We start from the raw sequence: 45,255 nt of genomic DNA, 5'->3' as shown, positions 1-45,255 counted from the left end.
TCGACCTGTGCGCCCTCACCCGGAACCGCGTGCAGCGCAATGCCTTCGGTGCTCCGGTAGGTGCCGTTGATTAGCGCCCGCACCTCATCGACCTGGTCCGGGAAGTCCAGCGCCTGTGCGCCCTGCTGTTGCAGTGCGCCGAGCGCGGCGATGAACCTCGACTTATCGGTGATCTGTCCAGGATCGAATGGCGGCGGAACCACCACGCCGTCGCGGACCTCGGTGCGGCCGGTCACGGCACCGACGACCGGGTGACCGCCCTTCTGCTGGGCGGACTGTGCGCCGAATTGGGTGCGGCGATGTCCGGATCGGCCGAGGCCGAGGTCGAGTCGGCCCGGATAGATGGCATCGATGGTGCCGAACGCCTCCACGATCGATGCCGAGGTGTGCTGGCCGACCTGGACCGCCGCCGACCCGACCCGAATGCGCGTGGTGGCCGCGGCGACCAGACCGATCAGCGTAATCGAGGACGAACTCGCCACTGAGACGAAATGATGTTCGGCCAGCCAATAGCGGTGGTAGCCCCACTGTTCGGCGTGCTGGGCCAGATCGATGGTGTTGCGCAGCGCCTGCTGTGCAGTCGATCCGGCGCTGATCGGGGCGAGGTCGAGGATGGAAAGGGGGATCGTCATGCGGACCGTCCTGGACGCGGATGCTGTTCTCCCGCTTCGATGGCGACCCGCAGCCGGTTCTCGGCGGGTGCCAGCGGGCAGGTGGCGAAATCGGTGAAGGCGCACGGCAGATTGGCCGCTCGATTGAAGTCGAGGCGCACGGTGCCGTCCGCATCGGGGGCCGGTACGGCGAGCGAGCGGGCCGCCGGATAGGTGGTGACGCCGCTGGTGGCGTCGGTGAACAGCACCCGCAGGCTGGTCGGCTCGCCGAAGGCGATGACGCGCTCGGTGGCCTCGCCTATGGTGAATTCGATGGTGCCCGAGGCGGTGTGGTGATGTTCGAGACCGTCGACGATGGCGCCAGTGGTGATCGTGCGCGACTCGTTGAACGGTTCGAAGCGCCCCTCGACCACCCAGCGCGGATCGGGGGTGTACGCGGGAATGCCCTCGAAGCTCAGCAGCGTCGGCGCGGCCGGATCGTGCACGCGCACGGCGTACCGGCCGGTGCGGCGGATCACCTCGAGTACCCGATTCTCGTGCAGCACACTGAGTCCCGGTGCGCCCTCGCCCGGTGCGACGATCTGCACGCCCGCGATACCGCTGCCATCGAACTCCAGCCGGTCGGCGGGTTGGGCGGTGATGAACACCTTGTCATCGGTGACCCACCAGGTGCCGGGCACGTCCGGAAGGCGCTCGGGTTGGTCGGTGAGCCAATGCAATCCGGTCAGGCTCAGGAAGCCGAGCGGATCGCGCAGCTGATCCTCCCTGACGGTGTGCCAATGCGCCCACTCGGTTTCGAAAAGGCTGGTGATACTGGTCGTCATGACGCGCTGGCTCCTTCGAGTATGCGATTGCGATGGGGATGGCGTAGGCCGAGGTGGCCGCGCAGGGTGGTGCCGGTGTATTCGGTCCGGAACTGCCGCGCTCCTGCAGTTCCGGAATGACGCGGTCGACGAATTCGTCGAGCCCGCAAGTCGAGACCGGCCTTTTCGGCGGCCGTGATCGCATCGACCCAGTAACCGCCGGTGAACACCTCCTCGACACGGGAATCCGTGCGCCGACACGACGCTGGGTGTACGCCGGTTCCGTCGAGCTCGATGGCGAGGAAGAATTCGGTCATCAGTACCGTCCTTTCCGGTCGATGCGCAGCGCGACCGCGGCTTCGGCGCACGTCATCGGGCCGCCCCCGATGCGGTGGCGTGCGGTGTGGGAACGGCCGACAGCAGTTCGCGGGTGTACTCGTGCTGCGGGTTGTCGAAAATGTCGGCGGTGGAACCGGATTCGACGATGCGGCCGTGGCGCATCACCGCGACGCGGTCGCTGATGCGGCGCACCACGGCGAGGTCGTGGGAGATGAACAGGTAGCTCAGTCCGAGTTCGGTTTGCAGACGGTCCAGCAGTTCCAGGATCTGGGCCTGCACCGAGGCGTCGAGCGCGGAGACCGGTTCGTCGAGCACCAGTAGGTCCGGGTGCAGGGCGAGGGCGCGGGCGATGGCGACGCGTTGGCGTTGTCCGCCGGATAATTCCGCGGGGCGGCGCTGCGCGAAGTGCTCCGGCAGCGCGACCTGGTCGAGCAGTTCGCGGACCCGTGCCTGCCTGGCCTTGCGGTCACCGACTGCATAGGCCCGCAGTGGTTCCTCGATGATCGAGCCGATCCGCCAACGCGGATCCAGTGAGCCGTAGGGATTCTGGTAGACCACCTGGAAGCGTTGGCGCAGCGCGTGCAGCCGTCCGCCCTTCACCGTGGTCAGATCGTGTCCGTCGAAGGTGACAACACCGCTGTCGGGTTCGGTGAGCCGCAGGGCGATTCGCGCGGTGGTCGACTTGCCGGAGCCGGATTCGCCGACCAGCGAGAGGGTTTCGCCACGCCCTAGTTCGAATCCGACGCCCGCGACCGCGGTCACCGCATCACCGGCCTGTGCGCGAAAGCGTTTGTGCACATTGCGAACCGTCAGCAGCGGTGGACCGGCGCTGACGCGCGGTGCGCGGAAACCGTCGAATGGGGCCAGGCTGGGCGAGGCCGCGAGCAGTCGCTTCGTATACGGATGCCGGGGCTCGGCGAGCAGCGTGGCCGTAGGACCGGTTTCGACGATCTCCCCGCCGCTGAGCACCACGAGGCGATCGGCCCGTTCGGCGGCGATCGCGAGATCGTGGGTGATCAGCAGCACCGCTGTGCCCCTTGCCGCGGTCTGGGCGGCGAGTTTGTCCAGCACCCGCCGTGCCACCGTGGCGTCGAGCGCGCTGGTCGGCTCATCGGCGATGACCAACTCCGGTCCGGCGATCAGCGCTGCCGCGATCAATACCCGTTGCCGCTGGCCACCGGATAATTCGTGCGGATACTGTGCGGCCCGCAATTCCGGTCGGTCCAGTCCGGCCTCGGCGAGCAGTTCGACTGCCCGTGCGGCCGCGTCGCGCCGATCGGCCAGCCCGTGGACCAGCAGCGCTTCGGCGACCTGAGCACCGACGCGGCGCACCGGATTGAGTGACAACCCGGGATCCTGGGGCACGAATCCGATGCGCGCACCGCGAATGCGCCGCAGCGCACGCTCGGATGCGGTGTCCACCTTTGCTCCGTCGAAAGTGACCGTCCCGCCGGTGATCTCGGCATTCGGTCCGAGCAGGCCGATCACCGATTGCGCGAGCGTCGACTTGCCGGAACCGGATTCGCCGACAAGTGCCACGACTTCGCCGCGGGCGACGGTGAGGGAAACGTCTGCCAGGGCGGTGACAGGGCCGCTGTCGGAGCGATAGCGAACGAACAGGCCCTCGATGCCGAGCAAATCCGACCGTGAGTCCGCGGTGGTATCGGCTCGGTCCGCCACCTCGGCGGCTGTGCTGTGCTCACTCATGCGCGGTGACTCCTTCCTACGGCCCGGCCGAGGCGTTGGGCCGAGAGAACGACGGCAATGATGACCAGGCCGGGCAGGGTGGTCAGCCACCAGGCGGTGGCGAGGAAGTTGCGGCCCTCGGAGATCAGCGAACCCCATTCGGGTGTCGGCGGTTTCGCGCCGTAGCCGAGGAAGCTCAGTGCGGAGACGGCCAGCACCGCCATGCCGAATTCGACCGCGGCCAGGGCGAGAACGGGCTGATAGGAGTTCGGCAGGACGTGGCGGGCGAGCACCGTGTACCAGCGAACGCCGGACGCGTGTGCGGCCTCCACATAGGGCGCCTGGCGCACGCGCAGCACCTCCGAGCGCATTACCCTGGCGAAGTTGGCGATGAGCGAAACACCCACCGCGACGGCCACATTCCGGGTGCCGAAGCCGAGCGCGGTGACCAGGGCCAGTGATAGCAACAGCGACGGAATCGATAGCAGCACATCGACGAATCGCATGATGACGGTGTCGACGATGCCGCCGATCGACCCGGACAGCAGCCCGAGAATCGAACCTGCGACCAGTGCGATGACGACCGCCGAGAGGGTGGCGGTGAGCGAGAGCCCCGCGCCGTGCACCGTCCGGGTGTACAGATCGCGCCCGAGATTGTCGGTGCCGAACCAGTGCTCGGCGCTCGGCCCCTGGAATTTCTGTGCGGGTACGCCGGTCAGCGGGTCACCACTGGCGAATACCGAAGGGAACAGCGCCCAGCCGAGTGCCAGCGCGGCCACGGCACCCGACAGCACGACTACGGCATTGCCGCGCAGCGACTTCCACCGCGGCAAAGGCCGCCGTAGCCGGGGTAGCGCGACACGCCTCGGCTCATCGATGACGTCAACCATGATCGGCCACCTGCGGTCGAAGGTCGGCGGGCAGCCACGAGCCGAGCGCGAGGAGTCCGGCGCTGTCGCGCACTGCGGTGGTTCGGTCGCATAGCACATGGCGAACGAATGCCTCAGGCATGCACGACCACCTCCTGTGCGGTATCGGTATCGGCGGTCTCGGAATCGGTTGTCCTACTGCGGGAGCGTCCGGCTATGCGCGGATCGAGCAGCGGATACAGCAGGTCCACCGTCAGATTCACGGTGACGAATACGGTCGAGGTCAGCAGTACGATGCCCTGTACGACCGGAATATCCTGGGCGAGTACGGAGGTCTGGGTGAGCCGCCCGACACCCTGACGGGCGAAGACGGTCTCGACCACTACCGAACCGGCGAGCATATTGCCGACCAGCACTCCGGCGATGGTGAAGGTGGGCACGCTGGCGGGCCGCAGCACATGTTTGCGCAGCACCCAGGAGCGCGAACCGCCCTTGGCCAGTGCCACATCGACGAAGGGCTGCCGCCAGGTCGATTCGAGTCCGGCCGTCAGCACCTGCGCGATAACCGCGCCGATCGGGATCGCGAGCGTCAGCGCGGGCAGCACCGTGCCCTTCAGGCCGTGACCGCCGAATGCCGGGGCCAGGTGCCAGCGGAACGAGAACAGCTGCAGCAGTAGCAGTCCCGTCCAAAAGGTCGGCACCGAAACCCCGAGCGAGGGGACCGAGCTCAGCGCGTTGCGCAACCACGGACGACGGGTGTAGGTGGCCGCGAACGCCAGGCCGACCCCGCCGATCACGGCGAAGAGCAGGGCGAGCCCGGCCAATCCCAGGGTATTGGGCACCGCGTCACCGAGCGCGCGGGTGACCGGCTGGCCGGTGCTGATGGAGTGCCCGAGATCGCCGGTCGCCGCATTCGTCAGCGCGGTCCAATACTGTTCCCACAGGGGACGATCCAGTCCATAGCGCGCCTGCAGTTCGGCGATCGCGGCCTTATCGATCGGGGTGCCAGCACCCGCACCGTCGGCCGCGATGGAGACCGGATCGGCGGGCAGCAGGTACAGCACCACGAACGAGATGGTGAAGGCCGCCCACAGCACCCATATCGCCTGCAGTACCCGGACAACGACATACCGAGCCATGACTACCGCCCGCTCAACCAGGCATCGAAGAACTGCAGCCGGGCCGAGGCCTCGAACTTCAGATCCCGCACGCTCTGCGCCGCGCCGATGGCCTGGGACAGTTCGACCGTCGGAATCCACAGCCCCGCATCGAGTACCGCCTGTTGGGCGGTGCGGATCAGCGCGGTGCGTGCTGCGGCATCGGAAGCGCTGAGCTGACCGTCGAGCACGTCATCCAGCGCCGGAATGTGTTCGCGGGCATTGAGATTGCGACCGTCGACGCTGAAGGAGGTGCGCAGGATGTCACCGTCGGCGCGGGTGGTGTTGTAGTAGGTGGTGTCGAAATCCTTGACGTTCTGTCGGGCCGTGCTCTCCGGGCCCGACACCAGATCCAGCTTCAGCTCGACACCGATCTGGCGCAGCTGCTGCTGTACCAGCTCCAGAATTGCCTGGTTGCCCGCGAACGCCTGACTGAAGAGCACCGAGAAGGACAGACGCTCACCATTCTTCGTGCGAATGCCGTCACCGCCGGGCGTCCAGCCCGCCTGGTCGAGGATGCCGCGCGCCTCGGTCGGGTCGTAGGCCAGCCGCGCCGAAAGATCCTGGTAGCCGGGCGTGCTGCTGGCCAGTGTGCTGGTGGCGGGTTTGAACTGCGGGCCGAGTACGGTGTCCACCAGTTGTTTCCGGTCGATCGCTGGCAGCAGCGCCTGGCGCACTGCGGCATCGCGCAGCGGGCCGCGGGTCACATTGGTCTGGAAGCCGAATGGCACACCGGGATTCGCGGTGCTCAGTACCCGACCGCTCGCCGCCTCGATCTGCGGCGCGTCCTGCGGCAGCGCGTCGCTGACCGCGTCGAGCTGGCCGGAGATGAGACTGCCGGTGCGCACACCGGATTCGGGCACGACCGTGAATTCGATCTTGTCGAGGTAGGCCTCGCCCTGATGGGTGAAGACCGCCGAACCCCAGTTGTACCCGGCGCGTTTGGCCAGGGTCGCCGAGGCGTCCTGCCGCCAGGACGCATAGGTGAACGGGCCGCTGCCGACATTGTCGCCCAGGCAGCGCTGATCGGCGGGTTCGGCCGTGGTGGCATCGCCTTGAATGCCGAGTTGTGCTGTCGAGGATGCCTGCAAGAACTGGGCATTGGGCTTGCTGAATTCGACCCGTGCGGTCAGCTTGTCGACCGCGGTCGTTGCGACATAGTTGGTGAGATAGCTGGAGCCGAGCGGAGTTTTGACCGCGCCCAGTTTGATCACCGAATCGAAGGTGTTCCGCACCGAATCCGCGGTGAGCGGTGTGCGATCGCTGAAGGTGACGCCATCGGCCAGGTGGAAGGTGAATACCTTGGCGTCGGGTGAGATCTCCCAGCTCTTGGCCAGCCAGGGCTTGATCTCACCGGTCTTGGGATCCTGATCGGTCAGCGAATCCACGATCTGACGGGTCACATACAGCGTCTGGTTGGTGCCGGCCTGCGCCGGATCCGAGCAGGTCGGGGCCTGGGAGAGGCCGTAACGCAAGGTTCCGCCCGGCTTCGGCGGTCCCGCGTCGGCGCCGCCCGAGGCCGAATCGCTGCCGCAGGCAGCCAGACTCGCGGCCGCGGTGACGGCGGCGGCCACGGCCGCGATGCGATGGCGGGGACGGATCACTGTGGTACTCCAGATGTGTCGGTGCGGACGAGTTCGCCGCGGGAATCGATGTTGTATTCGGCGCTGGGACGCCCGGTACCACCGCCGTTTTCGGCGGCGTCGCCGTTGCTGGCCAGCGGCCTACTCGGAATGCGGCGGCGCAATTCGGGCGCCACCTCGGCCTGGAAGAGTTCGAGGCTGTCGCGATGTTCGGCCTCGGTGCGGCCGTCGCGTTCGGCGGACAGATGGATCACCTCGTGCCCGAAGGCCTCGTGCTGGCGGCCCACCTTGTCGATCACCTGTTCCGGACTGCCGATCAATGCCGAACTGCGCGCGACGAAATCGTCGAGGGTCTCGAAGACGATCGGCAGGCCGAGCTTGCGCGCCAGCGCCAGTCGCGCCTCGAAGATCGGCCGGTAGACCTCGAGGGCCTGCTGCGACGCGCGTGCCACGTGGAATCCGGCGGTACCCGCGCCGACCAGGGCGTCGGCCGGATCGTGCCCGTAGTGCTCCCAGCGCTCCCGATAGTGGCGCACCAGTTCGGCATACGGCTCGATCGGATTGGTGACATTGGCCGAGAACAGTGGGTCACCATGGCGCGCCGCGAGTTCCACCGAATCGCGACTGGTCGCACTGCCGTGCCAGATCCGGATGCGCGGCTGCCACGGCCGCGGCAGGGCCTTGGCCTCGACCAAGTCCGGACGGAACCGACCCGACCAGGTCACGCTGTCGCTGTCCCATAGCGCCCGAAACAGTTCGTAGCCTTCGCGATTGCGATCCCACTGGTCCTCGGTGGTGACGTGGTACAGCTTTGCCTGCGCCGCGCCATTGCCCTTGCCGATGATCAGTTCGAGGCGACCGCCGGAGAGGTTGTCCAGAGTCGAGTAGTCCTCGAACGCGCGCACCGGATCCAGCAGACTCAGCGTGGTGACCGCGGTGAACAGGCTGATCCGGGAGGTGACCGCGGCAATGTGGGACAGGATCACCGGCGGCGCGGCCGAAAGGAACGGATCCTCGTGCCGCTCACCGACGGCGAACCCGTCGTAGCCGAGTTCCTCGGCGAGACGAGCCTGCTCGATGACATTGGTGAGTCGTGCCCTGGTCTCCGGCAGTCGTCCGGTGCTCGGGTCGGGTACTCGGGTGACGAGGGTGAACAGCAGGAATTTCATGCGCGATCACGACTTCTTCGGTAGGCCGGGCGGGTTGATCCGCGAGCTCGGCACGGTTTCGGTCTGCAGCCCCCACCGGTCGATGACCTGCTGGTAGGTGCCGGTCTGGATGGCGTTGTTGATGGCCTTGTTGATGGGGCCGATCAGACCGTTGTCCCTCTTGGTGAGCACACCGATCTCGCCCTGCAGCGTGTCACCGGCGCCGGAGAAGGTCGCGACGATCTTGGTCTGATTCGCGGTGGTGCTGTGGTAGATCGCGGACGGATCGGGCCCGATGTAGCCGTCCAGGCGCTGCGAGGCCAGCGCCAGGTAGTAGTCGGTGACCTGCTGGAAGTAGGCGATATCGATCGCGGGCAGGCCTTCGGCGATGTTCTGCTCGACCGGCGGTCGCAGCGCCAACGCCCTGGCAATGGCCACCCGCTGCTGCTGTCCGCCGGACAGCCGCCGCGGATAGGCGTCGGCCAGTTCGCCGATGCCGACCCGGTCCAGCAGTTCCTCGGCCTCGCGCTCGATCTCCTTGCGCGGGCGACCCTGCGCGGAAATCGGTGCGAGCGTGACATTGTCGAGCACCGTCAGGTGCGGGAAGAGATTGAATTGCTGGAAGACGAAGCCGATATGCGAGCGCTGCTTGCGCACCTCGCGATCCGATAGTGCGTGCAACCTATTGCGGCGCAGCCGATATCCGATCAGCTCGCCGTCGATGTGCACGGTGCCCGCGTCCAGGGACTCCAAGTGGTTGATCACCCGCAGCAGTGTCGACTTGCCGGAGCCGGACGGGCCGATCACGGTGACCACCTCACCCGCCCGCACCGTCAGGTCGATACCGCGCAGCACTTCGGTGGTGCCGTAGGACTTTCGCACGCCGCGAACCGCGACGGCGGGGGCTTTGTCGACGGTGATGTCGATCGTTGCGGTGACCGGTGCGCTCATCGGGTGGCTCCGCGCGGTGCGGCGGAACCGCTTTCGGCGATTTCGCGCAGCTTGTGCCACACCTGCTGGATCGGCGTCGGTGGCGGTGTCCGGTGCGCGCCCTTGGCATAGTGCCGTTCGATGTAATACTGCGCCACCGAGAGAATCGTGGTCAGCACGATGTACCAGACCGTCGCGACCATGAGCAGCGGCACCACCCGGCCGTTGCGTCCGTAGATGACCTGGACCTGGTAGAAGAGTTCCGCGATCGCCATTACCGAAACGATCGAGGTGCCCTTGAACAGGCTGATCACCTCATTGGTCGCATTCGGCAGGATCGAGCGCATCGCCTGCGGGACGACCACGGTGCGGAACTGTCGCAGCCGCGGAATCCCGAGTGCCGCGGCGGCTTCCAACTGTCCGGGATCGACCGAGATGAATCCGGCCCGGATGATCTCGGCCGAATATGCAGCCTGATGCAACGCGAGGCCGATGACCGCCGCGGTGAACCCGCTGATCACCCCGTTCACCTCGAAGGTGAGAAATCCGGGGCCGAACGGGATGCCGAGCGAAAGCGTGTTGTAAAGGTAGGCGATGTTGAACCAGAACAGCAGCTGCACGATCAACGGAATCGAGCGGAACGCCCAGATATAGACCCACGAGATCACCCGCAGCACCGGATTATTCGACAACCGGGCGATTGCCAGTGCGGTGCCGATCAGGAATCCCAGGGCCGTACCCCACAGGGTCAGCTCCAAGGTGACCTCGAGCGCCGATAACACCGACTTCGCGGTGAAGTACTTGGCGAAGGTCGACCAATCCCAGCCCGGATTGGTGACCAGTCCATGGATGAACTGCGCGAGCAGTACCAGCGCGATGGCGCTGATCACCCAGCGCCACGGATGCCAGGCCCTGGCGATCGGCGGTGCGTCGGCGATGGTTACGGCAGTGCCAGGTGCGTGGGCACCCGGTATCGGAACATCCGATAGGGCATCGGATGCAACGGACGCGCTCATGATTTCGGTTCCTCCATCGTTCCCGGCGGAAGCACCCGCACCCGGTGGCCGGGGGGTTGCTGCGACGTCGACGAGCCAGGTCTCTCGGTCGCTCTGGATGGTGTGTCCGACGCCGAGCACGGGTCGGTCGGTCTAGCCGAAACATCATGCGAAGCAGGCGAACTCCGGCACAAGGGTACGAATCAGTGTGAGCGCAGACCTTGTCCGAATGGTCGTGAACAGGGATTATCGACCGGGTCGTGCGGTGGATCGCGAGGCTTCGGGTGCGGTCCGTCCGGCGTGTATCGCCTGGAGGGTGCACCCGGCGTTTCGTCGCGACGGTCCGGTACGGTGCGCGACGCGATGGCGTTGCCAGTCGAAATCAGCGCAGTTCCGGTGGTTTGCTGGAGTACGCTCTGACCTCGTTCGTGCCCGACGATGAGGAGGTTCACGTGACCCTGCTGCGCCGTCTGACCACGCTTACCGCCATCGCGACCGGTGCGGCCGCGCTGACGCTCGCCGCCCCCGGCCTCGCCGTCGCGGTACCTGCGCCGATACCCGGAGCCGCAATCCCGGCGGCGCCCGCGCCGTCCGTCCAAGCCGCACCCGGAGATGCGTTCGGTGCTTACCAAGCCACCGTCGAGGCGCTGCGCGCCTTGGGCATCGACCCGTTCCTGTACCCGGCGGCTGCGGCGTTCTGCTCCAGCAGCAACTCCCTCGGCCTGGTCCCCGCCGTCGCGGGTGCTGTGCCCGGGCCGTGGCCCAAGACCACCGTGGCCATTCCGGGACTGGACCTGTCCGCGGTCAAGACGGGCCAAACCCTGTTCACCTTCATGCCCTACGGCGTAGCCCCGGACAGCACGAACGTCTCCGGCATGAACGTCGCCTGGCTGAACCTGGCCAATGGCCGCAGCGGCGTCACCGCCATGGGTCCGATCTCCGACGTCGTCCGAACCATGGTGCCCGCGGAAATCCCTGCCGATATACGACCACTCGCCGAACGTGCCTTCCAGAACTTCTTCGCCACATTCCCCACCGGAGGCATCCGCGCCGTCCCCGTCGAGACCGGTTCCGGCACCGTCCTGGCCGCGGTGTTCGGCACCGTGGACAACGGTGGCAAGCCCTGCTTCTTCCTCCCGACGGTCGGCATCACCTCGGTGCGCTGAGCCCGCCGACGTCTGACGCAGTTGGGGACCGGGCCGGATCCCGGCCTGGATATAGCGCCAGCGGGTTCGGGCGTGCGGCCGCCCGATTCCGGGGTTGATCAAGATCTGGTGGCGGGTCGGTCGGGCATTGCCGCCATGGATTCGGCCTGGTCTCGGTCAGTGGGCGGTGTCGAGGTGGCGGGATTTCCAGGTCAACGTGTTCGCGCGATGGGCCCGGCGCGAGCGGGACCACAGGCGTAGATAGGCGGCGATGGAGACCGGGTGGGCCAGGGCGGCAAGGATATCGGCGCGGGTCAGTGAGCCGCCTTCGAGTGAGCGGGCGAGTAAGCGGCCGGTGACCGCGGCGCTGTAGCCGAGGAGACCGGCGGCGCGCACCCGGCCGTGACCGGCGACGGCGGCCAGCGGAGGTACCCAATAGGCCAGTGCTGCAATAGCTCCCACGGCTGCGCCGCCGACGGTCGTGCCGCCGTAGGCCGACCACAGCCAGCGGGTGTAGCCCACCTCGAGTTCGGTTGCGTCCCGGTACATTCGGGTCCGGGCGGCGCGACCCGCCGCGACCAGTGCGGTGCGGCGACCGGAACGGCGCAGGGCGCGAGCGATATCCAGATCCTCGGTGGGGCTGGCGGCCACCGCCGCGTGACCGCCGACGGCGTAATAGGCCGTGGCATCGAAGACGAGGAATTGGCCGCAGGCGACCACCGTCGAGGGTCTGCGGCCGCGATCGGCGATCTCGATCGGCAGGCTCGCCGCCCACGACCAGCACAGCAGCGGCTGAACCAGCGCCTCGGCGACCGATTCGGCCACCTGGTACGGCCACGGCGATAACAATGCGGCCCGGCTCCGGCGCAGTTCGGTGACTGCCGCGGTGATCGCGCGCGGGGCCAGCCGCACATCGGCATCGAGGAATATCAGCACCGTCGCATCCGCCAGCTCGGCCAGCCGGGCACAGGCCGCGGACTTCCCGGTCCAACCCGGTGCGGGTTCGGCCTCGGATCGGATCACCGTGAATCGCGGATCACCCGCGATCGCCGCCACCGCAGCCGCTTCGGTCCCATCACTGGACGCGTCATCGAGGATCAACACCCGCAGCCGCGGCACCCCCACCTGGCCCCGCAGATCATCGATCAGCTCGGGCAGCCGCCGCGCCTCATCTCGCGCCGGAATACAGATCGTCACGGGTTCGACAACCGCCGTCGGCACCACCGGCAGCCTGCGCACCGTCGCCCGATTGAACAACGCGATCCCACAACCGATCAGCGCGATTGCCGCACCATACGGCGTCGCAATCGCCAAGCCCTCCTTCAGCGCCTTCGCTGCCGTCATGGCCTCGCCGCCAAGGTGCGTCGAATGACGCCGTCGTCGGGCCGATCAGGCGCGCGCGACGTACTCGCGTTTCGTATCGACGCGATCCACGCGTCCGGCGGCGTCATGATTCTCGCCTCGAGTGTCCTGGTCACGGTTGTGCCGTCGCGGTATTCGGCATGGGGTATGCCATGGGCGGGGTGCTCGGTCGCGCGTTGCGTTTCACTGCGCGTTGATGGCATCGCAATGCCGGTTCGTGCCGAGATCGCTGCCGCCGACTGCGACGTCTTGATTGTCGTCACAATCGTGTCGCCGTGGCGCTCGGCATCGACCGGGCGTTGGCGTTCGGTATCGAAACAACTGGGTGCGGGGTGAGGAATGTCAGCGGCGTACGAGCGAACGCCGGAGACTGCTCAGGGAGAAGTTGAATTCGGGGGCGCCGGGGGGTGCGGGGTTCCGGTCCATATAGGCGATGGCGGCGATGATGGCGGCGACGGCAAGGGTGATGCCGCCGACGATTCCGGCCCAGCCCGCGAAGGAGCGGGTATTCGGGTCGGCGTAGCTGACCTCGGCGCGCAGCGTGGAGACATCGCCGGGCGGGAGCTTCCAAGAGACGGTCGAGTCGTCCTCGCGGTTGCCGTTGGTTTTGGCGACGCGGGCCGGGAAGGCCACCGTGAACTGCACGTCCGACCCATGCGGCGGAACGGCTTTCAGGTCGACCCGGCCGATGAGGCTGACCAGGTCGCCGGTGCGCTGGAACGACAGATTGAACATGCCCTGGGTCTGATCGGAGAGTCCGCCGAGCTGGCCGACCTCGCCGAAGGATAGATCCTCGAAGAACACCTTGCTGCCGACATAACCGTCCTGGCTGTACGGCTCGACCCGCACCTTGGCGGCCACCGAATCGGGCGCCTTCAGCTGCGGGCCCTTGTCATTGGCGTCCGCGGGCACGACCGCGGCCACGATCCGGCCGGAGACCCGGTCATTGGACGACACACCCATCGAAACCTGGACCCGCAAGCAGCCCGCGAGCATGGGCACCAGCATTGCGGCCAGCAGTACTGCCGCCGCTACCCGCACCCTGGGCCGGGGTGAACGTAGAACCGGGGCATCGGGGATCGCGGTGAGAGGACTCGGCTGCACGGCTCACATCGTGCCAGGCGGTCGACCCCGATTGCTACGCGACGGGCGGAACACGCGTCGGCCGAAGTTTCGGAGCTATCGCGTCCGCACCGTTTCATTCCCCCGAGCCCTGATCAACTGCACCAGCAGCGGTACACCGAGCACTCCCGACCCGACACAGCCGTACCACGCCGAATACGGCAGATCGAGGAACACCGCATGGGCCAGCGTCGACCCGAGCCACGTCCACAGAAATACCGCGACCGGCACCAGCGCCTGCGCCGGAATCGGAAACCTGCGCCCCGTGCTGGCCTCTCGCATCCGCACAGTGCCTGGCCCCGCCACCCGGTCCAAGGCGGTCAGTAGCCCCGCCATCACCAGCGCCACCGCGAACCAACCCAGATAGTTCGTATACGGAATCTCATCGAGTCCGGGCAGACCTCGACCGGTGGCGCACCAACTCCATTGACCATCCGCCACCATCTGCGGGTCCAGGAACAGATCCCAACCCACCGCGCCGACCCCCGTCAGCACACTCCGCCCGACCGTATGCCTTGTCAGCAGGCCAGCCACCACCCACACCGGGTACAGCCCGCCCGTCCAGGCCAGCGCGACCACCAATGGCACACCCGCCACCGCCGGTCCCAACCTACCGTCGGCGTAGTCATAACAACCGAATGGGAATCTCGTTGCGGTACCGATGATCTCGGCAAGCAGCCCGAGCCCGGAGACGATCACCAGGAATCCCGCGGCGTACCGAAACCCGCGCGTCGCCGCCGCGTGCACCAATGCCGTCCCCGCGGAAAGCAGCACCACCACAACGGTCACCCGATCGCGAGCGACGCCCGAGGACAGCGGATAGCCGATCTGCACGAGCACGAGCAGCACCGCGAACCCCGCAGGCACAAGCAATCGTGGCGTCCATTGCGAGGACGCCCGCATACGCGGAATCCGGAGCGCACTGGGGCGACGCTCGTCGCGACGGCGCACACCAGAATCCGCGCCGGACAGCTGGTGGGTGATCTCCGAATTCGCCGGGCCGGGCACCTGCACCTCGGCGCCTTCGGGCTCCGGTTCGGTGGACTCGGTCATCGCCTGCGCAGCAGGGGAAACCGGCTACGGCGTCGATCGTGCAGCACCAAGCGTGCCGCACTGCGCCCACTGGCTCCGGACACCCCACCACCCGGATGCGTCGACGCCCCGGTCAGATACAACCCGGGCGCCCCTGGCACCCGCTGCCCGGACAGCTCCGGCAGTGGCCGCCACAGCATCATCTGATCCAGCGACATCTCCACATGCATCACATTCCCACCGCGCAGCCCCAGCTCGCGCTCCAGATCGACCGGCGTCTGCACATGCCGCCGCAGCACACTCGCCGCGAACCCCGGTGCGTAGGAATCGACTTCGGCGATGATCCGATCGGCCTCCGGCGCGGCGTGCGCGGCCCAGTCGCTCCCGTCGGCCAGCTGGTAGGGATGCCACTGCGCCCAGAGTGAGAGCTGATGTTCACCGGCCGGGGCGATGCTGGGGTCCAGCGCGCTGAAGCTCATCGCGAGTACCACCGGGCGCGGCGGTAGATCCCCGGCCGACGCCGCACCGTGCGCCCGGCGCAGCTGCCGCCGATCCGATACGAGAAACTGCAGGCCGTTGGCGGATTCGACAGTCGAACTTCCGGGATAGCGCGGCAGCGCGCTGGTCGCGAGCCGCACCACCATGCCGATGCCGGGACCGACCCGGATCCGCCGCTGCCAGTCATCGAGCACCGCACCGTCGAATCCGCCGTCCCGCAGCAGATCCAGTGTGGTCAGCACGTGCGCGCCCGCGATCACGGTGTCCGCGTCCAGATTTCGGCCCGAGGCGGTCGAAACCTGCCACCCCGTACCGACCTGGCGCAGGGCCGTGACCGCATCGCCGGTCGATACGGCACCGCCGTCGGCACGCAACCGCGCGACCAATGCCGCTGTCAGCGCCCCACTTCCGCCCACGGCCCGGCCCGGCGGCAGCGTATGCATCAGCGCGGCGAATCCGACCATCGGCGCGGTCCCCGGTTCCGACATCGGCGGCCCGGACTGCGCCCCGAACCAGGCCAGCGACGCCTTGAGCCGCTCGTCGTCGAAATACGTGTCCAGCAGTGCATCCCCGGTCTGCAGGAACTCCCGCGACAGTGCGCTCCCGCCGTCGCGCGCGTCGAGCCCCCAGAACGAGCGCAGCAGCCTGCCCGGCGTCGGCGTGCCGCCGAATGCACGCATCACCCGCGCCGAGCGCGGTCCCCAGATCTCCACGAAGCGCCGATACGCCGCCGCATCCCGCGCACCGCAGACCTCCGCGATTCCCGCGCAGGTGCGATCGAGATCGCGATGGAATACGATCGGCGCGCCGCCCTCCGGTCCCGCGGGGGTGAAACCCCAAGGATCACAGTCGATATAGCGCAGCCCGAAGCGCGATAGCTGCAATTCCTCGATGATCCCGGTATGGCGCACCATGATGTGCGCCGACGAGCCGCGATCGACCAGATGGCCGGGAAAGCGTTCGACCGTCGACACCGCGCCGCCGAGCACCTCGTCGCGTTCGAGTACCGTCACCCGCTCACCGGCGCGCGCCAGATAGCACGCGGCGACGAGTGCGTTGTGGCCCGAGCCGACGACCACGACCGTCACAGCTCCGCCTCGCTAGCGCTCGGTTCCGCTGCGACCGTTGGTGCTGTGTCATCGGTGCCCTCGCTACGCTCCGTCACAAGGGCAGCCGCCGCCCGAGAATTGCGAACGGCCGGGTATCCCCCGCGAAGACGAAATTCCGGATCACATCGGTGAATCCGAGTCGCCGATACAGCCGCCAGGCGCGATTGGCCTCGCGCTCCACCTCCGGTGTGGACAGCAGCACCGCGCTCTCGGTGCGATTCGCGAGCAGCCGCGTCAGCAGCGCACCGCCGATGCCCCGGCCCTGCGCAGAGGGATGCACGTGCAGCTCGGTCAGTTCGAAATAGTCCGAAAGCAGTTCGCGCGCAGAGTGTTCCGGCCAGCCCGAGCGGCGCATCCCGCTGTGCACCTGCTGATGCCACCACTGGTGGGCGGCGCCGCGATAGCCGTAGGCGATGGCCACGATCGGCGCGGTCCGCAGGTCGATCTGCCCGGAATCATCGGGGATGACGGCGGCAACGGCCTGCCAGCCGGGCCGGGTGGTGTGCTCGGTCCACATCGGCGCCCGATGGTGTTCGGTGCCGTGCGGATATTCCATCGCCGCGACGTACACCGCCAGCGCATCGTGCAGCCGGGAGCGTAGCGCCGTGATCGGGAGATCGATGACGACGGGTGCGTTGGCGGGGGTGTGTTTGGGCTTGACGGCGGTCATGGCTCTCGTCGGTCCGCGGAAAGTTGTCGGTGGGTGTCCCTATATTCAATCTCAATTCAAACGTTCGAATACCTGTTCGATCCGCGCGGTGCTGGGAACTCGGCGTTCGCGCACAGGATAGGCCAGGTGAGCGGCGCTGAACGACTCTGAACGAACTCGGAGGGACGGCTGATGTCCGGTCGGATCGAATACCCGGGGCAACCCGGCAAGGCGGGCAAGCTGCTGCAGCGGGCGGATGGCCTGCTGATGCAGGCGGCGGGGGAGCGCGACCCGCGCGAACGTTTCCGGACCGCGTATCTCGCCGCGTTGCGCGGTGCCGGTGCGGTGCTGGCGTATACCGGGGCGGACGGCGCGCCCCGGGCACGTTCGCGCAATGCGTGGGTACTCCTGCAGCGCGCTGCGCCCGAATTCGTCATGTGGGCCGACTACTTCAGTGCCCGTTCGGAGATCAGGGCGGCGCTGGAGGCGGGTTTGGATCGCAACATCGATGATCAGCAGGCCGACGAGTTCTATTCGCGGGTGGGCGCATTCCTGCACGACGTCGAAGATCTGCTGAATACCGGTGCTCGTTTGCGCCCCGCGCCGGGGTGGTCGGGCGGCATGACCGCTTAGTTATCGGCGAGTAGGTGGTACGGCACTGATCGAACTCGTATCATTGGTGGCAGATAGCCGACCTTGGCTATCTGTCGCCTACCCGGAGGCGACAGCCACGTCCTAGTGCCGGGGGAGGTACCGTGCCACTCTCCGAGCACGAGCAGCGCATGCTCGAACAGATCGAGAGCGCGCTCTATGCTGAGGATCCGAAGTTCGCGTCGTCCGTCCGCGGCGGACGCCTTCGCTCGACCTCGAGTCGCCGCCGACTCCAGGCCGCGGCCCTGTTCGTCCTTGGTCTGTTTCTACTGGTCGCTGGGATCGCCGCTCCGGTGAAGCTCGGCGACTTTCCGATCATCAGCCTGATCGGATTCATCGTGATGTTCGCCGCAGGCGTGCTGTTGCTGCTCGGCAGCTCCAAGGGCATCGCCAAGGGCGACCGGTCGGGCAATGCCCAATCCGGTGGCGCGAGCGGCGGATCGAGCGGACGTGGGCGACAGCGCAAGTCCGGTGGTTTCTCCGAACGCATGGAGGATCGGTTCCGTCGCCGCTTCGATCAGGAGTAGCGCGCTCGTAGCCGACATCTACATATCGAACGCGCCGCCGCACCGAAAAGGTGCGGCGGCGCATTCGCATGCGTGAGCCATCCGGCTGCTGGGTGATCTCCGCGAGCGGTTCCCCGCAACGCCCCACGATCTTCCCCCACCATGCCCCACCATCCACCCACGCGGCCGCCCATGATCGGCCGGAATGGGGTGCACCAGGGCGTTTGCTGGTTGTTGTCGGGCGATCGTTTCGCCGTGTGGCGCGTGTCGCCAGAACACGGAAAAAGTTCTCCACCACTGTGATAGCTGGGATGACCTGCGTAATCGATGACGCGGGGAGCCAGATCACCCTGAGTTTCGATTGAAAGTGGGGGAAAGTGGGGTAATGTGGAGCGCGCACTAGAGGAAGGGCATACATCCGAGGTGATCGTGCTCCCCGCGCGGCGGGGTTCATCCAGGAGGTAGCGGGATGTTTCTCGGTACCTACACACCTCGGTTGGATGACAAGGGGCGACTGACGTTGCCTGCGAAGTTTCGAGACGATCTGGCGGGAGGGTTGATGGTCACGAAGGGTCAGGACCACAGCCTTGCCGTATATCCCAAGGACGAGTTCACCGCGCTCGCTCGGCGAGCCGCGGCGGCATCTCGAAGTAATCCGCAGGCGCGCGCGTTCGTCCGGGCACTCGCGGCCGGAACGGATGAACAGCGTCCGGACGCCCAAGGCCGGATCGTGTTGTCGGCCGATCATCGTCGCTACGCGAACCTTTCGCGGGACTGCGTGGTGATCGGATCGGTCGACTTCCTCGAAATATGGGATAAGCAGGCGTGGGAGTCCTACCTCGCCGAGCACGAGGAGGACTACGCCGAAGCGAGAGACGAGTCGCTGGGCGGCATCTTCTAGCCCTGAGCGAACGAGTGCCACGCGGCCTCTGCCCGGACGCGCGGACCCTGACGTACTTCCCCGACGCCAGGTGCCGAGGCTCCGGTCAGAGACCCCGCGGCATTCGTATTTTCCAAAGCAGCTGTCTAACAAGGCGACCCGTGAGCGGGCGTAACGAGCGACCCATTGGCACGGCTCGGTGCGCGACGACGCGAGGCACGATTCCGGGAGGACGAGGTGAACCGTGAACAGGACGGCCCTCGCCATGTTCCGGTTCTGCTCCAGCGGGCAGATGCGCTGCTCGGCCCGGCATTGTCCGAACCCGGCGCCGTCTATGTAGACGCGACACTGGGTTTGGGCGGCCACGCCGAACATTTCCTACGGACGTATCCGAACATTCGTCTCGTCGGACTCGACCGGGATACCAACGCACTGGCGCTGGCGGGTGCACGACTCGCCCCGTTCGCGGATCGAATCACCTTGGTACACATCCGATATGACGGAATCGCCGTCGCGCTGACGCAGGCCGAACTGCCGACCACCGGTTCGGTGAGCGCCATCCTGATGGATCTCGGTGTTTCCTCGATGCAACTCGACGAGGCCGAGCGCGGATTCGCCTATTCCGTCGACGCGCCGCTGGATATGCGGATGGACCCGACCACCGGCATCACCGCCGCGGATGTGCTCAATACCTACAGCCACGGCGATTTGGCGCGCGTGCTGAAAACCTATGGCGAGGAACGCTTCGCGGGCAAGATCGCCGCCGCGGTGGTGCGCCGTCGGCAGCAGAAGCCGTTCACCACCAGTGCCGAACTCGTCGAATTGCTTTACGCGACAATTCCGGCCGCGACCAGGCGGACCGGCGGTCATCCGGCCAAGCGGACCTTCCAGGCGCTGCGGGTGGAGGTCAACGGCGAATTGGATTCGTTGCGGGCCGCATTGCCCGCCGCACTCGACTCGCTGCGGATCGGCGGCCGGATTGTGGTCATGTCGTATCAGTCGCTCGAGGATCGGGTGGTCAAACAGGAGCTGTCGGCGCGGACCACATCACGGACACCGGTCGACCTGCCGGTCGAATTGCCCGGTATGGGACCGGAATTCAGGCTACTGACCCGCGGGGCCGAGAAGGCGACGGAACAAGAGATCGAAGAGAACCCGAGGGCGGCTCCCGTGCGGATGCGCGCGGCGGAGCGAATCGAGGAGGGGACAACATGAGTGTGCGCACGCGTACCGCCGAGGCGCCGGGCCGGATCGCCCGCCGAGTTCAGGCCGCCGAGCGGGTGAAATCGGGTGCTGCACAACGGGCCTACGCCAAGCGCCGGATGCGCGCGGAACAGTCGGGGGATCACCAGGAGCTGCCGAAGCAGCGCGCCTCGGCGATGGCCGGGCGAATTCCGTTTGTGGCGGCCATCATTGCGATGCTCGGCTGCGGCCTCGCGCTCACCCTGCTGCTCACCACCCGCTCGGCGGAGGACAGCTATCAGCTCGGCGACGCCAGGGCGACCAACCGCAAGCTGGCCGACGAACGGGCGGCACTGCAGCGGGAGGTGGAGGCCGCCGATTCCGCGCCCGAACTCGCAGCGCGGGCCCGCGAACTCGGCATGATCCCGGCCAAGGATCCGGCCCGCCTGGTGGTCGGACCGGACGGCGGCGTGACGGTGATCGGCAAGCCGACGCCTGCCCAGGGGGCGCCGGTGCCGCCGCTGAACCCCTCGCCGAGCGCGCCCACCACCACGCCGGCCAATAACGCGCAGGCGCGCGGCGAGCGGGTGATTCCGGTGACGCTCACGCCGCCGCCGCAGACTGCCCAGCCGACCACCGGTCAGCCCGCGAACACCGGTCAGGCAAACACCGTTGCTGTACCGGGGAGTCCGCAGCCGAGTCCGACACCGGCCACTCCGCTGCCGACGCCGAGCCCGGTCGCGCAAACCCCGGTGGAGACACCACAGCCCGTGGCACCCCAGGCGGAAGCGGTGCAACCCGAGCCACCCGCCCCGGACGGGGGCGCCAGATGACCATGCGCCAGACCCGGCCCGCGTCGCGCCAGCGCCGCGGGCCCGCGGCGTCCAAGGCGGGTTCATCACGGGCGACCGGCGCCTCCAGACCACGGACGGCAGCAGACAACCGGCCGCTGCGCCTGCGCCTCGGTGTCGGCCGGGTGATCATGCTGGTCGCGCTGGCGGTCGTGGCACTCCAATTGCTCTGGGTGCAGAGTATTTCCGCGCCGAGCCTGTCCGCGCAGGCGGCCGACCAGCGCACCACCCGCAAGATCGATACGGCGACTCGCGGCCCGATCACCGACCGCAATGGCAAGTCCCTCGCCTTCACGCTGAGCGCGCAGGCGCTGAACTTCCAGCCGGTGGTGGTGCGCAAGCAACTCGCCGATGCGAAGGCCAAATCGGCCAAGGCACCGGATCCGGAGGACCGGCTGAAGGCCATCGCGAAGGCCATTCACGACAAACTCGGCAAGGACGCGCCCGCCGAAGCCGCACTGCTCGACAAGATGAAGAGCGACACCACCTTCGTCTACCTCGCCCGCAATGTCGATCCGCGCATCGCCTCCGATATCACCGTGCTCTATCCCGAGGTGGGCGCCGAACGCCAGGATGTGCGCGAATATCCGGGCGGATCGCTGGCCGCCAATGTGCTCGGCACCACCGGCTGGGACGGACACGGCCAAATGGGGTTGGAATCGTCGCTGGACTCGCTGCTAGCGGGCACCGACGGCTCGCACACCTACGACCGCGGATCCGATGGTGCGGTCATTCCCGGCAGCTGGCGCGATAAGCAGCCCGCGGTGAACGGCTATGGCGTCGAGTTGACCCTGGATTCGGATCTGCAGTACTACGTGCAGCAGCAGGTCCAGCAGGCCAAGGAGACGTCCGGTGCGAACGCCGCGTCGGCCGTTGTGCTCGACGCAAAGACCGGCCAGGTGCTGGCGATGTCGAATGACAACACCTTCAACCCCGCACTGGGACCCCAGCATTGGGGCAATGCCGAGATGCAGAACCCCTCCGTGCAGGATCCGTTCGAACCCGGCTCGGTCAACAAGATCGTGACCGCGGCCGCGGCCATCGAATACGGATTGACCAACCCGGATGAGGTGGTGCAGGTTCCGGGTGAGATCCGAATGGCGGGTGTCACCGTGCACGATGCCTGGGAGCACGGCACCGCGTCGTATACCACCACCGGCATATTCGGTAAGTCCTCCAATGTCGGCACGCTGATGCTGGCACAGCGGGTCGGAGAGGACCGGTTCGCGGATATGGTCAACCGGTTCGGTCTCGGTCAGCGCACCGGTGTCGGGCTGCCGGGCGAGAGTCCGGGGCAGGTACCGGCGCGCGACCAGTGGTCCGGCGGTACCTTCGCGAATCTGCCCATCGGGCAGGGCCTTTCGATGACCACCCTGCAGATGACCGGGATGTATCAGGCCATCGCCAATGGCGGCGTGCGGATTCCGCCGCGCATCGTCAAGGCCAAGACCGCGCCGGACGGCACCCGGACCGAGGAGCCGCAGCCCGAAGGCGTGCGGGTGGTCAGCGCGCAGACCGCGGCGACGCTGCGCACCATGTTCCAGGCGGTCGTGCAGCGCGATCCGATGGGCGTGCAGATGGGCACCGGTTCGCCAGCGGCGATCGATGGCTACCAGGTGGCGGGTAAGACCGGCACCGCGCAGAAGGTCGACCCGAGCTGCCACTGCTATTCGACCTCGTCGTTCTACATCACCTTCGCCGGTATGGCGCCCGCGGACAATCCGCGCTATGTCATCGGCCTGATGCTCGATGCGCCGATTCGCAGCTCCGACGGCAGCGGCGGCGGGTCGGTGGCGCCCCTGTTCCACAACATCGCCTCCTGGGCGTTGCAGCGTGACCGGATCCCGCCTTCGCCCGAGCCTTCCCGACGATTCGTTCTGCAGGCTTCATAAGATTGGAGCCACGTTGTCCGGCCGTGAGCCGACGTCGGTAACCTGACTCGACGTTCCCTGCCTTCCCAATGATCAACTCAGCCCTTATCCGTGTCGATTCCCGAGAGGAGCCCTGTGCCCGCGCAGTCCAGCCAGCACGCGCTCCGGCCGACCCACCCGAGGTCGACGTCGTTGTCCACCGTGCTGGCACTGACCGGTGCCAGCTCGTCGCGCGCGGATCTCTCGCAGATCCAGGTCACCGGCATCGAGCAGCGCTCGAATGCGGTGCTGCCCGGTGATCTGTTCGCCGCGCTGCCCGGCGCGCAGTCACACGGGGCCCGGTTCGCGCGCGACGCCGTCGAGCGGGGCGCCGTCGCAGTGTTCACCGATCCGGCGGGTGCCGAACTGATCGGTGAACTCGGGGTACCGGTGCTGGTCCGCGAGCAGCCGAGGTCGGTGCTCGGCGAGCTGTCGGGCGAGCTCTACGGCAATCCGTCGCAGCGGCTGCGCATAGTCGGCATTACCGGCACCTCCGGCAAGACCACCACCGCATATCTGGTGGAGGCCGGATTGGCGGCCGCTGGCCTTTCCACGGCGCTGATCGGCACCATCGAGACCAGAATCGGCGGTCGCCGGGTGCCGAGCGCGTTGACCACGCCGGAGGCGCCGCAGCTGCACGCGATATTCGCGCTGATGGTCGAGCAGGGTGTGGACGCGGTGGTGATGGAGGTCTCCAGTCACGCGCTCGCGCTGGGCCGGGTAGACGGGGTGCGCTTCACGGTGGGCGCGTTCACCAATCTCTCGCAGGACCACCTGGACTTCCACGCCGACTTCGAGGACTACTTCGCCGCCAAGCGCAGGCTTTTCGAAGCGGCGTCGCCGGTCGCTGCGCGCACCGCCGTCATCTGCGTCGATGACGAGTGGGGGCAGCGCCTGGCTGCGGACCTCGCGGACCCGATCACCGTATCCACCACCGGTTCCGGCACCTGGAAGCTCACCGGCGAGGTAATCGCGCACGGCGGCGAGCAGGAGTTCAGCATCGCCGGACCGGACATGAATGTCGATGTGCGCCTGCGACTTCCGGGCCGCTACAACGTCGCCAACGGACTGCTGGCGGTCGCGGTGTGCGCGGCCGCGGGAGCCGATCCCGCCGTCGCCGCACCCGCGCTGGCCACCGTCGACGTGCCGGGCCGGATGCAGCGGGTCGAGCGGGGGCAGGATTTCCTGGCGATCGTCGACTACGCGCACAAACCTGCCGCGGTGGAGTCGGTGATCGCAACGCTGCGCGAGCATCTCACCGCGGCGGGCGCGACGGGCCCAGAGGCATCCGGTGCGGGCCGTCACGGCGATACCCCGCAAGGAGGAATGCACGCGCACGCAGGGCACCGCGAGCGCGGCACCTCGGATACCGCCGATACTGCCGGTCGGTTGGCCGTGGTCGTCGGCGCGGGTGGTGACCGGGATGCGGGCAAGCGAGCTCTGATGGGTGCCGCCGGTGCGCGTGGCGCCGATCTGTTGATCATCACCGATGACAATCCGCGCACCGAGGATCCCGCGGCGATCCGCGCCGCATTGCGCGCGGGCGCGCTCGCGGTTGCGCAGGCCGAACGCGGTGAGGTGCGCGAAATCGGGGACCGGGCCGCGGCCATCGCCGCCGCCGTCGACTGGGCTGGTCCCGGTGACGTGGTGCTGGTGGCGGGTAAGGGCCATGAGGCCGGGCAGGAGATCCAGGGTGTGAAGCATCCGTTCGATGACCGCGAGGTGCTCGCGGCGGCGTTGGAACGACGGCAGCGGGGCCTGCGTGGCGACCAGACGACGCAGGACGGCAACACTGAGCAGAGTCCGCAGGGGTCGGACGCGGAGGACTTGACGGTTTCATGATCGAGATGACACTGCGGGAGATCGCGGAGGCCGTCGGTGGCGCGCTGCACGACGCCCCCGACCCGGAGGCGACGGTAACGGGTTCGGTCGAATTCGATTCGCGCCGAATCGGTTCCGGTGATCTGTTCCTGGCCCTGCCCGGCGAGCACGCCGACGGCCACGACTACGCGAAGGCGGCGATCGACGCCGGCGCGGTCGCGGTGCTCGCGGCCCGTCCGGTGGGCGTGCCCGCCATCGTGGTGACCCCGAGTCCGGGCACCGTGCCCGCGAAATCCGTTGCGCTGGCCGGTGATTCGGATGGGTCGGGGGCCGCGGTGCTGGCCGCGCTCGCTACGCTCGCCCGAGTGAGTGTCGAACGTCTTGCCGCCGCGGGAGCGACGCGCCCGGAGGCGGTAGCGGAGCCTGAGCGCGGAGGGCGCCGCGAGGGCGGCCGATCGGACACCGCCGCAGGTGGACTCACCGTCGTAGGGGTGACCGGCTCTTCGGGCAAAACCTCGACCAAGGATCTGCTCGCGGCCGTACTCGCGCCGCTGGGGCCGGTCGTCGCCCCGCCCGGATCGTTCAACAATGAACTCGGCCATCCGTGGACCGCGCTGCGCGCCGATGCCGACACCCGCTTCCTGGTACTGGAACTGTCCGCACGCGGCCCTGGACATATCGCCGCACTCGCGCGGGTCGCACCGCCGAAGATCGGCGTTGTGCTCAATGTCGGCACCGCCCATCTCGGCGAATTCGGCAGCCGTGAGGCCATTGCGCAGACCAAGGGCGAACTCGTCGAGGCGCTGCCGCCGACCGGACTCGCCGTGCTCAATGCCGACGATCCGCAGGTGGCCGCGATGGCCGCGCGCACGAATGCCCGCGTGGTGACGGTCGGCCAGGCGGCGAGCGCCGAAATCCGGGCCACCGACGTCCAACTGGACGCCGAGGCCCGCGCGGGTTTCACGCTGCACACCGGCAAGGGCAGCATTGCGGTGCAATTGGCCGTGCACGGCGAGCACCAGGTCGGCAACGCACTGGCCGCGACGGCGGTTGCGCTCGAATGCGGCGCCGACCTCGAAACCGTTGCGCGGGCACTGTGCGGTGCGCACCCCGCATCGGCGCGCCGCATGGATGTGCGGACCACCGCCGACGGCATCACCGTGGTCAACGATTCCTATAACGCCAATCCGGATTCGGTGCGCGCCGCCCTCAAGGCCCTGGTGACCATGTCCCGCGCGGGCGGCACTCCGCGCCGCAGCTGGGCCGTGCTCGGCGAAATGGGCGAACTGGGCGAGGAATCTGTCATCGAACACGACCGGATCGGCCGCCTCGCAGTGCGTCTGGATGTCTCCCGGCTGATCGTCGTCGGCACCGGAAGGCCATCCCACGCGATGCATCAGGGTGCGGTAATGGAAGGCTCTTGGGGCGAGGAGTCGATCCTCGTGCCCGATATCGGCGCAGCCATCGCACTGCTCGACAGCGAGGTCGAGTCGGGCGATGTGGTGCTGGTCAAAGCGTCCAAGGCGGTCGGCCTGTGGGAGGTCGCCGAACATTTGACCGGCGCGGAGCGTGCGGGAACTAGGGGTAGCACGGAGGCGCTTGGATGAGGCAGATTCTGTTCGCGGCGGGGATCGCGCTGGCGGTCTCCATCTTGTTGACGCCGCTGTTGATACGGATCTTCGCCAGGCAGGGCTTCGGCCAGGAGATCCGGGTCGACGGTCCGGCCAGTCATCAGGCCAAGCGCGGCACCCCGACCATGGGTGGTGTGGCCATCCTGGTCGGCATGTGGGCGGGTTACCTCGGCTCACATCTGATCGGCATCGGCTACGACGCCGACGGGCCGTCCGCATCGGGCATTCTGGTGCTCGGGCTGACCACCGCACTCGGTGTGGTCGGCTTCCTCGACGACTTCATCAAGCTGCGCAAGCAGCGCAATCTGGGGCTGTCGGCCGCGGGCAAGTACATCGGTCAGATCAGCGCCGCGGTCATTTTCGGCGTGCTCGCCCTGCAGTTCCGCGGCGGCAACGGGTTGACTCCGGCGAGTAAGCATCTGTCCTACGTCCGCGATATCACCACGGTATCGATGGGCGTGATCATCTTCCTGTGCTGGGTCTGCCTGCTGGTCGTCGCCTGGTCGAATGCGGTGAACCTGACCGACGGCCTGGATGGTCTGGCGGCGGGTTCGATGAGCCTGGTGCTCGGCGCCTACGTGATCATTACGTTCTGGCAGTACCGCAATGCCTGCGCGACGATTCCGGAGGCGGGCTGCTACAACGTGCGCGATCCGCTGGATCTGGCGCTGGTATGTGCCTCGGCCGCCGCTGCGTGTGTGGGCTTCCTGTGGTGGAATGCCGCACCGGCCAAGATCTTCATGGGCGATACCGGTTCGCTGGCCCTCGGCGGCATGCTCGCCGGACTCTCGATCACCACCCGGACGGAATTGCTGATGGTCGTGATCGGCGCGCTGTTCGTCGCCGAGACCGCCTCGGTGGTGCTGCAGGTCGCGGTGTACCGCACTACCCGCAACCGGCTATTCAAGATGGCGCCGTTCCACCATCACTTCGAACTCAGCAAATGGGCCGAGACTACGGTGATCATCCGGTTCTGGCTACTGGCGGCCATGGCGTCGGCGGTCGGACTCGGCCTGTTCTATAGCGAATATCTCTCAGCGGTCGGGTGAAGTAGCGATGGTCGAACATTCTCCGAGGGCCCTGCGGACACCGGGGCCCATGCTCGAATTCCTGCGCGGCCGTGACGTTCTGGTGGCCGGATGGGGTGTCTCGGGTCGCTCGCTGATCGAACCGCTGCGCGATATAGGCGCGCACCCGGTGGTCACCGACGGCGGCGCGGCCGCACTGGCAGAGGCGGCCGGGCTCGGCCTCGACATCGCGACCTGTGCCGAACTGGAATCCGCGGACTGGAGCCGGTTCGCGCTGGTCATCACCAGTCCGGGCTGGCGACCGGACTCACCGGTGCTGGCCGCGGCGGTGACCGAGGGCACCCCGGTCTGGGGCGATGTCGAATTCGCCTGGTGGGTCGATCAGGCCAGAATCTACGGTCCGGTCCGTAAATGGCTGGTGGTGACCGGGACCAATGGCAAGACCACCACCACCTCGATGGTGCATTCGATCCTGCGCGCGGCGGGAGTCGCCAGTGTCGCCTGCGGCAATATCGGGCTGCCGATTCTGGACGCGTTGCGGCGCAATCCCGGTCCGCAGGTGCTCGCGGTCGAACTGTCCTCGTTCCAATTGCATTGGGCGCCTTCGGTGCGGCCCGAGGCCGGTGTGGTGCTGAATGTGGCCGAGGACCATCTGGATTGGCACGGCGGCCTCGATGCCTATGCCGCCGCCAAGTCCAGGGCGCTGTACGGCCGCGTCGGTGTCGTCGGACTCGACGATCCAGTGGCCGCCTCGCTGGCCCGGCGCAGTAGGGCGCGCCGGACGGTCGGCTTCCGGATCGGCGTGCCCGCCGACGGCGAACTCGGTGTCGTGGACGGCAAACTGCTCGACCGCGCCTTCACCAAGGCCGCGATCCTCGCCGAAGTCGGCGATATCAGCCCCAAGGGACCCGCCGGTGTCGCCAACGCGCTCGCGGCCGCCGCGCTGACCAGGGCCATCGATATCGCACCGCAGTTCGTGCGGGAAGGTCTCATCGAGCACAAGGTCGGTCCGCATCGGTCCGCATTCGTCCGTGAGCTGGCCGGGGTCGAATTCATCGATGACTCCAAGGCCACCAACCCGCATGCCGCACGCTCATCGATTCTCGGCCACCCGCAGGTGGTTTGGATTGCCGGCGGGCAATTGAAGGGGGCCTCGGTCGAGGATCTGGTCGAGGAGATCGCCGACCGGCTCGCCGCCGCCGTACTGCTCGGCGCCGACGCGCCGGTGATCGCGGCCGCTTTGGCGCGACACGCGCCCGAGGTCCCGGTCATCGAGGTCCGCGCGGGAGACCATGCAGGCATGGGTGACGCTGGGACCGATGATGCCGCGAGCGCCGACGCCGTCATGGCGCGTGCCGTTCGTGCCGCGGCCGGGCTCGCCCGTCGCGGTGACACCGTGCTACTGGCCCCGGCCGCGGCCTCCTTGGATATGTTCGCCGACTACACCCACCGCGGGCGCAGCTTCGTCGCCGCGGTGGCCGCCCTGGAAGACGGTGACATCGGGCGGCAACTATGACCGAGACCCCGCGGCGGAGACGGCAGCGGAGCGTGACCACGGAGAGTTCCGGGAGCGCCGCCGATCGGACACCGCGGCGGAATCGGCTGGCCGCCACCAAATTCGGCGCCTGGCTGGCGCGCCCGCTCGCGTCCTTCCATCTCGTCGTCACGATCGCGACGCTGCTCACCGTGCTCGGCCTGGTCATGGTGCTCTCGGCGTCGAGCGTCGAGGCGTATGTCGTTGGTGGCTCGGCGTATTCGCTGTTCATCCAGCAGGCCATGTTCGCCGCGATCGGTGCGGTGCTGTTCTATCTCGCGCTGCGGATTTCGCTGCGGCGGTTACGGCAGTGGTCGTTTCCGCTGTTCGCGATCTCGGTGCTGGCGCTCGTGCTGGTCCTGATCCCGGGCATCGGCTCGCAGGTACAGGGCGCGCGGCGCTGGTTCTTCCTCGGCCCGATCTCGGTGCAGCCCTCGGAGATCGTCAAGGTGACCCTGGTGGTGTGGGGTGCGCATCTGCTCGCCTCGCGTCGCTCCGAACAGGCGAGCCTCAAGGAAATCCTGGTGCCGCTGGTACCCGCCGGTCTGCTGGTTTGCCTGCTCGTGGTGCTCGAGCCGAATCTGTCGACCACGATCGCGCTCGGCATCGTGCTGGCCGCGCTGCTGTGGTTCGGCGGGCTGCCGGTGCGACTGTTCGTCACCATCGCTATCTCGGGTGTTATCGCCGCGGGCATACTCGCGCTGTCCGCGGGCTACCGCTCGGACCGCATGCGCGCGTTCTTCAATCCGGGCGACGATCCGCAGGGCATCAATTACCAAGCGCGCCAAGCGTTGTACTCACTGGCCGATGGCGGCATCTGGGGCCGTGGTCTCGGGCAGAGCCGGGCCAAATGGCAGTACCTGCCGAATGCGCACAACGACTTCATCTTCGCCATCATCGGCGAGGAACTCGGCTTCCTCGGCTGCGCACTGGTTTTGGGGTTGTTCGCGCTGTTCGTCTACACCGGCCTGCGGATCGCGAGCCGCTCGGTCGATCCGTTCCTGCGGCTGCTCACCGCGACCGCGACGACCTGGATCACCGGTCAGGCGCTGATCAATATCGGCTATGTGGTCAACTTGCTCCCGGTGACCGGGCTGCAGCTGCCGCTGGTCTCGGCGGGCGGCTCGTCGCTGGCGATCACGCTGTTCATGTTCGGCATCATCGCCAATGCGGCCAGACATGAGCCCGAGGCGATCGCGGCGCTGCAGGCCGGACAGGACGGCCGATTCAGCCGACTGCTGCGGCTGCCCAAGCCGGAGGTGTACTCACCGGCCAAGGCGGATGCGGCGCGGGCGCGCACGGCCGCGGCCAAGGCCAAGGCCGCCGAACAGCGGGCGCGGGCCGAGCGGGCAAAAGCCGAGCGGGCGCGGGCGGCACTGCCGCCGAGCCGACGGCCGCAAGCCGACCCGGGGCGCCGCCGCGTGCCGGAGAGCCGGGGGACGAGTTCCCTGCGGGCGACCAGGGCGTGGGAGCCGAGCTATCCGATAAACCATGCGAGAGATCGGGGAAGATCCAGGTGAGTGACCCACTGTCGGTGATCGTCGCTGGCGGTGGCACCGCGGGCCATATCGAGCCCGCGCTGGCCGTCGCCGACGCACTGAAGCGACTCGACGATTCGATCCGGGTCACCGCACTCGGCACCGAACGCGGACTCGAGACCAAACTGGTGCCCGAGCGCGGCTATCCGCTCGAGTTGATCCCGCCGGTTCCGTTGCCGCGCAAGCCGACCGCGGATCTGCTGCGCCTGCCCGGTCGGGTGCGCGCCTCGGTGGCCAGGACCCGAGCGGTCATCGATACGGTCGGGGCCGATGTGATCGTCGGCTTCGGCGGCTATGTCGCGCTGCCCGCCTACCTCGCCGCGGGCCGGGGCTTGTCGGGGCGCAGGCGCGCGGTGCCGGTGGTGGTGCACGAGGCGAATGCCAAGGCGGGCATCGCCAATAAGGTCGGCGCCAGGCGCGCCGCCCGAGTGTTCGCCGCCGTACCCGATTCCGGGCTCGTCAACGCCGAGGTCATCGGCATTCCGGTGCGCGGCTCCATTACGGCACTGGACCGGGCCGCACTGCGGGCCGAGGCCCGCGCGCACTTCGGCCTGCCCGCCGAGGGGCCGGTCCTGCTGGTCTTCGGCGGATCTCAGGGCGCGGTGTCATTGAACAAAGCGGTCTCCGGCGCGGCGGCGCAGCTGGCCGCCGCGGGTGTTTCGGTACTGCACGCGCACGGCCCCAAGAACACCCTCGAAGTGCAGGAATCGGGTGAAGGAGGGGTGCGCTATCTCGCCGTGCCGTATCTTTCCCGAATGGACTTGGCCTATGCCGCCGCGGACGCGGTCGTCTGCCGCTCCGGCGCGATGACCGTCGCCGAAGTGTCGGCGGTCGGCCTGCCCGCGTTCTATGTGCCGCTGCCGCACGGCAACGGTGAGCAGGAACTCAATGCCAGGCCGATCGTCCGCCAAGGGGGTGGCAGAATCGTCCCCGATGCCGAGCTGACCCCGAAATACGTGATCGACGAGGTGATACCGCTGCTGACCGACCGCGCACGGCTGATCCAGATGGGCCTGTCCGCCGCAGGCGCCGGGCATCGCGATGCCGCCGACGAGCTGGCGCGCATTGTCGTTGAGGTGAGCGGCCGGTGACCACGGGTGCCGAGGCCACCGAATCCGGGGCGATCGAGCCCGGGGCCGCCGACGAGGCGCGCTCGACTTTGCCGCCCGAATTGGCGCGCGTGCACATGGTCGGGATCGGCGGGGCCGGAATGTCCGGAATCGCCCGCATCCTGCTCTCGCGCGGCGGCTCGGTCTCCGGTTCGGACGCCAAGGAGAGCCGCGGTGTACTCGCGTTGCGGGCCCGCGGCGCCCAGGTGCGCATCGGTCACGACGCCAGCGCCCTCGATCTGCTGCCCGGTGGCCCGACCGCGGTGGTCACCACCTACGCCGCCATCCCGAAGACCAATCCCGAACTGGTCGAGGCGAATCGGCGCGATATTCCGGTGCTGCTGCGCCCCGCCGTGCTCGCATCCCTGATGCAGGGGCACCGAACCCTGCTGGTCTCCGGTACGCACGGCAAGACCTCCACCACCTCGATGCTGATCGTGTCGTTGCAGCACTGCGGATTCGATCCGTCCTTCGCCGTCGGCGGTGAACTCAATGAGGCGGGCACCAATGCCCACCACGGCACCGGCGAGATCTTCGTCGCCGAGGCCGACGAGAGCGACGGGTCACTGCTGCAATACGACCCGGATGTCGCGGTGGTCACCAATATCGAATCCGATCACCTGGACTTCTTCGGTACCGATGAGGCCTACGTCCAGGTCTTCGACGATTTCGCCGATCGCCTCGCCCCTGGCGGCCTGCTGGTGGTGTGTCTGGACGATCCCGGTTCCCGCGCGCTGGCCGAGCGGATCGGTCCGCGCTTGGCGCAGAAGAATGTCCGGGTGCTCGGCTACGGCTCGGGTGAACTGCCCGACGCGCCGGTGCCGGTCGGGGTGCGACTGCACAGCTGGGAGCCGCGCGATGTCGGCGGACTCGCGCAATTCCAACTCGCCGACGAGGCGGCCCCGCGCACGCTGCGACTGTCGGTACCCGGTCGGCATATGGCACTCAACGCGCTGGCGGCGCTGCTCGCTGCGCGTGCCGCGGGTGCCGATGTGGACGAAATCGTCCAGGGGCTGGAGGGTTTCGGCGGTGTGCATCGCCGATTCCAGTTCGCGGGCCGGGAAAACGGCGTGCGGGTCTTCGACGATTACGCCCACCACCCGACCGAGGTGCGCGCGGTGCTCGGCGCCGCCGCCGAGTTGGTGCAGCAGGAGGCCCGCGACGGCGCCCGCTCTCGGCAGGGCCGGGTCATCGTGGTGTTCCAGCCGCACCTCTACAGTCGCACCGCCACCTTCGCCCAGGATTTCGGTGCGGCGTTGAGCCTGGCCGACGAAGTCGTTGTGCTGGATGTCTATGGCGCGCGGGAGAAGCCGCTGCCGGGCGTCAACGGCGCACTGGTCGCCCAGGCCGTCACCAAACCCGTGCACTACCAGCCGGATATGTCGCGGGTCGGCCGCCAGGTCGCCCGACTCGCACTGCCCGGTGATGTCGTGATCACCATGGGCGCCGGCGATGTGACGATGCTGGGCAGCCAGATCCTCGACGGCCTGCGAGCGCGTCCGCAATACGGCCGGTGACCCTCGGTGCGAATCGCGGGTGACTGGTTCGAACAGTGGGCCCGGCTGAGTCGTTCCGGCCGCTTCCGACTGGGGAGTTTGCTCGCCGTGTGCGTCGTTACAGTTCTCGCGGTGCTGGCTTGGTTCACCCCGGTGCTGTCGGTGAGCACCGTGGAGATCGACGGATTGGTCACGGTGCCCGAACAGCAGGTGCGCGACAAACTCGAGATCCCCTCCGGGCGCTCGATGTTGCGCATCGATACCGATGCGATGGCCCAGCGGGTGGTGAGCATTCCGAAGGTGCGCAGCGCGCGGGTGCAACGGGTATTTCCGTCCAAGGTCAAGGTGACGGTCGTGGAGCGCACGCCCGTATTGTTCTGGGACAGCCCGCAGGGCGCGCATCTGATGGATGCCGACAGTGTCGAGTTCGCAATCGACGAACCGCCGATCGGTGTGCCGAAGCTCGATACCGCCGATCCCGGCGGCGGCGATCCGGTGACCCGCGCGGCGGTCTCGGTATTGTCGGTGCTACCTGCGGCGCTGGTCATTCAGGTGGACGAGGTTGTCGCGCGGTCGATTTCGAATATTTCACTGAACCTGCGCGATGGTCGCACGGTACTGTGGGGTGGAACCAATGACGCGGAACGCAAGGCGGCAGTGGTAATGCCGTTGTTGACCCGCGATGGAACGGTGTTCGATGTTTCGAGTCCGAATCTGGTCACGGTAAAGTGATCGATACCCATTGTGCCCAGGGGATTTTCGATGGAACTGTGACCGCAGTGGGAACAGGCCAGCGAGACCGGGGGTTCGGGGGCAACCGTCCACGATACGGCGTGTCGTGCGGCGAGACGAGAGGGATCACACAAGATTCTGTCAGTCGTTTCGGCGCGCCTGCACGCCTATCGCGGCGGCTGCGAATAGCGTTCCGCAGCAGTCGGATACTTGACATAACGCTAACCCTATGGTTGAGGTTTAGGGTTTGCTCGGGCAGTGGCGCACCTCGCGAAACTGCCGGAGCAAAACAACCGGGGTTTCCACGGGCTGAATGTCGAGAATCCGAAAACGACAGACTTTAGATCGAAGGAAGGCGAGAGCCCATGACGCCCCCGCACAACTACCTTGCTGTGATCAAGGTCGTCGGTATCGGCGGCGGCGGCGTGAATGCCGTCAACCGGATGATCGAGCAGGGACTCAAGGGAGTCGAGTTCATCGCGGTCAACACCGACGCGCAGGCGCTGCTGATGAGCGATGCCGACGTCAAACTCGACGTCGGCCGTGAGCTCACGCGCGGTCTCGGCGCCGGTGCCGACCCGGAGGTCGGCCGCAAGGCCGCCGAGGATCACAAGGACGAGATCGAAGAGGTGCTCAAGGGCGCCGACATGGTCTTCGTCACCGCGGGCGAGGGCGGTGGCACCGGTACCGGTGGCGCGCCCGTCGTGGCCAGCATCGCGCGCAAGCTCGGCGCCCTCACCATCGGCGTGGTGACCAGGCCGTTCTCCTTCGAGGGCAAGCGGCGGGGCAACCAGGCCGAAGTGGGCATCAACCTGCTGCGCGAATCCTGCGACACGCTCATCGTCATTCCGAACGATCGGCTGCTGCAGCTCGGTGACGCCGCGGTCAGCCTGATGGATGCCTTCCGTTCCGCGGACGAGGTACTGCTCAACGGTGTGCAGGGCATTACCGATCTGATCACCACGCCCGGTCTGATCAACGTCGACTTCGCCGATGTGAAGAGCGTGATGTCCGGTGCGGGTAGCGCTTTGATGGGTATCGGCTCGGCGCGCGGTGAGGGCCGTTCGGTCAAGGCCGCCGAGTCGGCGATCAATTCGCCACTGCTCGAGGCATCGATGGATGGTGCGCACGGTGTGCTGCTCTCGATCGCGGGCGGTTCGGATCTGGGCCTGTTCGAAATCAATGAGGCCGCCTCGCTGGTACAGGAGGCCGCGCATATCGAGGCCAATATCATCTTCGGTACCGTCATCGACGATTCGCTCGGCGATGAGGTTCGCGTCACGGTGATCGCCGCCGGTTTCGACGGCGGCGGCCCGGCCCGGCGCACCTTCGAGGCGGGCCGCGGCGCGATCGGGTCGGGCCGGGCCGGTGAGATCGGTCCAAGCAGCAGGACCAGCGAGATCGCCGCGTCCGCGCGCACCGAAACCGCTTCCGCCGCAGGTCAAACCAGCTCCACCCGGGGCGCGGCGCCGAGCTACCGCGATACCGAGCGGCCCCGCACACTGGCCGAGCCGACGGTGGCACACAACTCGCGCTCGCATATCGAACCGCCCGATTCCGATGACGATGACGACGTCGATGTGCCCTCGTTCATGCGTCGGTAGGTCATGAGCAATCGCTAGGCCGGACTGGCACACTGGGCGGTATGCCCACGCAACAACAGATCTTGTACGTACATGGGTAACTCGTCGGGCACGACCAGCACCCAGCCAAGCACACGACCGTCGGCCCGCGACGGCGCCGTCGACGCGCCCGACGATCGGCAAAAGTTCCGGGGAGGCGGGGGAGCAGCGCCGACTTTGACCGTTCGACGGGTGACCACTACGAGGGCGGGCGGTTTCTCGGCGCCGCCGTACGATTCGTTCAATCTCGGGGATCACGTGGGGGACGACCCGGCGACCGTGCAACGGAACCGGGACCGGCTGGCCGAGGGGATCGGCCTCACGCCGGATCGGCTCGTGTGGATGGAACAGATCCACGGGCGCAATGTCGAAATCATCGATGGGCCACGGGATGCGCCGGTGCCGGCCACCGACGCACTGGTGACCACGGTGCCCGGTCTGGCGCTGGTGGTGCTCACCGCGGACTGTGTACCGGTTCTGCTATCCGATGATGAGGCGGGCGTGCTCGCGGCGGTGCACGCCGGTCGGATCGGGGCGCGCATCGGCATTGTGCCGCGGGTACTGGACGCGATGGTTTCGGTCGGCGCTCGCCTCGAGCGCATCGGTGCCTTCCTCGGTCCGGCCGCATCGGGCAGACAGTACGAGGTGCCCGCCGCGATGCGCGCCGATGTCGAGGCGCATCTGCCCGGCAGTGCCACCACAACCGTGCGCGGCACTCCCGGCCTCGACCTGCGCGCCGGAATTCGGCGCCAACTCACCGAGGCCGGAATCGGCGGGGTCGCCGTCGACCCGCGGTGCACAATCGAGGACAAGACCTTGTTCAGTCATCGCCGCGGCGCGCCGACCGGCCGCATGGCCGGGGTGATCTGGATGCAGGCGGACGCATGAGCGAGCGCAGCGAGCGAACGATCGACGCAGCCGCGGCGCCGGAATCCGTTGCGGCCGAGAAGATGGACGGTCGGACCGCCGAATTGGCGGCGAACCTCGCCGAACTGAACAAGCGGATCGGAGCGGCTTGTCATGCGGCCGGGCGTGATCCGGGTTCGGTGCGGCTGCTGCCGGTGACGAAGTTCTTTCCCGCCAGTGACGTCGCGATCCTGTACCGCTTGGGCTGCAGGGAATTCGGCGAGTCCAGGGAGCAGGAGGCCACCGCCAAGGTCGCGGAGCTGGCCGCGCTGGCAGATGCACGCTGGCACATGATCGGTCGACTGCAGCGCAACAAGGCGCGCACCGTCGCGCACTGGGCGCACACCGTGCACTCGGTTGACAGCGAACGTCTGGCAACGGCCCTTGACACCGCGGCACGGGCCGCACTGGACGCCGGAGAGCGCAGTGAACCTGTTCGAGTTCTGGTCCAGGTGAGCCTGGACGTGGATCCCGGCCGCGGTGGCGTCGCCCCCGAAGATCTTGTGGCACTGACGGATCGGGTGGCCGCCGCGGCGGGACTGCAGCTCGCGGGCCTGATGGCGATCCCCCCGCTCGACGCCACGCCGGACGATGCTTTTGCACGCCTGGCAACTTTGCACGAGGTGATACGCGCAAATCATCCCGACGCCATCGAACTGTCCGCCGGAATGTCGAGCGATCTGGAATCGGCGATCGAACACGGTTCGACCTGTGTGCGTGTCGGTACCGCCTTGATGGGCGCCCGACCGATAACCTCGGCGTAGCAAAGAAACCTCATCAGTCACATTTGACACATATGCTGGGACTGGAGAGGGCTGAGCAAGACTTCAACACCCGGCCGCCACCGGGGCCGAAGGAAGGTCGACCGAAATGAGCGAACGCGACAGCGAGGTGCAGGCATGAGCACGCTGCACAAGTTCAAGGCGTACTTCGGCATGGTTCCGCTCGAGGATTACGAAGACGATTACGTCGCCGAACCTGCCCCTCGCGGCGCGGACGAGCGTGGCTCCCGTCGGCCCCGGCCCCGTGACTACCCCGAGCGCGCCGGATACGGCGCGGACCGCTATGCCGACGACCGCTACGACGATGAGCCGGATTACCCTGAGCCCGCGTACAAGTCGCCGTACAAGGCGGGCTATCCGATGTCTCGGCGCGACGATTACGTCGACGAGCCCTATGTGGACGACCGCTATGACGCGCGGCCGCGTCCCACCAGGATCGATACCGCACCGGCCGCCAGCCGATTCCGTGCGGGCGGTAATGCGCCGATGCTGCGGGGAGCCACCAGAGGTGCGCTCGCCGTCGATCCCGAGGCCGAGGAGCGGCGCATGGAGGAGCGCGTGCGCCCCGAGCCCGCTCCCGCACGTCGGCCGGGGATCTTCGAGGACGGAGGTCCCTTGTCCAAGATCACGACGCTGCGCCCGCGCGACTACAGCGAGGCCCGCATCATCGGTGAGCGTTTCCGCGAGGGCAACCCGGTGATCATGGACCTGGTCGATCTGAGCAACGCCGATGCGAAGCGCCTGGTCGACTTCGCCGCTGGTCTGGCCTTCGCGCTGCGTGGATCATTCGACAAGGTCGCGACCAAAGTGTTCCTGCTCTCACCGGCCGATGTCGATGTCTCCGCCGAAGAACGTCGCAGGATCGCCGAAACCGGCTTCTACAACCAGAAATAGCGTTGTGCTCCCGGGGGTTCTGTTAGACCCGTTGCGTATGGGGCGGACCTATTCAAGCGGCTGACGAGCAGTCACCAGCGGTGTGGTCATTTTGCGCGACGCGGATTTTGGGGCAGAGTGAGGCGGTGGCCTTGTTCGCGGTGTTGTACTTCGTACTGTTCATCTTCTGGCTGTTGTTGATCAGCCGTGTGATCGTCGAGTTCATCCGTAGCTTTGCCCGGGACTGGCGCCCTAGCGGCTTCGTCGCCGTGATCCTCGAGGTGATCTTCACCATCACCGACCCACCGGTGAAACTCCTGAGGCGGTTGATACCACCGGTGTCATTGGGAGGAATTCGACTCGATCTGTCGATTATGGTCCTGCTTTTCGTCGTCTTCATCTCGATGACGTTTGTGGGCAGCCACGCCGACGGGTAGCCCCAGTGTGACAGAATGAACCGAGAAGATAGCTTGCTAGATCTGCTAGATCTCCAAAAGACGCGCGAAGGGATCCTTCCATGCCGCTGACCCCAGCCGATGTGCACAACGTCGCGTTCAGCAAACCGCCGATCGGGAAGCGCGGCTACAACGAGGATGAGGTAGACGCGTTCCTGGATCTCGTGGAGCAGGAGCTCTCGCGCCTTATCGAGGAGAACGCTGACCTGCGGCAGCGGGTTGCCGAGCTGGATGCGGAACTGGCCGATGCCAAGAAGAATCGCCCCCCGGCACAACCGAACCCGGTGAAATCGCCGGTGCAGCAGATGCCGCCGCCGCAGCCCGAGCCCATCAAGCCCCCGGTGCAGCAGGCTCCGCCGCCGCCACCGATGCCTGTCGCTGCGCCGGTAGCCAAGGATGCGCCGAGTGCCGATGCGAACCTGCAGGCGGCCAAGGTGCTCAGCCTCGCCCAGGAGATGGCGGACCGGCTGACCACCGACGCGAAGACCGAAGCGGAGAATCTGCTCTCCAATGCGCGTGCCAATTCCGAGCGTCTGGTGGGCGATGCCCGGACTCGTTCGGAAGCGATGATCGCCGATGCCCGCCAGAAGTCGGACGCGATGCTCTCCGATGCGCAGGCCCGCTCGGACAACCAGCTACGGCAGGCAAAAGAGAAGGCCGACGCGCTGCAGGCCGACGCCGAGCGCAAGCACGCCGAGATCATGGCCACCATCACCCAGCAGCGCAGCGTGCTGGAGAGCCGGATCGAGCAGCTCAAGACCTTCGAGCGGGAATACCGCGTGCGGCTGAAGTCGTACCTGGAGTCGCAGCTCGAGGAGTTGGAGAACCGTGGCTCGGCTGTTCCGGTCGATGGCGGCGAGGCCTTCGTCGACGCCAATACCGCGAACAATCTCGCTCCCGCGTCGTTCGCCAAGGGCGGCAAGTAATCTCGTATTGGAGAGACATCTCCGCTGTAGTTGCTGTTCGAGTAGCTAGAGCTACCTGCCGAACCGCCTGGCATGCCTAGGGGGTCATCATGCTCGTCTTGACGCTCGTCCTTGCCGCGATCGGATTCGCCCTGCTTGTGGCCGCGCTGACCACCGGGTCGGTGCTGTGGGCCTGGGGTTGCATCCTCGTATGTGTCATTGGCGCTGTGCTGTTGCTGGTGAGTGCGCTCTCCATGCGGAGTTCCGACAGCGACGCCGCGCCGCCACCCGGTCGGCATGCGAAACGGTGAAGTGTGGCCACAACCTAGTGGTTTGACCGCACTGGTTAGAATCAAACATGTATGCGGCGTCGATCCGGCCATCACCGGGGAGCCTTCGGAAGAACGGTGCGCCTCGCGCGCCAAGTAGAACCGAACGGGAGAGCCCGTTACAGCTCATAACGAGAGGTCCTGGTGGTTGCGCGGATCGTGCGCGGCTCCCGGGCAAGCGGGGTGGTACCGCGGTTTCGACGCAACGGGCGTCGTCATCGTCCCCGTGCTGACAGATACGCGCTACGGCGCGGCGGCACGAGGAGACGCATCCGCGATGGCGGACGAACCTTCCAGCAGCGCATACCCGCGCGTCGATCTGGGCGCTGGTACCGGGGCATCCTTCCCGGACCTGGAACGTCGTGTGCTCGACGGCTGGGCCACCGACGACACCTTCCGCGCCAGCATCGAGAACCGCTCGGGCGCCGGAGAGTTCGTCTTCTACGACGGGCCGCCGTTTGCCAACGGATTGCCACATTACGGACATCTGCTCACCGGGTATGTCAAGGATCTTGTCCCACGTTTCCAGACGATGCGCGGGAAGCGGGTCGATCGGCGTTTCGGCTGGGACTGTCACGGACTGCCCGCGGAAATCGAAGCGGAAAAGCAGCTCGGTATAACGGACAAATCACAGATCGATGCGATGGGGCTCGCGGAATTCAATGCGGCCTGTAAATCCTCGGTGCTGCGTTACACGGGTGAATGGCGTGACTATGTGACGCGTCAGGCTCGCTGGGTCGACTTCGACAACGACTACAAGACGCTTGATCTCGACTTCATGGAGTCGGTGATGTGGGCGTTCAAGTCGCTGCACGAGAAGGGCCTGATCTACCAGGGCTTCCGGGTGCTGCCCTACAGCTGGTACGAGCAAACGCCGCTGTCGAATCAGGAAACCCGGCTCGACGACGCGTACAAGATGCGTCAGGACCCGGCCGTCACCGTCGATATGGTGCTGCGGGTACCGGCCGACCATCCGCTGCACGCCCTAGACGGCGCCAATGCACTGATCTGGACCACCACGCCGTGGACGCTGCCGTCGAACCTGGCGATCGCGGTGCATCCGGATGTGCGCTACATGCATGTGCGCGCCGCCGACGGTAAGCGCTATCTGCTGGCCGCGGAACGGGTGTCGCACTATGCCCGCGAATTCGGCGGCGCTGAATCGGCTGGTCGCTCCGCAGACTCCGCTCCTGTCGAGCTGCTCGGCGAGTACGACGGTGCCGCCCTCGCGGATCTGTCGTATGCCCCGCCGTTCGACTTCTTCGTCGGTCATCCGAACGCGCACCGCGTGCTGACCGCCGACTATGTGACCACCGACTCCGGCACCGGCATCGTGCACCTCGCACCGGCCTTCGGTGAGGAGGATATGGACGTCGCATCGGCCAACGGCATCGAGCTGGTGCAGCCGCTGGATCCGGGCGGCAAGTTCACCTCGATGGTGCCGCCGTACGAGGGCATGATGGTCTTCGACGCGAACCCGGTGATCATCAAGGACCTCAAGGCCGCGGGGAAGCTGCTGCGGCACGAGACGATCGAGCACTCCTACCCGCACAGCTGGCGTTCCGGCCAGCCGCTGATCTACATGGCGGTGCCGTCCTGGTTCGTCGCGGTGACCAAATTCCGCGACCGGATGGTCGAGCTGAACAAGCAGATCACCTGGGTGCCCGAGCACATCCGCGACGGTCAGTTCGGCAAGTGGCTCGAGGGCGCGCGGGACTGGAATATCAGCCGCAACCGCTACTGGGGCAGCCCGATCCCGGTGTGGGTGTCCGATGATCCGGCCTATCCGCGCACCGACGTATACGGCTCGCTCGATGAGCTGGAGCGCGACTTCGGTGTGCGCCCGACCGATCTGCACCGGCCGATGATCGACGAGCTGACCAGGCCCAATCCGGACGATCCGACGGGTCGGTCGACCATGCGCCGGGTGCCGGAGGTCCTGGACTGCTGGTTCGAGTCCGGCTCGATGCCCTATGCCCAGGTGCACTACCCGTTCGAGAACAAGGAGTGGTTCGACAACCACTTCCCCGGCGACTTCATCGTCGAATACAACGGGCAGACCCGCGGCTGGTTCTATACCCTGCACGTGCTCTCGACCGCGCTGTTCGACAGCCCGGCCTTCAAAACCGTTGCCGCACACGGCATCGTGCTCGGTGACGACGGGCTGAAGATGAGCAAGTCCAAGGGCAACTACCCGGATGTGAACGAGGTGTTCAACCGGGACGGCTCCGATGCGATGCGCTGGTTCCTGATGAGTTCGCCGATCCTGCGCGGCGGCAATCTCATCGTCACCGAGCGCGGTATTCGCGAGGGGGTCGGCCACGCGCTGCGCCCGCTGTGGAACGCATGGACCTTCCTGCAGCTCTACGCCTCGAAACCCGGTGTGTGGCGCACGGATTCGCCGCATGTGCTGGACCGCTACATCCTGGCCAAACTCGCCGCGACCCGGGATGCGATGACCGAGGCGCTCGACGTCTACGACATCGCGGGCGCCTGTGAGGAGTTGCGCTCGTTCGCCGACGCGCTGACCAATTGGTATGTGCGCCGGTCGCGTTCGCGCTTCTGGGAAGAGGACCGGGATGCGGTCGACACGCTGCATACGGTGCTCGAGGTCGTCACCCGGCTGGCTGCGCCGCTGCTGCCGCTGATCTCCGAGGTGATCTGGCGCGGGCTCACCGGCGAGCAGTCGGTGCACCTGGCCGATTGGCCCAAGGAGGGCGAGCTGCCGGAGGATTCGGATCTGGTGGCTGCGATGGACGAGGTCCGGGTGGTCTGCTCGACGGTGCTGAGTCTGCGCAAGGCACAGAACCTGCGGGTGCGCCTGCCGCTGGCCGAGGTCACCATTGCCGCGCCCGACGCCGAGCGGATGCGGCCCTTTGCCGACATCATCGCCGACGAGGTGAACGTCAAGAAGGTCGACCTGACCACCGATGTCGCCGTGCACGGCCGCTTCGAACTGGTCGTGAACGCCCGTGCCGCTGGCCCGCGCCTGGGCAAGGATGTGCAAACGGTGATCAAGGCGGTGAAGGCGGGCGAATGGTCCGAGAACGCCGACGGTGTGGTTACCGCGGCGGGCATCGAGTTGCTGCCCGAGGAGTACACCCAGCGCTTGGTTGCGGCCGAACCCGAATCCACGGCGGCGCTGCCCGGCAATGCCGGTCTGGTTGTCCTCGATTCGCAGGTGACCGAGGAACTCGAGGCCGAGGGCTGGGCCCGCGATGTGATCCGCGATCTGCAGGAGACGCGAAAGTCGCTGGGGCTCGACGTTTCCGACCGCATCACGGTGGTGCTCGCGGTACCCGATGACAAGCAGGCGTGGGCGCAGGTGCACCGAGATCTCATCGCGGGTGAAATCCTCGCCACCGAGCTGAGTTTCGGTGATCCGGGCGCGGATGCCGCCGATATCGTCGGTGGCGTGCGGGTGTCGATCGCCAGGGTCTGACGCGGCGGAGTTCGGGGCGAGGCCATTGGCCTCGCCCCGAATCGTGTGAGATAGATCACATGCTGAGAAATAGCTAATTCGCTGTCGTGGTTGCACAATGCCCGGCACAATCGGGCATGTTGCTGCTGATACGCAGGTTCACTCCTGTGACGGCAGTAAACGTTCGTGCTTGAACTGCTCTACCTGAAATACCTTGCGCCGCACGTGGATACGTGCTGGGCGCAGGTGCTGTGATGCGCGGTTCCCACCCCCGATGTCGAGGTCGGTACCGCGCGGTAGCCGGGTCGACGGAAGGGGCGAGCACACATGATCAGCGAATGCAGAAAGGCATTGCGCCGGATAGCTATTGGTTTTCTGGTATCGACCGTCGTCGCGCTGGCCCTGGCCGGGCCGGTGCACGGCGATACCGGCAGCGCCTCCGGTTCGGGCGGCGCCGGTTCGAGCGGCGCCGGTTCGAGCGGCACCGGTTCAGGTGGCACCGGTTCGGGTGGCTCGGGCTCGGCGTCCGGCAGTTCCAGCGGCTCTGCGGCACTACCGCTGCCGAGTGTTGCCGGACTCGGCGCCTTGGCCGCGGCGTACACCCAGATCGGCAAGCCCTATCAATGGGGCGGCACCGGACCGCTCGCGTGGGACTGTTCGGGTCTGGTGCAGTGGTCGTTCGCGCAGGTGGGAGTGCGGCTGCCGCGCACCACCTGGCAACAGGCCAGGGTCGGCGCCGCGGTCCCGTTGTCAGCGCTGTCGATGGGTGATGTCGTCATCCTGAACGAGGACGCGTCCCACGTCGGCATCTACGCGGGGCGCGGCCAGATCCTCGACGCCCACGACTGGGGGATCCCGGTCGGCCTGCATCCGCTCGCCGACTTCCACATCTACACGATCCGTCGTTTCTGAGCCCAATCGGCTACGTTTCCACCGAGCAGCGCGGTTGCGCGGAGACGGAAACGATGGGGAACGAGATGGCGATCGGTGTGCGTAGAGGATCGGCAGTGCGGGCGGCGGGTGCCGTCGCCGGGGCGCTACTGCTCGTCGCGGCGGTATCCGGCTGCGGCGATGATAAGAAGGACGCGGCGGCCTCGGCGCCCGGTGTGCTGGACGGCTTTTCGAAGCCGGAGAGTGTAGTGGTCGCCGGGGACAAGTGGTTCGTATCGAATATCGGTGCGACGCAGGAGCCGATGACCAAGGACGGCGACGGCTTCCTCTCGCGGCTGGACTCGACCGGAAAGGTGATCGAGCGCAAGGCGATTCCGCGTGCGGGGGATCCGCCGCTGAACGCGCCCAAGGGGATGGCCTACGCGGACAACAAGGTGTTCGTCGCCGATATCGATCGCGTCGTCGGCTATGACGTCGACACGCTGGGACAGGTCTTCGAGGCCCCGCTCGGCGGCGATGCCGCGGCGCTGCTCGATGACATTGCGGTGCTCGACGATAAGACTCTGCTGGTCACCGATACGGTGCGCGGTGCGGTGTACAAGCTCGATATCGAGAGCAAGAAGTTCGGCACGCTGACCACGTCGATTCCGGGCGCCAACGGCATCGTGCTCGACAAGTCCACCAAGACCGCCTATGTCGCCGGACTCGGCGCGCACTTCGAGGGCGGCGATCTGTACAAGTTCGGCATCGAGCACGCTCCGGCTGCCGTGGGCAAGGTCGGTACGGTGCACGGCGTATTCGATGGCATCGCACTGCTGCCCAACGGCGATCTCGCGGTATCGGACTGGGTGTCTGCCGATAAGCCGGTGCCCGGCACGATCAAGATCTATCACACCGATGGCACCGAGGTCGCGACCGTCAAGTTGCCCCAGGATCTGCACGGACCGGCCGATTTCACCCTGGATGGGGCCGGGAAGAACCTGATCGTGCCCGCGGTGGCCGACGATAAGGTCGCCATCGTCACGCTGCCCTGAGTCGCGCCGCCCTGAGCACGATCGAACCGGCCTGATCGAACCGGCCTGATCGAACCGGCCTGATCGAACCGGCCTGATCGAACCGGCCTGATCGAACCGGCCTGATCGAACCGGCCTGATCGAACCGGCC

The 45,255-nt window shown here is 67.1% G+C and carries 41 protein-coding genes, 1 pseudogene and 1 riboswitch; of the genes and pseudogenes, 26 read left to right on the top strand and 16 right to left on the bottom strand.

Going from position 1 to position 45,255, the window contains the following annotated elements; all coding sequences use genetic code 11:
* The 11 genes and pseudogenes from ABZW16_RS23190 to ABZW16_RS23140 form a co-directional block, all read right to left on the bottom strand.
* A partial coding sequence (locus tag ABZW16_RS23190; protein ID WP_354958051.1) for an LLM class flavin-dependent oxidoreductase occupies positions 1–632 on the bottom strand: 632 nt, incomplete at its 3' end.
* Positions 629–1,435 (bottom strand): DUF1684 domain-containing protein, encoded by an 807-nt coding sequence (locus ABZW16_RS23185; protein WP_354958050.1) that lies wholly within the window; start codon positions 1,433–1,435, stop codon positions 629–631. The genes ABZW16_RS23185 and ABZW16_RS23190, both read right to left, overlap by 4 nt.
* Positions 1,432–1,595 (bottom strand): annotated as a pseudogene (locus ABZW16_RS23180) (F420-dependent methylene-tetrahydromethanopterin reductase); the annotation flags it as partial. The pseudogene ABZW16_RS23180 and the gene ABZW16_RS23185, both read right to left, overlap by 4 nt.
* Before the next feature lie 188 nt (positions 1,596–1,783).
* Positions 1,784–3,460 (bottom strand): ABC transporter ATP-binding protein, encoded by a 1,677-nt coding sequence (locus ABZW16_RS23175; RefSeq protein WP_354958049.1) that lies wholly within the window; start codon positions 3,458–3,460, stop codon positions 1,784–1,786.
* Entirely contained in the window at positions 3,457–4,329 is an 873-nt protein-coding gene (locus ABZW16_RS23170; protein WP_354958048.1) for an ABC transporter permease, read from the bottom strand. The genes ABZW16_RS23175 and ABZW16_RS23170 overlap by 4 nt, the downstream gene beginning before the upstream one ends.
* Positions 4,322–4,450: a hypothetical protein gene (locus tag ABZW16_RS23165; RefSeq protein WP_354958047.1), complete on the bottom strand. Its 129-nt coding sequence runs from the start codon at positions 4,448–4,450 to the stop codon at positions 4,322–4,324. Before ABZW16_RS23165 ends, ABZW16_RS23170 begins: the two co-directional genes overlap by 8 nt.
* Positions 4,443–5,447 carry an ABC transporter permease gene (locus tag ABZW16_RS23160; RefSeq protein WP_354958046.1) on the bottom strand — a complete coding sequence of 335 codons (1,005 nt, stop codon included), beginning with the start codon at positions 5,445–5,447 and terminating at the stop codon, positions 4,443–4,445. The genes ABZW16_RS23165 and ABZW16_RS23160 overlap by 8 nt, the downstream gene beginning before the upstream one ends.
* Before the next feature lie 2 nt (positions 5,448–5,449).
* On the bottom strand, positions 5,450–7,069 hold the full coding sequence (locus tag ABZW16_RS23155) for an ABC transporter substrate-binding protein (RefSeq protein WP_354958045.1): 1,620 nt from the start codon (positions 7,067–7,069) through the stop codon (positions 5,450–5,452).
* Positions 7,066–8,217 (bottom strand): LLM class flavin-dependent oxidoreductase, encoded by a 1,152-nt coding sequence (locus ABZW16_RS23150; protein ID WP_354958044.1) that lies wholly within the window; start codon positions 8,215–8,217, stop codon positions 7,066–7,068. The genes ABZW16_RS23155 and ABZW16_RS23150 overlap by 4 nt, the downstream gene beginning before the upstream one ends.
* 6 nt (positions 8,218–8,223) lie before the next feature.
* Positions 8,224–9,147 carry an ATP-binding cassette domain-containing protein gene (locus ABZW16_RS23145; protein WP_354958043.1) on the bottom strand — a complete coding sequence of 308 codons (924 nt, stop codon included), beginning with the start codon at positions 9,145–9,147 and terminating at the stop codon, positions 8,224–8,226.
* Positions 9,144–10,142, bottom strand: coding sequence for an amino acid ABC transporter permease (locus ABZW16_RS23140; RefSeq protein WP_354958042.1), 999 nt, complete (start codon positions 10,140–10,142; stop codon positions 9,144–9,146). The genes ABZW16_RS23145 and ABZW16_RS23140 overlap by 4 nt, the downstream gene beginning before the upstream one ends.
* A gap of 10 nt (positions 10,143–10,152) precedes the next feature.
* Positions 10,153–10,246: riboswitch (SAM riboswitch) on the bottom strand.
* Between the two features lie 276 nt (positions 10,247–10,522).
* On the opposite strand from ABZW16_RS23140, the gene ABZW16_RS23135 reads away from it, so the two are divergent.
* Entirely contained in the window at positions 10,523–11,287 is a 765-nt protein-coding gene (locus ABZW16_RS23135) for a hypothetical protein (RefSeq protein WP_354958040.1), read from the top strand.
* Between the two features lie 156 nt (positions 11,288–11,443).
* On the opposite strand, the gene ABZW16_RS23130 is transcribed toward ABZW16_RS23135, so the two are convergent.
* Entirely contained in the window at positions 11,444–12,610 is a 1,167-nt protein-coding gene (locus ABZW16_RS23130) for a glycosyltransferase family 2 protein (RefSeq protein WP_354958039.1), read from the bottom strand.
* Positions 12,611–12,634: 24 nt separating this feature from the next.
* Between ABZW16_RS23130 and ABZW16_RS23125 the strand changes: the two genes are divergently transcribed.
* Positions 12,635–12,964, top strand: a complete 330-nt coding sequence (locus tag ABZW16_RS23125; RefSeq protein WP_354958038.1) for a hypothetical protein — start codon at positions 12,635–12,637, stop codon at positions 12,962–12,964.
* A 6-nt stretch (positions 12,965–12,970) separates the two neighbouring features.
* Here the strand turns inward: ABZW16_RS23125 and ABZW16_RS23120 are convergent, their stop codons facing one another.
* The 4 genes from ABZW16_RS23120 to ABZW16_RS23105 form a co-directional block, all read right to left on the bottom strand.
* Positions 12,971–13,636 carry a DUF3153 domain-containing protein gene (locus ABZW16_RS23120; RefSeq protein ID WP_354958057.1) on the bottom strand — a complete coding sequence of 222 codons (666 nt, stop codon included), beginning with the start codon at positions 13,634–13,636 and terminating at the stop codon, positions 12,971–12,973.
* A gap of 171 nt (positions 13,637–13,807) precedes the next feature.
* On the bottom strand, positions 13,808–14,653 hold the full coding sequence (locus ABZW16_RS23115; RefSeq protein ID WP_354958056.1) for a carotenoid biosynthesis protein: 846 nt from the start codon (positions 14,651–14,653) through the stop codon (positions 13,808–13,810).
* Positions 14,654–14,799: 146 nt separating this feature from the next.
* A complete protein-coding gene (locus ABZW16_RS23110; RefSeq protein ID WP_354958037.1) occupies positions 14,800–16,368 on the bottom strand; it encodes an NAD(P)/FAD-dependent oxidoreductase in 1,569 nt (522 codons plus the stop codon).
* A 73-nt stretch (positions 16,369–16,441) separates the two neighbouring features.
* On the bottom strand, positions 16,442–17,059 hold the full coding sequence (locus ABZW16_RS23105) for an N-acetyltransferase (protein WP_354958036.1): 618 nt from the start codon (positions 17,057–17,059) through the stop codon (positions 16,442–16,444).
* Between the two features lie 171 nt (positions 17,060–17,230).
* Here ABZW16_RS23105 and ABZW16_RS23100 point away from each other — a divergent pair, with 171 nt between their 5' ends.
* The 24 genes from ABZW16_RS23100 (at position 17,231) to ABZW16_RS22985 (ending at position 45,125) form a co-directional block, all read left to right on the top strand.
* Positions 17,231–17,671: an SAV_6107 family HEPN domain-containing protein gene (locus ABZW16_RS23100; RefSeq protein ID WP_354958035.1), complete on the top strand. Its 441-nt coding sequence runs from the start codon at positions 17,231–17,233 to the stop codon at positions 17,669–17,671.
* A gap of 122 nt (positions 17,672–17,793) precedes the next feature.
* Complete coding sequence (locus tag ABZW16_RS23095) at positions 17,794–18,216, top strand: DUF3040 domain-containing protein (RefSeq protein ID WP_354958034.1); 423 nt, start codon at positions 17,794–17,796, stop codon at positions 18,214–18,216.
* Positions 18,217–18,664: 448 nt separating this feature from the next.
* Entirely contained in the window at positions 18,665–19,096 is a 432-nt protein-coding gene (gene mraZ / locus ABZW16_RS23090) for a division/cell wall cluster transcriptional repressor MraZ (RefSeq protein ID WP_354958033.1), read from the top strand.
* Positions 19,097–19,312: 216 nt separating this feature from the next.
* Complete coding sequence (gene rsmH / locus ABZW16_RS23085; protein ID WP_354958032.1) at positions 19,313–20,290, top strand: 16S rRNA (cytosine(1402)-N(4))-methyltransferase RsmH; 978 nt, start codon at positions 19,313–19,315, stop codon at positions 20,288–20,290.
* Positions 20,287–21,090, top strand: coding sequence for a hypothetical protein (locus tag ABZW16_RS23080; RefSeq protein ID WP_354958031.1), 804 nt, complete (start codon positions 20,287–20,289; stop codon positions 21,088–21,090). The genes rsmH and ABZW16_RS23080 overlap by 4 nt, the downstream gene beginning before the upstream one ends.
* A gap of 149 nt (positions 21,091–21,239) precedes the next feature.
* The gene (locus ABZW16_RS23075; RefSeq protein WP_354958055.1) at positions 21,240–23,000 is read left to right on the top strand and encodes a penicillin-binding protein 2; all 1,761 of its coding nucleotides are present in this window, start codon (positions 21,240–21,242) and stop codon (positions 22,998–23,000) included.
* 114 nt (positions 23,001–23,114) lie between these two features.
* Positions 23,115–24,860, top strand: coding sequence for a UDP-N-acetylmuramoyl-L-alanyl-D-glutamate--2,6-diaminopimelate ligase (locus tag ABZW16_RS23070; protein ID WP_354958030.1), 1,746 nt, complete (start codon positions 23,115–23,117; stop codon positions 24,858–24,860).
* Positions 24,857–26,446: a UDP-N-acetylmuramoyl-tripeptide--D-alanyl-D-alanine ligase gene (murF, locus tag ABZW16_RS23065; protein ID WP_354958029.1), complete on the top strand. Its 1,590-nt coding sequence runs from the start codon at positions 24,857–24,859 to the stop codon at positions 26,444–26,446. Before ABZW16_RS23070 ends, murF begins: the two co-directional genes overlap by 4 nt.
* Positions 26,443–27,519, top strand: coding sequence for a phospho-N-acetylmuramoyl-pentapeptide-transferase (mraY, locus tag ABZW16_RS23060; protein ID WP_354958028.1), 1,077 nt, complete (start codon positions 26,443–26,445; stop codon positions 27,517–27,519). The genes murF and mraY overlap by 4 nt, the downstream gene beginning before the upstream one ends.
* A gap of 49 nt (positions 27,520–27,568) precedes the next feature.
* Complete coding sequence (murD, locus tag ABZW16_RS23055) at positions 27,569–29,014, top strand: UDP-N-acetylmuramoyl-L-alanine--D-glutamate ligase (protein ID WP_354958027.1); 1,446 nt, start codon at positions 27,569–27,571, stop codon at positions 29,012–29,014.
* 86 nt (positions 29,015–29,100) lie between these two features.
* Positions 29,101–30,552 carry a putative lipid II flippase FtsW gene (gene ftsW / locus ABZW16_RS23050; protein ID WP_354958054.1) on the top strand — a complete coding sequence of 484 codons (1,452 nt, stop codon included), beginning with the start codon at positions 29,101–29,103 and terminating at the stop codon, positions 30,550–30,552.
* Positions 30,549–31,661 carry an undecaprenyldiphospho-muramoylpentapeptide beta-N-acetylglucosaminyltransferase gene (murG, locus tag ABZW16_RS23045; RefSeq protein WP_354958026.1) on the top strand — a complete coding sequence of 371 codons (1,113 nt, stop codon included), beginning with the start codon at positions 30,549–30,551 and terminating at the stop codon, positions 31,659–31,661. Before ftsW ends, murG begins: the two co-directional genes overlap by 4 nt.
* A gap of 95 nt (positions 31,662–31,756) precedes the next feature.
* On the top strand, positions 31,757–33,196 hold the full coding sequence (gene murC, locus ABZW16_RS23040) for a UDP-N-acetylmuramate--L-alanine ligase (protein WP_354958053.1): 1,440 nt from the start codon (positions 31,757–31,759) through the stop codon (positions 33,194–33,196).
* A gap of 111 nt (positions 33,197–33,307) precedes the next feature.
* A complete protein-coding gene (locus ABZW16_RS23035) occupies positions 33,308–33,907 on the top strand; it encodes an FtsQ-type POTRA domain-containing protein (RefSeq protein WP_354958025.1) in 600 nt (199 codons plus the stop codon).
* A 365-nt stretch (positions 33,908–34,272) separates the two neighbouring features.
* A complete protein-coding gene (gene ftsZ, locus ABZW16_RS23030; protein ID WP_354958024.1) occupies positions 34,273–35,511 on the top strand; it encodes a cell division protein FtsZ in 1,239 nt (412 codons plus the stop codon).
* Positions 35,512–35,706: 195 nt separating this feature from the next.
* A complete protein-coding gene (gene pgeF / locus ABZW16_RS23025) occupies positions 35,707–36,417 on the top strand; it encodes a peptidoglycan editing factor PgeF (RefSeq protein ID WP_354958023.1) in 711 nt (236 codons plus the stop codon).
* Between the two features lie 62 nt (positions 36,418–36,479).
* The gene (locus ABZW16_RS23020) at positions 36,480–37,199 is read left to right on the top strand and encodes a YggS family pyridoxal phosphate-dependent enzyme (protein ID WP_354958052.1); all 720 of its coding nucleotides are present in this window, start codon (positions 36,480–36,482) and stop codon (positions 37,197–37,199) included.
* Between the two features lie 135 nt (positions 37,200–37,334).
* The gene (locus tag ABZW16_RS23015; protein WP_354958022.1) at positions 37,335–38,111 is read left to right on the top strand and encodes a cell division protein SepF; all 777 of its coding nucleotides are present in this window, start codon (positions 37,335–37,337) and stop codon (positions 38,109–38,111) included.
* A gap of 125 nt (positions 38,112–38,236) precedes the next feature.
* A complete protein-coding gene (locus tag ABZW16_RS23010; protein WP_354958021.1) occupies positions 38,237–38,527 on the top strand; it encodes a YggT family protein in 291 nt (96 codons plus the stop codon).
* Between the two features lie 80 nt (positions 38,528–38,607).
* On the top strand, positions 38,608–39,471 hold the full coding sequence (locus ABZW16_RS23005) for a DivIVA domain-containing protein (RefSeq protein WP_354958020.1): 864 nt from the start codon (positions 38,608–38,610) through the stop codon (positions 39,469–39,471).
* 89 nt (positions 39,472–39,560) lie between these two features.
* Positions 39,561–39,761, top strand: a complete 201-nt coding sequence (locus ABZW16_RS23000) for a hypothetical protein (protein WP_354958019.1) — start codon at positions 39,561–39,563, stop codon at positions 39,759–39,761.
* 295 nt (positions 39,762–40,056) lie between these two features.
* Entirely contained in the window at positions 40,057–43,221 is a 3,165-nt protein-coding gene (ileS, locus tag ABZW16_RS22995) for an isoleucine--tRNA ligase (RefSeq protein WP_354958018.1), read from the top strand.
* Positions 43,222–43,527: 306 nt separating this feature from the next.
* Complete coding sequence (locus ABZW16_RS22990; protein WP_354958017.1) at positions 43,528–44,112, top strand: NlpC/P60 family protein; 585 nt, start codon at positions 43,528–43,530, stop codon at positions 44,110–44,112.
* Positions 44,113–44,165: 53 nt separating this feature from the next.
* On the top strand, positions 44,166–45,125 hold the full coding sequence (locus ABZW16_RS22985; protein WP_354958016.1) for a hypothetical protein: 960 nt from the start codon (positions 44,166–44,168) through the stop codon (positions 45,123–45,125).
* Positions 45,126–45,255 lie beyond the last annotated feature (130 nt).

This window comes from Nocardia sp. NPDC004604, assembly GCF_040609795.1.
Taxonomy (GTDB): Bacteria; Actinomycetota; Actinomycetes; order Mycobacteriales; family Mycobacteriaceae; genus Nocardia.
Note: the sequence above shows the minus strand (reverse complement) of the source record. Positions and strands in the feature narration are given on the sequence as shown.

Coding starts and splice junctions, on each gene's coding strand:
- ABZW16_RS23185 (WP_354958050.1), bottom strand. CDS start 1,435: ATGACGACCAGTATCACCAGCCTTTTCGAAACCGAGTGGGCGCATTGG.
- ABZW16_RS23175 (WP_354958049.1), bottom strand. CDS start 3,460: ATGAGTGAGCACAGCACAGCCGCCGAGGTGGCGGACCGAGCCGATACC.
- ABZW16_RS23170 (WP_354958048.1), bottom strand. CDS start 4,329: ATGGTTGACGTCATCGATGAGCCGAGGCGTGTCGCGCTACCCCGGCTA.
- ABZW16_RS23165 (WP_354958047.1), bottom strand. CDS start 4,450: ATGCCTGAGGCATTCGTTCGCCATGTGCTATGCGACCGAACCACCGCA.
- ABZW16_RS23160 (WP_354958046.1), bottom strand. CDS start 5,447: ATGGCTCGGTATGTCGTTGTCCGGGTACTGCAGGCGATATGGGTGCTG.
- ABZW16_RS23150 (WP_354958044.1), bottom strand. CDS start 8,217: ATGAAATTCCTGCTGTTCACCCTCGTCACCCGAGTACCCGACCCGAGC.
- ABZW16_RS23145 (WP_354958043.1), bottom strand. CDS start 9,147: ATGAGCGCACCGGTCACCGCAACGATCGACATCACCGTCGACAAAGCC.
- ABZW16_RS23140 (WP_354958042.1), bottom strand. CDS start 10,142: ATGAGCGCGTCCGTTGCATCCGATGCCCTATCGGATGTTCCGATACCG.
- ABZW16_RS23130 (WP_354958039.1), bottom strand. CDS start 12,610: ATGACGGCAGCGAAGGCGCTGAAGGAGGGCTTGGCGATTGCGACGCCG.
- ABZW16_RS23125 (WP_354958038.1), top strand. CDS start 12,635: ATGACGCCGTCGTCGGGCCGATCAGGCGCGCGCGACGTACTCGCGTTT.
- ABZW16_RS23120 (WP_354958057.1), bottom strand. CDS start 13,636: ATGCTGGTGCCCATGCTCGCGGGCTGCTTGCGGGTCCAGGTTTCGATG.
- ABZW16_RS23115 (WP_354958056.1), bottom strand. CDS start 14,653: ATGCGGGCGTCCTCGCAATGGACGCCACGATTGCTTGTGCCTGCGGGG.
- ABZW16_RS23105 (WP_354958036.1), bottom strand. CDS start 17,059: ATGACCGCCGTCAAGCCCAAACACACCCCCGCCAACGCACCCGTCGTC.
- ABZW16_RS23100 (WP_354958035.1), top strand. CDS start 17,231: ATGTCCGGTCGGATCGAATACCCGGGGCAACCCGGCAAGGCGGGCAAG.
- mraZ (WP_354958033.1), top strand. CDS start 18,665: ATGTTTCTCGGTACCTACACACCTCGGTTGGATGACAAGGGGCGACTG.
- ABZW16_RS23080 (WP_354958031.1), top strand. CDS start 20,287: ATGAGTGTGCGCACGCGTACCGCCGAGGCGCCGGGCCGGATCGCCCGC.
- ABZW16_RS23075 (WP_354958055.1), top strand. CDS start 21,240: ATGCTGGTCGCGCTGGCGGTCGTGGCACTCCAATTGCTCTGGGTGCAG.
- murF (WP_354958029.1), top strand. CDS start 24,857: ATGATCGAGATGACACTGCGGGAGATCGCGGAGGCCGTCGGTGGCGCG.
- mraY (WP_354958028.1), top strand. CDS start 26,443: ATGAGGCAGATTCTGTTCGCGGCGGGGATCGCGCTGGCGGTCTCCATC.
- murD (WP_354958027.1), top strand. CDS start 27,569: ATGCTCGAATTCCTGCGCGGCCGTGACGTTCTGGTGGCCGGATGGGGT.
- murC (WP_354958053.1), top strand. CDS start 31,757: ATGGTCGGGATCGGCGGGGCCGGAATGTCCGGAATCGCCCGCATCCTG.
- ftsZ (WP_354958024.1), top strand. CDS start 34,273: ATGACGCCCCCGCACAACTACCTTGCTGTGATCAAGGTCGTCGGTATC.
- ABZW16_RS23020 (WP_354958052.1), top strand. CDS start 36,480: ATGGACGGTCGGACCGCCGAATTGGCGGCGAACCTCGCCGAACTGAAC.
- ABZW16_RS23015 (WP_354958022.1), top strand. CDS start 37,335: ATGAGCACGCTGCACAAGTTCAAGGCGTACTTCGGCATGGTTCCGCTC.
- ABZW16_RS23005 (WP_354958020.1), top strand. CDS start 38,608: ATGCCGCTGACCCCAGCCGATGTGCACAACGTCGCGTTCAGCAAACCG.
- ABZW16_RS23000 (WP_354958019.1), top strand. CDS start 39,561: ATGCTCGTCTTGACGCTCGTCCTTGCCGCGATCGGATTCGCCCTGCTT.
- ileS (WP_354958018.1), top strand. CDS start 40,057: ATGGCGGACGAACCTTCCAGCAGCGCATACCCGCGCGTCGATCTGGGC.
- ABZW16_RS22990 (WP_354958017.1), top strand. CDS start 43,528: ATGATCAGCGAATGCAGAAAGGCATTGCGCCGGATAGCTATTGGTTTT.
- ABZW16_RS22985 (WP_354958016.1), top strand. CDS start 44,166: ATGGGGAACGAGATGGCGATCGGTGTGCGTAGAGGATCGGCAGTGCGG.